Genomic DNA, 54499 nt, shown 5'->3' with positions numbered 1-54499 from the left:
TGACGCAGACCCTGGTAGCAACCGATCTCGACCTTGCGGCGGATGTCGGCCTGGATCTCGCGACGGAGGTCACCCTCGGTCTTGATGTTGGCGTCCACGTACTCGCGGATCTTGACGAGGTCTTCCTCGGTCAGGTCGCGGACGCGGGTGTTGCGGTCCACCTCGGTGGCGTCCAGCGTCTGCTGGGCCAGCGTGCGGCCGATGCCGAACACGTAGGTGAGGGCAACCTCGATGCGCTTTTCGCGCGGGAGGTCAACGCCTTCAACGCGTGCCATTCATGGCTCCTGTTGATTCTTCGGAGGTCTTCAGCAGAACCACTCCCGGTTCGCCGTCGCCTTCTGCTGGAGAAGGGTTGGTACGTACCGGGTCCCCGGCCTCCGACCGGGGGTGTCGCCCTCCACCACCAAAGGAACTGAAGAGGGACGGGTCCTGCGTATCTACTTACTTGCGTCGCGCGAAAATCTGCGAACTGCAGTCGTACGTCAGCCCTGGCGCTGCTTGTGGCGCGGGTTGTCGCAGATGACCATGACCCGACCGTGACGGCGGATCACCCTGCACTTGTCGCAGATCTTCTTGACGCTCGGCTTGACCTTCATTGGGTGAGGTTCTCCGGGTCAGTGCCACCACCCCGCCGGAGCGGAGTGCGGGCAAGATCTACTTGTACCGGTAGACGATCCGGCCACGCGTCAGGTCGTACGGAGACAACTCCACCACGACCCGGTCGTCAGGGAGGATGCGGATGTAGTGCATGCGCATCTTGCCGCTGATGTGTGCCAGGACCTGGTGGCCGTTCTGGAGCTCCACCTTGAACATGGCGTTCGGGAGAGACTCGACGACAGTGCCTTCGATCTCGATGGCACCTTGCTTCTTGGCCACGCTTCGCCCTTCGAATCGACTACCTTGATCGACTTCGTACGCCGTATGCAGACACACGGATGCACGAGAGCCGACGCGTCAGTCTACGTCAGTGCACTCGGAAAGACGAATCGAGAAAGTCTGCCCCACTGCGTAGATCTTTAAGCAAGGGGGTCAGCCCCCAAGCGGGTCCGGCGCCGCCGTGACCCCGTACTCCGCCAGCTTCGCCCTGCCGCAGTCGGGAGCCGTCAGGACCAGCGGACCCTCCTCCGTCAGTGCGACGGAGTGCTCCCAGTGCGAGGACCAGGTGCCGTCCGTGGTGATGACGGTCCAGTCGTCCTCGAGAACCTCCGTGCGCGGCGTGCCCAGGGAGACCATGGGCTCGATGGCCAGGCAGAAGCCGGGGACCAGCTTGGGGCCCTTGCCTCGGCGGCGCTCGACGTAGTTCAGAAGGTGCGGGTCCATGTGCATCTCGGTGCCGATGCCGTGGCCGCCGTAGTCCTCGACGATCCCGTACTTGCCGCCGCCCGGCTTCGGCTGGCGGCGGATGTACGTCTCGATGGCGCGGGAGATGTCGACGAGCCGGTTGCCCAGCTTCATGGCCGCGAGGCCGGCCCACATCGACTCCTCGGTCACGCGGGAGAGCTCGACGAGCTCCGGAGCGTGACCGGTGCCCACGAACGCGGTGTACGCCGCGTCACCGTGCCACCCGTCGATGATCGCGCCCGCGTCGATGGAGATGATGTCGCCGTCCTTGAGGACGGTCTTGTCGTCGGGGATGCCGTGCACGACGACCTCGTTGACGGACGTGCAGATCGTCGCGGGGAAGCCGCCGTAGCCGAGGAAGTTGGACTTCGCACCGTGCTCGGCGATCACCTTGCGGGCGACGTCGTCCAGGTCCTTGGTGGTGGCCCCGGGCACCGCGGCCTCACGGGTCGCCGCGTGGATGGCGGCGACGACAAGGCCCGCCTCACGCATCTTCGCGATCTGCTCGGGGGTCTTGATCTGCACCATGGGGCTTCCGCTCTCCGTCATCCGTCATCCGTCAACAACCGGCTACGTACACACGAACCGGGTACGTAGACAACAGTACGGCCGCGGTCCCCTCACGGGCACCGCGGCCGAAACAGCGTACTGACTACTTGTCGCCCTTCAGGGCTTCCATCGCACGCTTGGTGACCTCGTCCACCTTGCCGAGCGCCGAGATCGTGACGACCAGACCCTGGGTCCGGTAGTAGTCGATGATCGGCTCGGTCTGCGTGTGGTAGACCTCGAGGCGCTTGCGGACGGTGCCCTCGCTGTCGTCCTCGCGCTGGTACAGCTCGCCGCCGCAGACGTCACAGACGCCTTCCTGCTTCGGCTGGGAGTACGTCACGTGGAAGACGTGGCTGGAGTCCTTGCGGCAGATGCGCCGGCCGGCGATCCGCTTGACGACCTCGTCCTCGGGGACCTCCAGGTCCAGGACGGCGTCGAGCTTCACGTCATCGGCCTTGAGCGCCACGTCCAGCGCCTGCGCCTGCGACACGTTGCGCGGGAACCCGTCGAGCAGGAAGCCGTTCTCGGCGTCCGGCTGCGCCATGCGGTCCTTCGCCATGCCGATCGTCACCTCGTCGGGAACGAGGTTCCCGGCGTCCATGTACGACTTCGCCTGCTTGCCCAGCTCCGTGCCCTGGCTGATGTTGGCACGGAAGAGGTCGCCCGTGGAGATGTGCGGGATCGACAAGTTCTGGGCGAGGAACGCGGCCTGCGTTCCCTTGCCCGCACCGGGCGGCCCGACGAGGACGATTCGCATCAGCGGAGGAACCCTTCGTAATTGCGCTGCTGGAGCTGGCTCTCAATCTGCTTCACGGTTTCCAGACCCACACCCACGATGATGAGGATGCTCGTCCCGCCGAAGGGGAAGTTCTGGTTTGCCCCGAAGCCCACCAACGCCATCGTCGGCACAAGAGCGATCAGACCCAGATACAGCGAACCCGGCCAGGTGATCCGGTTGAGTACGTAACTCAGGTACTCAGCGGTCGGACGGCCAGCCCGGATGCCCGGGATGAAGCCACCATACTTCTTCATGTTGTCGGCGACTTCCTCGGGGTTGAAGGAGATCGCGACGTAGAAGAAGGCGAAGAAGACGATCAGCACGAAGTACGTGGTGATGTAAATCGGGTGGTCACCCTTGGTCAGGTTTGCGTCGATCCACTGCTTCCATCCCGAGTTGCCGCCCGCGAACTGGGCAACCAGCGCCGGAATGTAGAGCAGCGAAGAGGCGAAGATCACAGGGATGATGCCCGCCTGATTGACCTTCAGCGGAATGTACGTCGACGTACCGCCGTAGGACCTGCGGCCGATCATGCGCTTCGCGTACTGGACGGGAATGCGCCGCTGCGCCTGCTCGACGAAGACCACCAGGCCGACCATGACGAGACCCACCGCGATGACGGTGCCGAACTCGATCCAGCCGTCGGCGAGCGAGCCCTGCTCCTTGATCGCCCACAGGGCGGCCGGGAAGGTCGCGGCGATCGAGATGAACATCAGGATCGACATGCCGTTGCCGATGCCGCGGTCGGTGATCAGCTCACCGAGCCACATCACACACGCCGTACCGGCGGTCATCGTGATGACCATGGTGATGGTGACGAAGATCGACTGGTCGGGCACGATCTTGCTGGCGACCGGGCAGCCCTGGAAGAGGGAGCCGGTACGAGCGGTGGCCACCAGGCCGGTGCCCTGAAGGATCGCGAGCGCGATGGTCAGATAGCGCGTGTACTGCGTGATCTTCGCCGTGCCCGCCTGACCCTCCTTCTTGAGGGCCTCGAGCCGCGGGATCACCACGGTCAGCAGCTGCAGAATGATGCTCGCCGTGATGTACGGCATGATGCCGAGCGCGAAGATCGTGATCTGCAGCAGCGCGCCACCGCTCATCATGTTGACGAGACCGAACAGACCCTGGTTCTGACTGGCGTTGTCGACGCAGGTCTGGACGTTCTTGTAATTGACACCGGGGATCGGCACATGCGTACCCAGCCGGTAGATCACGATGATGCCGAGCGTGAAGAGCAGCTTCTTGCGCAGGTCGGGCGTCTTGAACGCCCGGGCGAACGCGGTGAGCACGGTGCCTCCTGCGACCCCCGCGCGCGTGCGCCAGAGGTGGTGGTCTTGAGGATCGACGAATACGTATCAGTCAACAAAACCGTGCGGGCAGACCGCACGGAGCTTAGACAGTGCACGCCACCTTACCGGCGACCGTGCCCCCCTTGGAACGACCAACCGGGGATGCCCCTTTTGTGGGGCATCCCCGGCTGGGAATCGCTCATGTCATCGACACGTCCGAGAAAGTCAGACGAGCTCGGTGACGGTACCGCCCGCGGCGGTGATCTTCTCCTTGGCGGAGCCGGAGACGGCGTCGACCGTCACCTGCAGCGCCACGGTGACCTCGCCCTGGCCGAGGACCTTGACAAGGCTGTTCTTGCGAACGGCACCCTTGGCGACGAGACCCTCGACGGTGACCTCGCCACCCTCCGGGTACAGCGCGCTCAGCTTGTCGAGGTTCACGACCTGGAACTCGGTCTTGAACGGGTTCCGGAAGCCCTTGAGCTTCGGCAGGCGCATGTGGAGGGGCATCTGGCCACCCTCGAAGCGCTGCGGAACCTGGTAACGGGCCTTGGTGCCCTTGGTACCACGACCAGCGGTCTTACCCTTGGACGCCTCACCACGACCCACACGGGTCTTGGCGGTCTTGGCGCCCGGGGCGGGCCGGAGGTTGTGGACCTTCAGCGGGTTCTGCTCCGCCATGTCAGTCGACCTCCTCAACCGTCACGAGGTGGCGGACGGTGTGCACCATTCCGCGGAACTCGGGGCGGTCCTCCTTGACGACCTGCGTGTTGATGCCCTTGAGACCAAGGGAGCGCAGGGTGTCGCGGTGGTTCTGCTTGCTACCGATGTACGACTTGATCTGCGTGACCTTGAGCTGTGCCATTACGCAGCACCAGCCCCGGCACGCGCCCGCAGCAGAGCCGCGGGAGCGACGTCCTCGAGGGGCAGACCACGGCGGGCCGCGATCTCCTCGGGACGCTGCAGACCCTTGAGGGCCGCCACGGTCGCGTGCACGATGTTGATCGCGTTCGACGAACCGAGCGACTTCGACAGGATGTCGTGCACGCCGGCGCACTCGAGCACGGCACGCACCGGGCCACCGGCGATAACGCCGGTACCGGGGGAAGCAGGCTTGAGCAGGACGACGCCCGCGGCCTTCTCGCCCGTGATCGGGTGCGGGATGGTGCCCTGGATGCGGGGGACCTTGAAGAAGTGCTTCTTGGCCTCCTCAACACCCTTGGCGATGGCGGCCGGCACCTCCTTGGCCTTGCCGTAACCGACACCCACGGTGCCGTCACCATCGCCTACCACGACCAGCGCGGTAAAGCTGAAGCGACGACCACCCTTCACAACCTTGGCGACGCGGTTGATCGCGACAACGCGCTCAACGTACGCGGTCTTCTCGGCGGCGGCGTTGCCACCGTCGCGACCCTTCCGGTCCCGCCGCTCGCCGCCACCGGCACCGCCACCGCGGCGCTGGGGTCCAGCCATTGGAATTACCTCTCTCTGTTTCCGCTAGCTACGGAACCGACTCAGAACTTGAGTCCGGCTTCGCGGGCGGCGTCCGCCAGGGCGGCGATGCGCCCGGCGTACTGGTTACCACCACGGTCGAACACGACAGTCTCGACACCGGCAGCCTTGGCGCGCTCGGCGACCAGGGCGCCGACCGACTTGGCCTGCGCCGACTTGTCGCCCTCGGCGCCGCGGATCGTGGTGTCCAGGGTCGACGCCGACGCAAGGGTGTGACCCTTGATGTCGTCGATGACCTGGGCCACGATGTGGCGGTTGGAGCGCGTCACGACCAGGCGCGGACGCTCAGCCGTACCCGAGATGTGCTTACGGATGCGGATGTGACGACGCTTGATGGCAGCACGCTTGTAAGCGTCGCCCTTAGCAATCTTGACACCGTATGCCATGGCTTACTTACCCGCCTTTCCGACCTTGCGGCGGATGACTTCGCCTTCGTACTTGACGCCCTTGGCCTTGTACGGGTCAGGCTTGCGCAGCTTGCGGATGTTGGCCGCAACCTCGCCGACCTTCTGCTTGTCGATGCCCTCGACCGAAAGCTTGGTCGCGGACTCCACCTTGAAGGTGATGCCCTCGGGGGCCTCGACCAGGATCGGGTGGCTGTAGCCCAGCGAGAACTCCAGGTTGGAGCCCTTCGCGAGGACGCGGTAACCGACACCGCTGATTTCGAGCTTCTTCACGTAACCCGTGGTCACGCCGGTGATCATGTTCGCCACCAGCGTGCGGGACAGGCCGTGCAGGGCCTTGTTCTGACGCTCGTCGTTCGGGCGGGTGACGTTCAGAACGCCGTCCTCGCCCTTAGCGATCTCGATCGGCGCGACAACGGTGTGCGAGAGGGAACCCTTGGGGCCCTTCACCGCGACCGTACGGCCGTCGATGGTGACGTCCACGCCGGCGGGAACCGTGATGGGGAGCTTGCCAATACGCGACATTAGCTATTCCTCCGTTCCCGACTACCAGACGTAGGCGAGGACTTCCCCACCTACGCCCTTCTTGCCTGCCTGCTGGCCGGTGAGCAGACCGTGGGACGTGGAGATGATCGCCACGCCCAGGCCGCCGAGCACCTTCGGCAGGTTGGTGGACTTCGCGTAAACCCGGAGACCGGGCTTGGAGATCCGCTTGATGCCCGCGATGGAGCGCTCACGGTTCGGGCCGAACTTCAGCTCGAGGACGAGGTTCTTGCCAACCTCGGCGTCCTCGACCTTCCAGCCCGTGATGAAGCCCTCCTGCTGGAGGATCTCCGCGATGTGAGACTTGATCTTGCTGTGCGGCATAGCCACTGTGTCGTGGTACGCCGAGTTCGCGTTACGCAGACGAGTCAGCATGTCCGCGATCGGATCAGTCATGGTCATGAATTGGCCTTCGGCCTCTCTCGCCGGGGTTTCCTATCTGCGCCATCCCTCTCCCCACTCAGAGGCGGGACGGGTGCGGCGCGGGGACCTACGGCGTAGTAAGTCGGTCAGGGCGGCAGACGCCCAACCCTCCTAGCCTAAGCCATATGGAGGAGGGCCTCTGCCATCCCGTTACTTACCGAGAGATCCAGGCAGTCCGGAAAGGACTACCAGGAGCTCTTGGTCACGCCCGGCAGCTCGCCACGGTGGGCCATCTCACGAAGGCACACGCGGCACAGGCCGAACTTGCGGTAGACGGAGTGCGGGCGGCCGCAGCGCTGGCAGCGGGTGTACGCACGCACACCGAACTTGGGCTTACGAGCAGCCTTGGCAATCAGAGCCTTCTTCGCCATCTCGCTTACGCCTCCTTGAAGGGGAAGCCGAGGTGACGGAGAAGGGCGCGGCCCTCAGCGTCGTTGGTCGCCGTGGTGACCACGGTGATGTCCATACCCCGGACGCGGTCGATCTTGTCCTGGTCGATCTCGTGGAACATGACCTGCTCCGTGAGACCGAAGGTGTAGTTGCCACGGCCGTCGAACTGCTTGGGGGACAGACCACGGAAGTCGCGGATGCGCGGCAGCGCGAGCGACAGGGTGCGGTCCAGGAACTCCCACATGCGGTCGCCACGGAGCGTGACGTGGCAGCCGATCGGCTGACCCTCGCGCAGCTTGAACTGCGCGATGGACTTCCGGGCCTTGGTGATGGCCGGCTTCTGACCGGTGATCGTGGTCAGGTCACGGACGGCACCGTCCATGAGCTTCGAGTCACGGGCGGCGTCGCCGACACCCATGTTGACCACGATCTTGACGAGGCCCGGCGTCTGCATGACGTTCTCGTACGAGAACTCTTCCTGCAGCTTGGCCGCGATCTCCTCGCGGTACTTCGTCTTGAGACGCGGAGTGGTGGTGGTCGTCATCAGATGTCCTCACCCGTCCGCTTGGCAACGCGGATCTTGTTGCCCTCGTCGTCGAAGCGGTAACCGACGCGCGTGACGACCTTGTTGCCGTCCTTCTCCACGACCAGCTGGACGTTGGAGATGTGGACGGGGGCCTCGGTGGTCACGATGCCGCCGGCCTGCGAGCCGCTGGCGGTCGGGCCGGCCTTCGTGTGCTTCTTGACCCGGTTGACACCCTCGACCAGGACGCGCTCGTCGCGCGGGTAAGCGGCAATGACCTTGCCCTGCTTGCCCTTGTCCTTACCGGTGATGACCTGGACCAGGTCGCCCTTCTTGATCTTCATGCTTACAGCACCTCCGGCGCGAGCGAGATGATCTTCATGAACTTCTTCTCGCGCAGCTCACGGCCGACGGGGCCGAAGATACGGGTGCCGCGAGGGTCGCCGTCGTTCTTCAGAATGACGGCGGCGTTCTCGTCGAAGCGGATGTACGAGCCGTCCGGACGGCGGCGCTCCTTGACGGTGCGAACGATGACCGCCTTGACGACGTCACCCTTCTTCACGTTGCCACCGGGGATCGCGTCCTTGACGGTGGCGACGATGACGTCACCGATACCCGCGTAGCGGCGACCCGAGCCACCGAGAACACGAATGGTGAGAATTTCCTTCGCACCCGTGTTGTCGGCGACGCGAAGTCGCGACTCCTGCTGGATCACGTCTATCTCCTGATTGTCTGCCGGTTCCCGGCAGGGGCTTCTCTCTTACGAGATGGGCCCCTGCCGAGCCTGGCGGAACGAACTCTGAGGGATGCCTCAGAGAATTACTTGGCCTTCTCGAGGATCTCGACGATGCGCCAGCGCTTGGTCGCCGACAGCGGACGCGTCTCCATCAGGAGGACGCGGTCGCCGACGCCGGCAGCGTTCTGCTCGTCGTGCGCCTTGAGCTTGTTCGTACGGCGGATGACCTTGCCGTACAGCGCGTGCTTCACACGGTCCTCGACGGCGACGACGACGGTCTTGTCCATCTTGTCGCTGACGACCAGACCCTCACGGGTCTTGCGGAATCCGCGGTCAGTGTTGGTCTCAGTCACGTTGTTCTCGCTCATCAGGCGCTCTCCACCGTCTCGATGCCCAGCTCGCGCTCACGCATCAGGGTGTAGATCCGCGCGATGTCCTTACGGACGGCCTTGAGCCGACCGTGGTTCTCGAGCTGACCCGTCGCCGCCTGGAAGCGGAGATTGAACAGCTCTTCCTTGGCTTCGCGAAGCTTGTTGAGAAGCTCCTCGTCACCCAGCTCGCGCAGCTCGGACGCCTTGGTACCGGCCGACATCACGACTCACCTGCCTCGCGCCGGACGATACGGCACTTCATCGGAAGCTTGTGAGCAGCGCGGGTAAGCGCCTCACGAGCAATCTTCTCGTTCGGGTAGGACAGCTCGAACATCACCCGACCCGGGTGAACGTTCGCGACCCACCACTCGGGCGAACCCTTACCGGAACCCATGCGGGTCTCGGCAGGCTTCTTGGTCAGCGGGCGGTCCGGGTAGATGTTGATCCAGACCTTGCCGCCACGCTTGATGTGACGGGTCATCGCGATACGGGCCGCCTCGATCTGGCGGTTGGTCACGTACGCCGGCGTGAGGGCCTGAATGCCGTACTCGCCGAACGCAACCGTCGTACCGCCCTTGGCCTGACCACGGCGCTTCGGGTGGTGCTGCTTGCGGTGCTTGACCCTACGGGGGATCAGCATTTCGGTCAGGCCTCCGTTCCGGTGCTCTCAGCCGGAGCGGCAGCGGCGGCGGGAGCGTCGGCCTTGGGGGCCTCGGCAGCCGGCGCGGACTGCTGCTGCGGCTTGCGGCCGCGGCCGCCACGCTCGCCACCACGGCCACCACGGGCCGGACGGTCGTTGCCGCCGCCGCCACCACCACGGGCCGGGCGGTTACCCGCACGGGCCGCGGCGTTCTCGGCGCGGACCTCGGCGATGTTCTTGACGTCGCCCTTGTAGATCCAGACCTTGACGCCAATACGACCGAAGGTCGTCTTGGCCTCGAAGAAGCCGTAGTCCACGTTCGCGCGCAGCGTGTGCAGCGGCACACGACCCTCGCGGTAGAACTCGGACCGGGACATCTCGGCGCCGCCGAGACGGCCACCACACTGGATCTTGATGCCCTTGGCGCCGGCCTTCATCGACGACTGCATGCTCTTACGCATGGCGCGACGGAAGGAGACGCGGGAGGACAGCTGCTCCGCCACGGCCTGGGCCACGAGCTGAGCGTCGACCTCGGGGTTCTTGACCTCGAGGATGTTCAGCTGGACCTGCTTGCCCGTGAGCTTCTCGAGGTCGCCGCGGATGCGGTCGGCCTCGGCGCCACGGCGGCCGATGACGATGCCGGGACGCGCGGTGTGGATGTCCACACGCACGCGGTCACGGGTGCGCTCGATCTCAACCTTCGAGATGCCGGCGCGCTCCATGCCGGACGTCATCATCCTGCGGATGGCGACGTCTTCCTTGACGTAGTCCTTGTACAGCTTGTCGGCGTACCAACGGGACTTGAAGTCCGTGGTGATACCGAGCCGGAACCCGTGCGGGTTTACCTTCTGGCCCATTACCGGGTTCCTTCCTTGCTGCTGACGACCACGGTGATGTGGCTGGTCCGCTTACGGATCCGGTAGGCACGGCCCTGAGCACGCGGACGGAACCGCTTCAGGGTCGGGCCCTCATCCACGTACGCCTCGCTGATGACCAGCGAAGAGGCGTCGGAGTGGTCGTAGTTGTGCGCGGCGTTGGCAATGGCGCTGTCCAGCACCTTGCCGACCGGCACGCTCGCGGCCTGCGGGGCGAAACGCAGGACCGCCTGAGCCTCCGTGGCATCCATGCCACGGATGAGGTCCACCACGCGGCGGGCCTTCATGGGCGTGACGCGGATGTACCGCGCCTGGGCCCTGGCTTCCATGGTTGTCCCTTCGGTGTTAGTCATAGTCGTTCCACCCCGCGCTAGCGGCGCTTCGACTTCCGGTCGTCCTTGACGTGGCCGCGGAAGGTGCGAGTCGGCGAGAACTCGCCGAGCTTGTGGCCGACCATCGCCTCGGTGACGAACACCGGGATGTGGGTCTTGCCGTTGTGCACCGCGATCGTGTGACCCAGCATGCTGGGAATGATCATCGAGCGACGGGACCAGGTCTTGATGACGTTCTTGGAACCGGCTTCGTTCTGGACGTCCACCTTCTTTACGAGGTGGTCGTCGACGAAGGGCCCCTTCTTGAGACTGCGCGGCATCTAAACCCGCTCCTAGCGCTTCTTGTTCGACTTGCGGCGACGGACGATGTACTTGTTGCTCGCCTTGTTGCGATCACGAGTACGACCCTCCTTCTGACCCCACGGCGAGACCGGGTGACGTCCACCGGAGGTCTTGCCTTCACCACCACCGTGCGGGTGGTCGACCGGGTTCATCACGACACCACGCACGGTCGGGCGAACGCCCTTCCAGCGCATGCGGCCGGCCTTGCCCCAGTTGATGTTCGACTGCTCGGCGTTGCCGACCTCGCCAATCGTGGCGCGGCAGCGGACGTCGACCAGGCGGATCTCACCGGACGGCATGCGAAGGTGCGCCATGGCGCCTTCCTTCGCGAGCAGCTGCACGGAGGCACCCGCGGAGCGGGCGAACTTCGCGCCGCCGCCGGGCCGAAGCTCGATGGCGTGGATGGTCGTACCCACCGGGATGTTGCGCAGCGCCATGTTGTTGCCGGGCTTGATGTCGGCACCGGGGCCGTTCTCAATCCGGTCACCCTGCTGCGTACCGCGCGGGGCGAGGATGTAGCGCTTCTCGCCGTCCGCGTAGTGCAGCAGCGCGATGCGCGCGGTGCGGTTGGGGTCGTACTCGATGTGCGCGACCTTGGCCGGCACACCGTCCTTGTCGTGACGACGGAAGTCGATCACACGGAAGGCGCGCTTGTGTCCGCCACCCTGGTGGCGAACGGTGATCCGACCGGCGTTGTTACGGCCGCCCTTGCTGTGCAGCGGGCGAACCAGCGACTTCTCCGGCGTGGACCGCGTTACCTCGACGAAGTCGGCGACGCTGGAGCCACGACGGCCCGGCGTAGTCGGCTTGTACTTGCGGATTCCCATTTCTCAGTCCTCGTCCGATATTCGGACCAGGGCACTCCGTTAGGAGGCCTGGCCGAAGATGTCGATACGGTCGCCCTCAGCAAGGGTCACAATCGCGCGCTTGGTGTCGGCACGCTTGCCGAAACCAGACTTGGTGCGCTTGCGCTTGCCCTGACGGTTGATCGTGTTGACCCCGGTGACCTTGACCGAGAAGACCGTCTCGACGGCCTGCTTGATCTGGGTCTTGTTGGAGCCGGGGGCCACGATGAACGTGTACTTGCCCTCGTCGAGCAGCGCGTACGACTTCTCGGAGACGACCGGCTTGACGAGGACGTCGCGCGGGTCCGAGAAGGACTTGCTCAGCGGGGTGGGCTCAACAGCGATCTTGCCCTCGGTCGCGATGCGCTTCGCCTTGGCGACGCGCGCGGCCTTGGCGGCCTTCGCAGCCTTGGACGCGATGCTCTGGTGACGGATAGCCATCAGGCTTCGCTCCCTTCGGTCTCATCGGCCTTGGGGCCAGACACGAAGGACTCGAAGGCGGCCTTGGTGAAGACCACGTCGTCCGAGACGAGCACGTCGTACGTGTTCAGCTGGCCCGGCTCCAGGATGTGCACCTGGGGCAGGTTGCGGGCGGAGAGCAGCGAAAGCTCGTCCGAGCGCTCGACGACCAGGAGCACGTTCTTGCGCTCGCTGACCTTGCCGAGCAGGCTCTTGGCGGCCTTCGTGGAGATCTCGCCCTCGACCACGCCGGAGACGACGTGGATGCGGGAGTTGCGCGCCCGGTCGGTGAGGGCGTGACGCAGAGCGGCAGCCTTCATCTTCTTGGGCGTGCGCTGCGAGTAGTCGCGCGGCTGCGGGCCGTGGACGACGCCACCGCCGGCGAACTGCGGCGCACGGGTCGAACCCTGGCGCGCGCGGCCGGTGCCCTTCTGGCGGTAAGGCTTGCGCCCACCACCACGGACTTCGCCGCGGGTCTTGGTCTTGTGCGTGCCCTGACGGGCCGCGGCCAGCTGCGCGACGACGACCTGGTGAAGCAGCGGGATGCTGATCTTCTCGACGTCGAAGATCTCCGCGGGGAGCTCGACCGTCCCGGTCTTGTCGCCTGCCGGCGAAAGGATGTCAATGGTGCTCATGGGTTACCTCAGGCCCCCTTGGCCGCGGTACGGACCAGGACGAGGCCGCCGTTCGGACCAGGGACCGCGCCCTTGATGAGGAGCAGGCCCTTCTCCGCGTCAACGGCGTGGACGGTCAGGTTCTGGGTGGTGACCCGCTCGTTGCCCATGCGACCCGCCATGCGCATGCCCTTGAAGACACGGCCGGGGGTGGCACAGCCACCGATGGAACCGGGCTTGCGGTGCACGCGGTGGGCACCGTGGGAGGCCTTGCCGCCGTGGAAGTTGTGACGCTTCATCACACCGGCGAAGCCCTTGCCCTTGCTCTTGCCGGTGACGTCGACCTTGATACCGGCCTCGAACGTCTCGGCAGTCAGCTCCTGGCCGAGGGTGTACTCGCTGGCACCAGCGGTACGGATCTCGACGAGGTGGCGACGGGGGGTCACGTCGGCCTTGGCGAAGTGGCCCTTGAGGGGCTTGTTCACCTTGCGCGGGTCGATCTCGCCGAAGGCGATCTGGACCGACTCGTAGCCGTCGCTGTCATTCGTACGGACCTGGGTAACGACGCAGGGCCCGGCCTTGACCACGGTCACCGGGACGACACGGTTGTTCTCGTCCCAGACCTGGGTCATGCCGAGCTTCTCGCCCAGGATGCCCTTGATCTGCTTGGTCATCTTCTCCGCGCCCTTCAGAGCTTGATCTCGATGTCAACGCCGGCCGGAAGGTCCAGGCGCATCAGCGAGTCAACGGTCTTGGGCGTCGGGTCGAGGATGTCGATCAGGCGCTTGTGCGTACGCATCTCGAAGTGCTCGCGCGAGTCCTTGTACTTGTGCGGCGACTTGATGACGCAGTACACGTTCTTCTCAGTGGGCAGCGGCACCGGGCCCGCGACCGACGCACCAGTGCGAGTCACCGTCTCGACGATCTTCTTCGCCGAAGAGTCGATGACCTCGTGGTCGTAGGCCTTGAGCCGGATGCGGATCTTCTGTCCCGCCATGGCTACTTAGTAGTCCTTTGTCTCGAAAGCTCTGACCCCCGGAAGGCCCTTTTTTCTACTTCCTCCGACCCACGCGGTCGGGCGTGTCGCAGTCCCGCTCACACAGATCTCCCGAAGGATTTCCCTGCTAGGGGCTGCGGCCCAGATGACCGCGGGTCCGGGGGAAGAAACCCACCGGGCGCCTGGCCAAGCCTCCGTGCTGCACTTCCCGAAAGATTCCCGTACGTCCGCCACAGTGCTGCCTTACGGCAGGTGAGGCGACGAGTACTGTGGGACTCGCTTCCAGTCCTCCCGGCGGGAGGCGCACAGCATCGGCACTCAGCCGAGCAACCTGAACAGTGTGCCATACGGGGCATGCCGGGGGCCAATCGGGGCGAAGATCGTACCCGGTGGGTGACGAGGATCAAACCCGGGGTGTCGCAGGCCGACCTCCTGCAGGTCTCAGAACGCCTGCAAGTAGACCCGCGCCCGATCGGACCCGAGTGTCTGGACGAAGATCTCGATCCACTGGACCTTCTCGCGGCGGTCGTCGTTCGCGCACGGCGGGCATACGCCTGCCCAGCGCGTTCCCTTCAGGGTCTGCGGCTCCGCCAGCCCCAGGTGCTCGAAGAGCCCGCCCTTCGGCGCGGCGTCGTTCTGCCGCGCCCTGAGAGGCTCCTCAGAGTGCAGGGTTGCCGCGACACCCTCGGCGTCCTTCTCGCTGGTGACGAAGGAGAGGAGGTAGACATTGTCCTGCGGGTTGACCTGAACGGCGCCTCTGACCTCGGCAGCGCCCTTGGGCACCGCCACATTCATGAAGGCTGCAGATTCCACCGCGCCTGCCTCCTGGTCCCAGTGCCAGTCACGTCCTTCGGTCACCTGGCGGTCACCCGCGTCCGGGACGGAACACGCGGAGAGGACGAGGCCGACAGCCAGCGCCTTCACAGCACTCCATGTCACCGAAGAACCAGGACGCCTGGCGCGAACAAGGGCTCGACGCATTCCGCCGTCAGCCCTGGTGAGAGCGGCAAGCCACAGGTCTCCCTCGACTACCAGGTGTCACGTATGGGAACGGTACGGCTGTCGACTTCTCCGAGTCGAAAGCTCCAGGGCCCTCATCCGGCACACGCCACTGGTAAAACGAACTCGTGATGCGCCCCTTTCGGGATGTGCTGCGCTTTGGCCGTCTCTTCCAGGGACGGGTACGGGCTGGGTTTCGCGTCCCGGTTGAAACCCTTGACCGTGCCGTCCTGAAGGTTCGAGTCCTTCATCACGGCGGCAAGGGCCAGCTTGAGGCCCTGGCCTGGTGAACTCCGCCCGGGAGTCTCGGAACAGTTTTGCGACGGGCTTCGCCTCGCTTCGCGCACACCCCGGAACTCCTGGAGGGTGGCGCCGAAGCGCGCGGCACCCGTGTTCGCGCTCACCCCCACCCACGTGTCGCGGACGGGATGCCGTGCACTTGCTTGTCGTAACCGTCGGCGAGCCCGGCGAAATCCTCGGCCATGGCATGCCAGTCGTCGGCGGCCGTGGTGAGCTTCGAAAGGTCGGTTCCTATGATCTCGTAATACGTCGCCACGGGCTGACTCCTTCGGGCAGAGACGAAGTTCGGGATGTGTGAGCAGCCGAAGGGGTCAGGACGAGCCCAGGGCGGAGGATCTACTCTCACTCGGACGGCAAGCACGCCAAAAAGGCCCGCACGACCGAAGCCGTACGGGCCCTTCCGTTACTGCGAGTACTGCATGCACTGCGATGCGCTCAGTTCAGAGCGACCGGGTCTCCCCGATCCGCCGGGTCTCCCCGATCCGCAAGCAAGCGGGAAGCTTACTTGTTGATCTTGGTGACCTGGCCGGCGCCGACGGTCCGGCCACCCTCGCGGATGGCGAACTTCAGGCCCTCTTCCATGGCGACGGGCTGGATGAGCTCAACGGTCATCTCAGTGTTGTCACCCGGCATGACCATCTCGGTGCCCTCGGGGAGGGTCACGACGCCGGTCACGTCCGTCGTACGGAAGTAGAACTGCGGGCGGTAGTTGTTGAAGAAGGGGGTGTGACGGCCACCCTCGTCCTTCGACAGGATGTAGGCCTGGGCCTCGAACTCGGTGTGCGGCGTGACCGAACCGGGCTTGATGATGACCTGGCCGCGCTCGACGTCCTCGCGCTTGATGCCACGGAGAAGCAGACCGACGTTCTCACCGGCCTGGCCCTCGTCGAGCAGCTTGCGGAACATCTCGATGCCGGTGACCGTGGTGGTGGTCTTCTCCTGCTTGATACCCACGATGTCAACGGTCTCGTTGACCTTGAGGATACCGCGCTCGATACGACCGGTGACGACGGTGCCACGACCGGTGATCGTGAAGACGTCCTCGATCGGCATCAGGAACGGCTTGTCGACATCACGCTCGGGCTGCGGGATGTTCTCGTCGACGGCGGCCATCAGGTTCAGGACCGACTGGCCCCACTCCTTGTCGCCCTCGAGCGCCTTGAGCGCCGAGACCTTGACGACCGGAAGGTCGTCGCCCGGGAACTCGTACTCGGAGAGGAGCTCACGGACCTCGAGCTCGACGAGCTCCAGGATCTCCTCGTCGTCCACCATGTCGGCCTTGTTCAGGGCGACAACGATGTACGGAACGCCGACCTGGCGGGCCAGGAGCACGTGCTCCTTGGTCTGCGGCATCGGGCCGTCGGTGGCGGCAACCACGAGGATCGCGCCGTCCATCTGCGCGGCACCCGTGATCATGTTCTTGATGTAGTCCGCGTGACCGGGGCAGTCGACGTGGGCGTAGTGACGCGCCTCGGTCTGGTACTCGACGTGCGCGATCGAGATCGTGATACCGCGCTGGCGCTCCTCGGGAGCCTTGTCGATCTGGTCGAAGGCCGAAGCCTCGTTCAGGTCGGGAAACGCGTCGTGCAGCACCTTGGTAATGGCGGCCGTGAGGGTCGTCTTACCGTGGTCAATGTGACCGATGGTGCCGATGTTGACGTGCGGCTTAGTCCGCTCGAACTTTGCCTTCGCCACTGGGTCCTCCTGCGGAGTGGTTCTGTACGCCTTGCTTCATCGGCGCCAGGTGATCTTTGCTGGGAAGCCAGCCGCCGGGATTCTTGCCTTACGGGGTCGGACCCCGGCGGATGGTGTCAAGCCTAAAGCGTGAACTGGGGTGAGTTACTCGCCCTTGGCCTTCGCGATGATCTCCTCGGCGACGTTCCGCGGAACCTCGGCGTAGGAGTCGAACTGCATTGAGTAGCTTGCGCGACCCGACGTCTTGCTGCGGAGGTCTCCGACGTAGCCGAACATCTCCGAGAGGGGCACGAGGCCCTTCACGACGCGAGCGCCGCTGCGCTCCTCCATGGCCTGGATCTGGCCACGGCGGGAGTTGATGTCACCGATGACATCGCCCATGTAGTCCTCGGGCGTGGTGACCTCGACGGCCATCATCGGCTCGAGCAGCACGGGGCTGGCCTTGCGGGCGGCCTCCTTGAAGGCCTGCGAACCGGCGATCTTGAAGGCGAGCTCCGAGGAGTCGACCTCGTGGTAGGCGCCGTCGAGAAGCGTGACGCGGACGCCCGTCATCTCGTAGCCCGCCAGGATGCCGAACTGCATGGCCTCCTGCGCACCGGCGTCCACCGACGGGATGTACTCCCGCGGGATACGGCCACCGGTGACCTTGTTCACGAACTCGTACGAAGCGTCGCCGTCCACGATCGGCTCGATCGCGATCTGCACCTTCGCGAACTGACCGGTACCACCGGTCTGCTTCTTGTGGGTGAAGTCGACGCGCTCGACGGCCTTGCGGATCGTCTCGCGGTACGCCACCTGCGGCTTGCCGACGTTCGCCTCGACGCGGAACTCGCGCTTCATGCGGTCGACGAGCACCTCGAGGTGGAGCTCGCCCATACCACCGATGATGGTCTGGCCGGTCTCCTCGTCCGAGTGGACGCGGAAGGAGGGGTCCTCCTCCGAGAGGCGCTGGATGGCGACACCCAGCTTCTCCTGGTCGCCCTTGGACTTCGGCTCGATGGCGACCTCGATGACCGGCGCCGGGAAGTCCATGGACTCCAGGATCACCGGGTTCTTGTCGTCGCTCAGCGTCTCACCGGTGGTGGTCTGCTTCAGGCCCATGACGGCGACGATGTCACCGGCGCCCACCGACGCGATCTCCTCACGCTTGTTCGCGTGCATGCGGTAGATCTTGCCGATGCGCTCCTTCTTGCCCTTGACGGAGTTCAGCACCGCGGTGCCGGCCTCCAGGCGACCGGAGTAGATCCGGACGAAGGTGAGCTTGCCGAGGTGCGGGTCGCTCGCGATCTTGAACGCGAGGGCCGACAGCGGCTCGTCGTCGGACGGCTTGCGCTTGACGACCAGCTCCGGGTCCTTGACGTCGTGGCCCTCGATGGCCTCGACGTCCAGGGGAGACGGCAGGTAGCGCACGACCGCGTCGAGCAGGGGCTGAACGCCCTTGTTCTTGAACGCGGTGCCGCAGAACACGGGGGTGACGGTGGTGTCGCCGCCCTTGCCCGACGCGATGGTGACGCGACGGATCGCCGCGTACAGCTGCTCCTCGGTGGGCTCCTGGCCCTCGAGGTACAGCTCCATCATCTGCTCGTCGTTCTCCGCGACCGCCTCGAGCAGCTTGCCGCGGTACTCCTCGGCAGCCTCGGTGTGCGTGTCGGGGATGTCGACGATGTCGTAGGCCTCGCCCATCGCGGTCTCGGCGGACCAGACGAAAGCCTTCATCGTGACGAGGTCGACGACGCCCTTGAAGTCAGCCTCTGCGCCGATGGGCAGCTGCATGACGATCGGGGTCGCACCGAGGCGGTCGACGATCATGTCGACGCAGCGGTGGAACTCGGCACCGGTGCGGTCGAGCTTGTTGACGAAGCAGATACGCGGGACGCCGTAGCGGTCCGCCTGACGCCACACGGTCTCGGACTGGGGCTCAACACCGGCGACGCCGTCGAACACCGTCACGGCACCGTCGAGCACACGGAGCGAACGCTCTACCTCGACCGTGAAGTCGACGTGGCCCGGGGTGTCGATGATGTTGATGGTGTGGTCGACGTCGTTCAGCGGCCAGTGACAGGTGGTGGCAGCAGAGGTGATCGTGATGCCACGCTCCTGCTCCTGCTCCATCCAGTCCATCGTGGCGGCGCCGTCGTGGACCTCACCGATCTTGTACGAGACGCCGGTGTAGAAGAGGATCCGCTCGGTGGTGGTCGTCTTGCCCGCGTCGATGTGGGCCATGATGCCGATGTTGCGCACCTTGGCCAGGTCAAGTGAAGTGGTAGCCATATCGGCTCAGTCTTCTCTCGGTCTCGATGTGGGTAGCGACTACCAGCGGTAGTGCGCGAAGGCCTTGTTGGACTCGGCCATCTTGTGGGTGTCCTCGCGCTTCTTCACAGCGGCACCGAGGCCGTTGGAGGCGTCGAGAAGCTCGTTGAGCAGACGCTCGGTCATGGTCTTCTCGCGACGGGCGCGGGAGTAACCGACCAGCCAGCGCAGGGCGAGCGTGTTCGCACGGCCCGGCTTGACCTCGATCGGGACCTGGTAGGTCGCGCCACCGACACGGCGGGACTTGACCTCGAGGGTCGGCTTGATGTTCTCGAGCGCGCGCTTGAGGGTGATGACCGGGTCGTTGCCGGTCTTCTCCTTCAGGCCCTCCATGGCGCCGTACACGATGCGCTCGGCGGTGGAGCGCTTGCCGTTCAGCAGCACCTTGTTGATGAGGGAGGTCACCAGAGGAGAACCGTAGACCGGGTCGATGATGACCGGGCGCTTCGGGGCGGGGCCCTTACGAGGCATTCTTACTTCTCCTTCTTGGCGCCGTAGCGGCTGCGGGCCTGCTTGCGGTTCTTGACACCCTGGGTGTCGAGGGAACCGCGGATGATCTTGTAACGAACACCAGGCAGGTCCTTCACACGGCCACCACGCACGAGCACGATGGAGTGCTCCTGCAGGTTGTGTCCCTCACCCGGAATGTAGGCCGTGACCTCGATCCCGGAGGTCAGACGCACACGCGCGACCTTACGGAGGGCCGAGTTCGGCTTCTTCGGGGTGGTCGTGAACACACGCGTGCAGACGCCGCGGCGCTGGGGCGAACCCTCGAGTGCGGGCGTCTTGTTCTTCTCGACCTTGTCCTGCCGGCCCTTCCGGACCAGCTGCTGGATCGTAGGCACTACTTCTCCGGTTTCTGTGTGCCGAATAGTAAAGCTAACCTGAAACGTCGCCGACCCACGCGGTCGGGTGTGTCGAATCCTGCTGACTCCCGCCGTGAGGCAAGGAGGGGCACGGATTACGGTGGCCGTTGACGGGCTCGTGATGCGGCTGAAGACACGCGCACGAGCCCAGGCACACCCCAGGCACAAGGTCTGAGCGTACCTACCTCATCGGGTTCGGTCAAAACAAATGCGGTGGGGCCCGACACGCCGGGCATCTGGACGAATCAGAAGCGCCGCAGAAAGGCCTTGATCAATTTCACGTCCGCTGCACGTCCGCCTGGTCTCTGGGCCGGAGCGAACGCTCTTTCCGGACGAGGAACTGGGCTGGCGGGCAGAGCCCCCTCAGAGCAGCACGCCCAGGGGCAGCCAGGCGGCCACGGAGAGCGCGAGCCACGGCCTGCCCTCGCCGCCGTACGGGACGACCGCGTACGCCCCGTAGAAGACCGTGAAGACGGCCATGTGCCACGGGCGCGGCCCATGTCATGCGAGGCCCAGCGGGAACAGTTCAGCCGACAACGCCGAAGGGCGGCCACCCCTTTCGGGATGACCGCCCTTCAACAGACGTAAGCCTTACTGGTTGTACGGCCCGTAGTCGTAGTCCTCCAGCGGAACAGCCTGGCCGGAGCCCGTGCCGAACGGCGAGTAGTCGATGTCGTCGTAACCGACGGCCGAGTACATCGCTGCCTTGGCCTCCTCGGTCGGCTCCACCCGGATGTTGCGGTAGCGGGACAGACCCGTACCGGCCGGGATGAGCTTACCGATGATGACGTTCTCCTTGAGGCCGATGAGGCTGTCGGACTTGGCGTTGATCGCCGCATCCGTCAGGACTCGGGTCGTCTCCTGGAAGGAGGCGGCCGACAGCCAGGATTCCGTCGCCAGCGAGGCCTTGGTGATACCCATCAGCTGCGGACGGCCGGAGGCCGGGTGGCCACCCTCCGTCACGACGCGACGGTTCTCGGTCTCGAACTTCGAGCGCTCGACGAGCTCGCCCGGCAGCAGCTCCGCGTCGCCGGACTCGATGATCGTCACGCGGCGCAGCATCTGCCGGATGATGATCTCGATGTGCTTGTCGTGGATCGACACGCCCTGGCTGTTGTAGACCTTCTGGACTTCGCCGACCAGGTGGACCTGGACCGCGCGCTGACCGAGGATCCGCAGCACGTCGTGCGGGTTGGTGGCGCCGAAGGTGAGCTTCTGGCCCACCTCGACGTGGTCACCCTCACGCACGAGGACCTTGGCACGCTTCGAGATCGGGAAGGGAGTCTCGTCGCTGCCGTCGTCCGGCGTGACGACGATCTTCTTGGTCTTCTCGGTCTCCTCGATACGGATGCGGCCAGCCGCCTCCGAGATCGGGGCGACACCCTTGGGCGTACGAGCCTCGAAGAGCTCGACGACACGGGGCAGACCCTGGGTGATGTCGTCACCGGCCACACCACCGGTGTGGAAGGTACGCATCGTCAGCTGCGTACCGGGCTCACCGATGGACTGGGCGGCGATGATGCCGACCGCCTCACCGATGTCGACCAGCTTGCCGGTGGCGAGCGAACGGCCGTAGCAGAAGGCACAGGTGCCGACCGCGGACTCACAGGTCAGGACCGAGCGGGTCTTGACCTCCTCGACGCCGTTGGCGACCAGGGCGTCGATGAGGACGTCACCGAGGTCGACGTTGGCCGGCGCGATGACCTTGCCGTCGATGACGACGTCCTCGGCCAGCATGCGGGCGTACACCGAGGTCTCGACGTTCTCCGTCTTGCGGAGCACACCGTCCTCGCCCTTGACCGCGATCTTCAGCTTCAGACCGCGCTCGGTACCACAGTCCTCCTCGCGAATGATGACGTCCTGGGAGACGTCGACCAGACGACGGGTGAGGTAACCGGAGTCGGCGGTACGGAGAGCCGTGTCCGCCAGACCCTTACGGGCACCGTGCGTGGAGATGAAGTACTCGAGAACGGTCAGGCCCTCACGGAACGAGGCCTTGATCGGACGCGGGATGGTCTCGTTCTTCGCGTTCGACACCAGACCACGCATACCGGCGATCTGACGCATCTGCATCATGTTTCCTCGGGCACCCGAGTCAACCATCATGAAGATGGGGTTCGTCTTGGGGAAGTTCGCGTTCATCGCCTCGGCAACCTCGTTGGTCGCCTTGGTCCAGATCGCGATGAGCTCCTGCGTGCGCTCGTCCTTGGTGATCAGACCGCGCTCGTACTGCTTCTGGACCTTCTCGTCCTGCTCCTCGTAGCCCTTGACGATGGCCTTCTTGGCCTCGGGCACGACGACGTCGGAGATGGCCACGGTGACGCCGGAACGGGTCGCCCAGTAGAAGCCCGCCGCCTTCAGGTTGTCGAGCGTCGCCGCCACGATGACCTTGGGGTAGCGCTCGGCGAGGTCGTTGACGATCTCGGAGAGCTGCTTCTTGCCGACCGAGTAGTCGACGAAGGGGTAGTCCTCGGGCAGCAGCTCGTTGAAGAGCGCGCGGCCCAGGGACGTACGCAGCCGGAAGCTGTCGCCCTGCTGGTACTCCTGCTCGCCCTCCTCGGCGACCGGCGGCGTCCAGCCACGCGGCGGGATGGTGCCCACCGGGAAGCGGATGTCGACGGACGACTGGAGCGCGAGCTCACCGGCGTCGAACGCCATGATCGCCTCGGCCGTGGAGCCGAACGCGCGGCCCTCGCCCTTGGTGTCACGCAGCTCACCGTCGGTGGTCAGGAAGAACAGACCGAGGACCATGTCCTGGGTCGGCATCGTGACCGGACGGCCGTCGGCCGGCTTCAGGATGTTGTTCGAGGACAGCATCAGGATGCGGGCCTCGGCCTGCGCCTCCGCGGAGAGCGGCAGGTGCACGGCCATCTGGTCACCGTCGAAGTCCGCGTTGAACGCGGTGCAGACGAGCGGGTGGATCTGGATGGCCTTGCCCTCGACCAGCTGCGGCTCGAAGGCCTGGATGCCGAGGCGGTGCAGCGTGGGCGCACGGTTCAGCAGAACCGGGTGCTCGGCGATGACCTCTTCGAGGACGTCGTACACGACCGTGCGGCCGCGCTCGACCATCCGCTTGGCGCTCTTGATGTTCTGCGCGTGGTTCAGGTCGACCAGGCGCTTCATCACGAACGGCTTGAAGAGCTCCAGCGCCATGGCCTTCGGCAGACCGCACTGGTGCAGCTTCAGCTGCGGACCGACGACGATCACGGAACGCGCGGAGTAGTCCACACGCTTGCCGAGCAGGTTCTGACGGAAACGACCCTGCTTGCCCTTGAGCATGTCGGACAGCGACTTCAGCGGACGGTTGCCGGGGCCCGTGACCGGGCGACCACGACGGCCGTTGTCGAAGAGCGCGTCGACGGCCTCCTGGAGCATGCGCTTCTCGTTGTTCACGATGATCTCGGGCGCGCCGAGGTCGAGAAGCCGCTTCAGGCGGTTGTTGCGGTTGATCACGCGGCGGTACAGGTCGTTCAGGTCGGAGGTCGCGAAGCGGCCACCGTCCAGCTGCACCATCGGACGCAGGTCCGGCGGGATGACCGGCACGCAGTCGAGCACCATGCCCTTGGGGCTGTTGCTGGTCTGCAGGAACGCGGAGACGACCTTGAGGCGCTTGAGCGCACGGGTCTTCTTCTGGCCCTTGCCGGTACGGATGATCTCGCGAAGCCGCTCGGCCTCTTCGTCCAGGTCGAAGGACTCCAGGCGCTTCTGCAGGGCAGCGGCACCCATGGAGCCGTCGAAGTACGTGCCGAAGCGGTCACGCAGCTCGCGGTAGAGCAGCTCGTCACCTTCGAGGTCCTGGACCTTGAGGTTCTTGAAGCGGTTCCACACCTCGTCGAGACGGTCGATCTCGCGCTGCGCACGGTCACGCAGCTGCTTCATCTCACGCTCGGCACCTTCGCGCACCTTGCGGCGTACGTCGGCCTTGGCACCCTCGGCCTCGAGCTCGGCCAGGTCGGTCTCGAGCTTCTTGGCGCGGGCTTCGAGGTCGGAGTCGCGACGGTTCTCGACCTGCTGACGCTCCACGGAGACGTGCGCCTCCAGGGAGGGCAGGTCGCGAGTACGACGCTCCTCGTCCACGAACGTGATCATGTACGCCGCGAAGTAGATGACCTTTTCGAGGTCCTTCGGGGCGAGGTCGAGCAGGTAGCCAAGGCGCGAGGGGACGCCCTTGAAGTACCAGATGTGGGTGACAGGCGCGGCCAGCTCAATGTGGCCCATCCGCTCACGGCGCACCTTGGCGCGCGTGACCTCTACGCCACAGCGCTCACAGATGATGCCCTTGAAGCGGACACGCTTGTACTTACCGCAGTAGCACTCCCAGTCCCGGGTCGGGCCGAAGATCTTCTCGCAGAAGAGTCCGTCCTTCTCGGGCTTGAGCGTGCGGTAGTTGATGGTCTCCGGCTTCTTGACCTCGCCGTGGGACCACTGTCGGATGTCGTCCGCGGTGGCAAGGCCGATCCGCAGCTCGTCGAAGAAGTTGACGTCGAGCACTTTGTCGTCAATCCCTCTTTCGGGGTCGAGTCTCAATCATGGTCTGTACGGGTCCGGGGCAGGGCCGGGATCTCACGAGGAGATCCCGGCCAGACCCGTCAGACCTCTTCGACGCTGCTCGGCTCGCGCCGGGACAGGTCGATGCCGAGCTCCTCCGCCGCGCGGAAGACGTCCTCGTCGGTGTCGCGCATCTCGATGGACATGCCGTCCGAGGACAGCACCTCCACGTTGAGGCAGAGCGACTGCATTTCCTTGATGAGCACCTTGAAGGACTCAGGGATGCCGGGCTCGGGGATGTTCTCGCCCTTGACGATGGCCTCGTAGACCTTCACGCGGCCGGTCACGTCGTCGGACTTGATCGTCAGCAGCTCCTGGAGGGCGTACGCGGCGCCGTATGCCTCCAGCGCCCACACCTCCATCTCACCGAAGCGCTGGCCACCGAACTGGGCCTTACCACCCAGCGGCTGCTGGGTGATCATGGAGTACGGACCGGTCGAACGCGCGTGCAGCTTGTCGTCGACCAGGTGGTGCAGCTTGAGGATGTACATGTAGCCGACCGAGATCGGCTCCGGGAAGGGCTCACCCGAGCGGCCGTCGAACAGCGGCGCCTTACCGGTCGGGAGCACCATGCGCTCGCCGTCGCGGTTCGGAATCGTGTGCTCCAGCAGACCCGTCAGCTCGTCCTCACGCGCACCGTCGAAGACGGGGGTGGCGACGTTCGTACCGGGGTCGACCTTGTCGGCACCGATGGCCTGCAGGCGCTGGGCCCACTCCTCACCGAGGCCGGAGACGTCCCAGCCGCGGCTGGCGAGCCAGCCGAGGTGGATCTCCAGGACCTGACCCGGGTTCATTCGGGACGGGACACCCAGCGGGTTGAGGATGATGTCGACCGGCGTGCCGTCCTCAAGGAAGGGCATGTCCTCGATCGGAAGGATCTTGGAGATGACGCCCTTGTTGCCGTGACGACCGGCGAGCTTGTCACCGTCCGTGATCTTGCGCTTCTGCGCCACGTAGACACGAACCAGCTGGTTCACGCCCGGCGGCAGCTCGTCGCCCTCTTCACGGTCGAAGACGCGGACGCCGATGACCTTGCCGATCTCGCCGTGCGGCACCTTCAGCGAGGTGTCGCGCACCTCGCGCGCCTTCTCACCGAAGATCGCACGGAGCAGGCGCTCCTCCGGCGTCAGCTCGGTCTCACCCTTGGGCGTGACCTTGCCGACGAGGATGTCGCCGGCGACGACCTCGGCACCGATACGGATGATGCCGCGCTCGTCGAGGTCGGCGAGGACCTCCTCGGAGACGTTCGGGATGTCCCGGGTGATCTCCTCCGGGCCGAGCTTGGTGTCACGGGCGTCGACCTCGTGCTCCTCGATGTGGATCGAGGAGAGGACGTCGTCCTGTACGAGGCGCTGCGACAGGATGATCGCGTCCTCGTAGTTGTGACCTTCCCAGGGCATGAACGCCACGAGCAGGTTCTTGCCGAGGGCCATCTCGCCCTCTTCGGTCGCGGGACCGTCGGCCAGGACCTGGCCCTCGATCACGCGGGCGCCCTCGTCGACGACAACCTTCTGGTTGACGGAGGTGCCCTGGTTCGACCGGGAGAACTTGGCGATGCGGTACGTGGTGTACGTGCCGTCGTCGTTGGTGACGGTGACGTAGTCCGCGGAGACCTCCTGGACCACACCCGCCTTCTCGGCCTTGATCACGTCACCGGCGTCGACCGCGCAGCGGTACTCCATGCCGGTGCCGACGAGGGGGGCCTCGGCGGTGATCAGCGGCACGGCCTGACGCATCATGTTCGCGCCCATGAGGGCACGGTTGGCGTCGTCGTGCTCGAGGAACGGGATCATGGCGGTCGCGACCGACACCATCTGGCGCGGCGAGACGTCCATGTAGTCGACGTCCGTGCCGGGCACGTAGTCGATCTCTCCGCCACGGCGGCGGATCAGGACGCGGGCCTCGGCGAAGTGGAGGTCCTCCGTCAGCGGCGCGTTGGCCTGCGCGATGACGAAGCGGTCCTCCTCGTCGGCCGTTAGGTAGTCGACGTCGTCGGTGACCTGGCCCTCGACGACCTTGCGGTACGGCGTCTCGACGAAGCCGAACGCGTTGACGCGGCCGTACGAGGCGAGCGAACCGATCAGACCGATGTTCGGGCCTTCGGGCGTCTCAATGGGGCACATGCGGCCGTAGTGAGACGGGTGCACGTCACGGACCTCGAAGCCGGCCCGCTCACGGGAGAGACCACCCGGGCCAAGCGCCGACAGACGGCGCTTGTGGGTGAGACCCGACAGCGGGTTGTTCTGGTCCATGAACTGCGACAGCTGGCTGGTGCCGAAGAACTCCTTGATGGAGGCGACGACCGGCCGGATGTTGATCAGGGTCTGCGGCGTGATCGCCTCGACGTCCTGGGTCGTCATGCGCTCACGCACGACGCGCTCCATACGAGCCAGACCCGTGCGGACCTGGTTCTGGATGAGCTCGCCGACGTTGCGCAGACGACGGTTGCCGAAGTGGTCGATGTCGTCGGTCTCGACGACGATCGACGTACCGCTGTCGGCGACGGTCTCGACCTCACCGGCGTGCAGCTTCACCAGGTACTTGATCGAGGCGATGATGTCCTCGACCGTGAGGATGCCCGCGTCGAGCGGAGCGTCCGCACCCAGCTTCTTGTTGACCTTGTAGCGGCCGACCTTCGCGAGGTCGTAGCGCTTGGGGTTGAAGTAGAGGTTCTCAAGCAGCGTCTGAGCAGCCTCGCGCGTCGGCGGCTCGCCCGGACGGAGCTTGCGGTAGATGTCGAGGAGCGCGTCGTCCTGGCCCTGGGTGTGGTCCTTCTCCAGGGTGGCGCGCATGGACTCGTACTCGCCGAACTCCTCAAGGATCCGCTCGGTCGTCCAACCGAGAGCCTTGAGCAGAACGGTGACCGACTGCTTGCGCTTGCGGTCGATGCGCACACCGACCATGTCGCGCTTGTCAATTTCCATCTCCAGCCAGGCACCCCGGGACGGGATGATCTTGGCGGAGAAGATGTCCTTGTCGGACGTCTTGTCGATCGAGGAATCGAAGTAGACGCCCGGCGAACGGACCAGCTGCGACACGACGACACGCTCGGTGCCGTTGATGACGAAGGTGCCCTTGTTGGTCATGAGCGGGAAATCGCCCATGAAGACCGTCTGGGACTTGATCTCGCCGGTCTCGTTGTTGGTGAACTCGGCGGTGACGAAGAGCGGGGCGGCGAACGTGAAGTCGCGCTCCTTGCACTCGTCGATCGAGTTCTTGGGAGGCTCGAAACGGTGGTCGCGGAACGTCAGGGACATCGACCCGGAGAAGTCCTCGATCGGGGAGATCTCCTCGAAGATCTCCTCCAGACCGGACTTGGTGGGGACGTCCTGTCCGCTATCCAGAGCCGCCTCGACACGAGCCTTCCACGCGTCATTGCCGAGCAGCCAGTCAAAGCTCTCGGTCTGCAGCGCAAGAAGGTTCGGAACCTCGAGGGGCTCCTTGATCTTTGCAAAGGAAATGCGCAGCGGGGCGGTGCTGGCGCCGTTGTTCGTATTCGCGGTCGAGGCAGTGCGCGAGGCGGCCAAGAGGGGGTCCTTCCGAGGGCTCGGACTCACTACGCGCGTACCGGTCCCAGCTGGACACGGGGACAGAATTCCCTGGTCAGGGAAGATTCAGTCCGCAGTGCTCAAGCATGGACATGCCCCTGGTGACGGGCAGGAGGCAGCTAACAGGCAGCGCAAAGGGTCAGTGTAGCCAATTGGCCCACTGATGTCCAGTGCGGGTTCTGGTAGACCCTCGTTGTTCTCAACCCCTGCTGCAAGCCACGTCCTCAACGCACATCGATACTGCCCTCTTCGCCGCCGATCCATGCCTCGGATGCGGATCGTTGTGACGACGCGTCCTGAGAATTGCGCGCTGCGTGCGGTTCGTCAAGGCCCCCCTGCCCAGACGTCGCCCTGAGACACTCACCGTCACGGGCTGTCCCGAGGCACAACGAAGATCACCATACTCGCCGTGACCGACATCGCAAGGCAGCCCTCGCGCGACTGCCGGGAACGCCGAAAGGCGACCACCCACATGGGTGATCGCCTTTGGCGTCCCGTGCGTTACAGCGTTTCCGCCGTACGTACGGTCAAGAGAGTCGGACGACTCGTGAGGTCACTTGACCTCGACGGAGGCGCCGGCAGCCTTGAGGGACTCGGCAGCCTTCTCCGCGGCGTCCTTGGCGACCTTCTCGAGGACCGGCTTCGGGGTGCCGTCGACGAGGTCCTTGGCCTCCTTGAGACCCAGCGAGGTCAGCTCACGCACGACCTTGATGACCTGGATCTTCTTCTCGCCGGCGCCGGTGAGGATGACGTCGAACTCGTCCTGCTCCTCGGCGACCTCGGCGACGGCGCCCGGGCCGGCCGGGGCAGCGGCGACCGCGGCAGCGGCGGTGACGTCGAACTTCTCCTCGAACGCCTTCACGAACGCGGAGAGCTCAAGGAGGGTGAGCTCCTCGAACTGGGCAAGCAGGTCTTCCTGGCTGAGCTTCGCCATGATGGGCGATCCTTCCACTATTTCGGCTGGTGCCGGGTGTACATGAAGGCGGGCGTAGATGGGGCCCGCTGCGACCGCCGCCCTAACGGGCGGCGATCAGTGCGCGAGCCGAATTACTCGGCACCGCCCTGCTCGGCCTGCTTGGCACGAAGCGCTTCCGCGGTGCGGACGAACTTCGACGGCAGAGCCTGGAAGAGCTGCGCAGTCTGCGTCTGCTTGCCCTTCATGGCACCGGCCAGCTTGGCGAGCAGAACCTCGCGGGACTCGAGGTCCGCAAGCTTCTTGAACTCATCGGCGGACAGCGCCTTACCGTCAAGGACACCGCCCTTGATGATGAGGTTGGGGTTGTCCTTGGCGAAGTCACGAAGACCCTTCGCCGACTCCACCGGGTCACCGGTGACGAAGGCAACCGCCGTCGGACCCGTGAAGAGGTCGTCCAGCGTGTCGATCCCGGCCTCGTTGGCCGCGATCTTGGTCAGCGTGTTCTTCACCACGGCGTACTCGGAGTTCGCACCGAGGGAACGGCGCAGCTGCTTGAGCTGGGCCACGGTGAGACCCCGGTACTCGGTCAGCACGGCGGCGTTCGAGCTGCGGAACTTGTCCGTGAGCTCGGCTACCGCGGCAGCCTTGTCGGGCGTCGGCATAGAGCGTCGGCCTCCTTCCGGGTGATGAGGACCGCTCAGAAGGGGCTGGGAAAAACAGAACGCCCCGGCGCAGGCGCACGGGGCGTGACTCGACCGGACAGAATCCCGTCCGGGAGCACTTCCACATTCACCTACGCGGGTCGTCCGCAGTTTCAGCGGATCCTTCGGCCACTGCACCCTCTGAGTTGAGAACACAGCAACGACCAGCGGTCTTTGGCTTCTCCGGAAGAGTACGCGAACGGGTCCTCGTCAAGCAAATCGGTCAGAAGCCGCTGTCGGAGCCCGCTCCGGAGCCGTCCTTGCCGAGCTCCCCGATCTCCTTGAACATCTCCATCAGGTCGAAGGTCTGCCCGGCCGGCGGAGGCGTCACCTTGGCGGCCGTGCCGTAGTCGGAGAAGGTCTGCGAGGTCTTCACCGTGCCGTCGGGGGTCTTGATGTCGATGTCCATGCGGACCGGGTAGTCGTCCTCGTTGACCCAGACCTCGGTGTCGTAGCCCTTGATGCCCGACTTCTCGATGTTCTTGAAGAGCTGCTCGCGCTCGCTCTTGCCGAGCATCTCCTTGAGGCCCTTGTTGGACTCCATCATTTCCTTGACGGTGAGCCGGCCCTTGTAGCGCTGGGTCTGCGCGCCGTCGACCTTCGCGGAGCCCAGGTGCTTCAGGTTCGGCGAGTCCAGGAGCATCGCGAGCTGCTGTGCGGGGTCCTGGTTCATGCTGTCCAGGCCGCCGGTCATCTGCTGCGCCATTTTCTCGTCGCCGGCCTGCTCGGCGATGGAGTTCAGGTCCATCTTCATCCAGCGCTTGCCGTCCATGTCCTTGGCCGCGGCCGCGCCCATGTCCATGTACATCACGTTGTCGCGCCAGAGCATCCGGATCTGCTTCGGGGCGTCGGGGTCACCCTCCGTGAGCGCGGAGCCCTTCATCGTCATATCCATGACGGTCGGGTCCCAGCCCATGACGCCGGACATCTTCATCTCACCGGCGCCGCCCATCGCCTTGGCCGACTTGCCGGGCGGCGTGGACATCGTCATCTCGACCTTGGCCGACTTGGCGGCCGAGGTCTTCTTGTACGCGGCCGTGATGACCTCGGTCACCTGCGAACGGGACTGGATCTCGCCCGAGCCCCCCACCCCCTTGTCGGACTTGTCGTCCGATCCCGAGCAGGCCACCGCACCGGTACAGAGCAGCGCGGTGGCGAACACGGCGCCCGCCAGCCGCTGACGTCGCCGGCCCCCGCCTATCACACCAACAACCATGACCCCACCCCTAGGAACATATGATCGATACATTTTCTGATTGCAGAGAGTACCCGAGAGGCGGGGCGCACAGCTCTGGAGTTACGCCGCGGGCTGCTTGTTCATCAGGTCCTTGACGCTGACGGTGTCCGAGGCGGGCGGCTTCTCGACGGACAACGGCGTGCCGTAGTCGCTGTAGTGGGCGGTCTGGGAGAAGGCCCCGTCCTTCATGGTCGCCTTCTCGACCTTCTTGACCAGCAGATCGTCGCCGTCGACCCAGATGTCGATGGTCTCCGTGCTCAGTCCGGCCTGCTCGAACTGCTGCTTCAGTTCCGTCATCTGCCGCTCGTCCAGGTCGGCGTTCTTGCCGGTGAAGTCGGCGATGTCGACGGTCCCGCGGTAGTGGGTCGTCTCGGTCCCCCGGACGTCCTCCTTGCCCACGCGCTTCACGTCGCCCGAGGCCAGCAGCATCTTCACCGACTGGTTCGGCGTGGTCTTCTGCGCCTGGTCCTTCAGGGCCGTCCCGGCGGCGCCGGACAGCTCCTCGAGCGTCTCGTAGTCGTACTCGATCCAGTGCTTGCCGCTACCCGCCTGGGCCGCGAACTTGTCGCCCATGTTCGCGTAGAAGCCGTTCTTCAGATAGCGGTAGTCGATCTCCGTCTGCCCGAGCTGCCGCATCTGCTCGGCCTGGGAGCCGCCGGTGATCGTCGCCCGGACATTGCCGGTGAGGCCGTCCGACCAGCCCATGACGCCTTTCATGTCGGTCGATATCCGCGAGCCCATGACGGTCTTCATCTCGACGCGCGCGGTGTCGGCCCTGTCCGTGCTGGTCTCGACGCTGCGCAGCGCGGCGATCGGGCTGACGTTGATGCCGCCCTTGTCCTTCGCCCCGCCCGCGGCCTTGCCGGAAGAGTCGCCGGAGTCACCCGAACCGCAGGCCGCCAGGCCCGTCAGCGCGGCCGCCACCGCGATCGAGAGACCCGTGCGGCGCATGGTCGTGCTCTTCATCTCGTCCCACCCCTTGGCTTCATCGAGGTCCACACGCTAGCGCGGGCCTCTGACACGCGTATTCGAAAGGCACGTACAGAGTCGTACGGGCTCGTACGGGCTCGTACACAAAGAGGACGGGCCCCGCACCTCGAAAGGTTGCGGGGCCCGTCCACAGAACGCGTGCGCGACGCGGCTGCCGTCAGTTTCAGACGCCGGCCGGGTCCTCCTCGACGAGGAGGTTGCGGGTGCGGTTCGAGTCGAGCGGAACGCCGGGGCCCATCGTGGTCGTGATGGCGGCCTTCCTGATGTAGCGACCCTTGGCGGCCGACGGCTTCAGACGGAGGATCTCCTCCAGGGCCGCGGCGTAGTTCTCCACCAGCTTGGTGTCGTCGAAGGACACCTTGCCGATGATGAAGTGCAGGTTCGAGTGCTTGTCGACGCGGAACTCGATCTTGCCGCCCTTGATGTCGTTGACAGCCTTCACGACATCGGGGGTCACGGTGCCGGTCTTCGGGTTCGGCATCAGACCACGCGGACCGAGCACGCGGCCGAGGCGGCCGACCTTGCCCATGAGGTCCGGGGTGGCGACGACGGCGTCGAAGTCCAGGCGGCCCTTCGCGACCTCGTCGATCAGCTCGTCGGCGCCGACGATGTCGGCCCCAGCGGCTTCCGCGGCCGCAGCACGGTCACCGGTCGCGAAGACCAGGACCCGGGCGGTCTTGCCGGTGCCGTGCGGGAGGTTCACGGTGCCACGGACCATCTGGTCGGCCTTGCGCGGGTCGACGCCCAGACGCATGGCGACCTCGACGGTGCCGTCGAACTTGGTCGCGGAGGTCTCCTTGGCGAGACGGACGGCCTCGAGCGGGGCGTACAGCTTCTCCCGGTCGATCTTGGCGTCCGCAGCGCGGAGAGTCTTGCTGCGCTTCACTTCTGCTCCTGGTGTGTTCAGGTATGGAGTCGTGGTGCGGGCCAGCGCTTGGCCCTACCACTGAGAAAGGTCAGACGAGGGAGGAGTCTCAGCCCTCGACCGTGATGCCCATGGAGCGGGCGGTGCCGGCGATGATCTTCGACGCGGCGTCCAGGTCGTTGGCGTTGAGGTCTTCCATCTTGGTCTGCGCGATCTCGCGGATCTGCGCCTCGGTGACCTTCGCGACCTTGGTCTTGTGGGGCTCGCCGGAGCCCTTCTCGACACCAGCGGCCTTGAGGATCATCTTGGCGGCCGGCGGCGTCTTGGTGATGAAGGTGAAGGAACGGTCTTCGTAGACCGTGATCTCCACCGGGATCACCCAGCCACGCTGCGACTCGGTCGCGGCGTTGTAGGCCTTGCAGAACTCCATGATGTTGACGCCGTGCTGGCCCAGCGCGGGGCCGACCGGCGGAGCCGGGTTGGCGGCACCAGCCTGGATCTGGAGCTTGATCAGCCCCGTGACCTTCTTCTTCTTGGGAGGCATTGCTCTCTCCGGGTCCTAGTGAGAGTTTTCAGCCAGCCATCCGGTCATCCGGATGGAGGCATACCGCACAACGATAACGGGTATGGTCGTGCGGCTAAAAACCGAGCAGGTCAGACCGGCTTTGGCAGCCCGTCTGACCTGATCGGAGGCGTGTGTTCCAGAGGAAGCCGAGGCAGCCGCGAGGGCTACCGGCTAGTTCTTCTGGATCTGGTCGAAGCTGAGCTCGACCGGGGTCTCGCGGCCGAAGATCTCGACGAGGCCCTTGACCTTCTTCGAGTCGGCGTTGATCTCGTTGATCGTCGCCTGCAGCGTCGCGAACGGGCCGTCGGTGACGGTGACCGAGTCGCCCACCTCGAAGTCCAGGACCTGAACCTCGAGCTTGCGGGCCGGAGCCGGCTTGCCCTCGGCCTCGGCGGCCTCGCGGGCTGCCTTCTCCTCGGCCTCGGGGGCGAGCATCTTGACGATCTCGTCCAGGGTCAGCGGGTACGGGTCGTAGGCGTTGCCCACGAAGCCGGTGACGCCGGGGGTGTTGCGGACGACGCCCCAGGACTCGTTCGTCAGGTCCATGCGCACCAGCACGTAGCCGGGGAGCTTGTTCTGGCGGATCGTCTTGCGCTCGCCGTTCTTGATCTGGGCGACCTCTTCCTGCGGCACCTCGGCCTGGAAGATGAAGTCCTCGACGTTGAGCGAGACGGCGCGCTGTTCGAGGTTGGTCTTCACGCGGTTCTCGTAACCGGCGTACGTGTGGATGACGTACCACTCGCCGGGCAGGGTGCGGAGCTCTTCGCGCAGGGCGACGATCGGGTCGACCGGCTCGGGCTCCTCCTCGACGGGCTCGTCCTCGGCGGACTCTTCGTCGGCGGCGGGCTCGTCGTCGGCGGACGTCTCGTCCTCGGCACTGTCCTCGTCGGCGGCTTCGGCGTCGGTGGCGTCGTCCTCTGCGGACTCTTCGGCCTCGTCGGCGGCCTCGGAGTCGCCCTCCAGGTGGACGGCGGCCTCTTCGGCGGGCTCGCCCGCGGCGGCGTCGGCGGCCTCGGCCTGATCCGGCTCCTCGGCGTCCGCCGCCTCGACGATGTCGAGCTCGTCCTCAACGGACTCGACCGACTCGATGGCGTCGTTCAGGTTCGGGTCAGACACGGTGGCTGCTTCTTCCTGGATACAAGGGGTGGAACACGCGAATAGGGGCGCCGGGTACGGCGCCCTTCGCTATCGGCTCAGCCGAAGATGTACTTGACAGCGTGGCTGAAGCCATAGTCAATCACGGTCACAAGACCGATCATGATGACGACGAAGACAATCACCACGGTGGTGTAAGTCGTGAGCTGACTGCGAGTCGGCCAGACCACCTTGCGGAGTTCCGCGACGATCTGGCGGTAGAAGAGCGCGAGACGGCCGAAGGGGCCCTTCTTGCCGCGCTTGCCGCCCTTGCGGGCCTTCTTCTGGGACTCCGGCGCCTCGTCCTGGGCATCAGGCTTGTCGATGGAGCCCACGGCGTCCGTCACTCGTCCTCACCTGATTCCGGGTCGTGGCCGTGCCGCGCCCGGTTGAGCCGCACGGCGGTGCATTGCAGTACGTACATGCGCACACATCCTGGCGAAGGAGTGTGTAGCAGGGCCGGAGGGACTTGAACCCCCAACCGCTGGTTTTGGAGACCAGTGCTCTACCAATTGAGCTACGACCCTTTGATTTCCCCCAACCTACCGCATCCGCCCATGTGCACGGAGTGCGTCGAGAGGGTGCGGCCGGTGAGGGCCAACGAGCAGTGAGTGTACGTGCTCTGCGGCCCCCCGTCGAACAGATTGGGTTCCGATGGTCATGGAAACCCGCGCGCCGGGGGCGTTTCAGGTCTGGAACGATGGGGTCATGAGCGCTGCAACTTCTCCGACCGAGCGCCGGGTGTCCGCGCGCATCGGCGCGATCTCCGAGTCCGCGACCCTCGCTGTCGACGCCAAGGCCAAGGCCCTCAAGGCCGCCGGGCGCCCGGTGATCGGCTTCGGCGCGGGTGAGCCCGACTTCCCCACTCCGGACTACATCGTCGACGCCGCCATCGAGGCCTGCAAGAACCCGAAGTTCCACCGCTACACCCCGGCAGGCGGCCTTCCCGAGCTCAAGGCCGCGATCGCCACGAAGACGCTGCGCGACTCCGGGTACGAGGTGGACGCCACGCAGATCCTGGTGACCAACGGCGGCAAGCAGGCCATCTACGAAGCGTTCGCCGCGATCCTCGACCCGGGCGACGAGGTCATCGTCCCGGCCCCCTACTGGACGACGTACCCGGAGTCGATCCGTCTCGCCGGCGGTGTCCCGGTCGAGGTCGTCGCCGACGAGACCACCGGCTACCGCGTCTCCGTGGAGCAGCTGGAGGCCGCCCGCACGGAGCGTACGAAGGTCGTGCTCTTCGTCTCCCCGTCGAACCCCACGGGCGCCGTCTACAGCGAGGCCGACGCCGAGGCGATCGGCCGCTGGGCCGTCGAGCACGGCCTGTGGGTCATGACCGACGAGATCTACGAACACCTCGTCTACGGAGAGGCGAAGTTCACCTCGCTCCCCGCGATCCTCCCCGAGCTGCGCGACAAGTGCATCGTCGTCAACGGCGTCGCCAAGACGTACGCGATGACCGGCTGGCGGGTCGGCTGGATCATCGGCCCGAAGGACGTCGTGAAGGCGGCGACGAACCTGCAGTCGCACGCCACGTCCAACGTGTCCAACGTCGCGCAGGCCGCCGCGCTCGCGGCCGTCTCCGGTGACCTGGTCGCCGTGGAGAAGATGCGGGAGGCCTTCGACCGGCGCCGCAAGACCATCGTGCGGATGCTCAACGACATCGAGGGCGTCCTGTGCCCCGAGCCCGAGGGCGCCTTCTACGCGTACCCCTCGGTGAAGGGTCTGATCGGCAAGGAGATCCGCGGCAAGCGCCCGCGGGACTCCGTCGAGCTGGCGGCGCTGATCCTGGAGGAGGCCGAGGTCGCGGTGGTCCCGGGTGAGGCCTTCGGGACGCCTGGCTATCTGCGCCTTTCGTACGCGCTCGGTGACGAGGACCTCGTCGAGGGCGTCTCGCGGCTCCAGAAGCTGCTTGCGGAGGCCCGCGACTGAGGTTCCCGCGGGAAACCGCGCTCCACGCGCGCGTGCGGGCCGTCTCTCCCCCCGGGGAGGCGGCCCGTTTCTTCGTTCGGGGCAGGACTCGAAGGGGGAAAGGTGCTACCGGGACGCCAGGTGCGTACGGCAAGATCCTGGAATGGAGCGCGTACGAGACGTAAGAGAGCTGCCCAAGGCCCATCTGCACCTGCACTTCACCGGGTCGATGCGGCCTACCACCCTGCTCGAACTCGCCGACAAGTACGGGGTGCGGCTCCCGGACGCGCTGACCGGCGCCGAGCCGCCGAAGCTGCGCGCCACCGACGAGCGCGGGTGGTTCCGCTTCCAGCGGCTCTACGACGCGGCCCGCTCCTGTCTGCGCGAGCCCGAGGACATTCAGCGCCTGGTGCGCGAGGCCGCGGAGGAGGATCTGCGGGACGGCTCGGGGTGGCTGGAGATCCAGGTCGACCCGACCTCGTACGCGCCTCGGCTCGGCGGTCTGATCCCCGCTCTGGAGGTCATCCTGGACGCGGTGGAGAGCGCCTCGCGGGAGACGGGCCTCGGCATGCGCGTGCTGGTCGCCGCGAACCGCATGAAGCACCCTCTGGACGCCCGCACGCTGGCCCGCCTCGCGGTGCGCTACGCGGACCGGGGCATCGTCGGCTTCGGGCTCTCCAACGACGAGCGGCGGGGCATGGCGCGCGACTTCGACCGGGCCTTCGCGATCGCGCGCGACGGCGGGCTCCTGGCGGCGCCGCACGGCGGTGAGCTGACCGGCCCCGCCTCGGTGCGGGACTGCCTGGACGATCTGCACGCGGCCCGGATCGGGCACGGGGTGCGGGCCGCCGAGGACCCCCGGCTCCTGAAGAGGCTCGCGGACCGCGGCGTCACGTGCGAGGTGTGCCCGGCGTCCAACGTCGCCCTGGGGGTCTACGAGAAGCCGCAGGACGTGCCGCTGCGGACGCTCTTCGACGCCGGGGTGCCGATGGCGCTCGGCGCCGACGACCCGCTGCTCTTCGGCTCGCGCCTCGCGGCCCAGTACGAGATCGCGCGCGAGCACCACGGCTTCGACGACGCAGAACTGGCCGAGCTGGCGCGCCAGTCGATCCGCGGCGCGGCCGCCCCCGAGGACGTACGGGAAAAGCTGCTGTCCGGGGTCGACACGTGGCTCAGCGGCTGATCCCCGCGAGGAGCGTGCGGGCGAGGGCGGCCGCGATCTCGTCGACGGGCTGCGGGGGCCGCTTGCCGATCACGGCGTCATAGGCGAAGGCGCGCTGCGCGCAGGCCTGGTGAGCGCGGCTCCGGTCGGCCCCCGGCGGAGCGCCTCGGTGGCACGCCGCGCAGCGGGCGCTTCATCGGCCAGGGCGTGGGGGTGGCCTACTAGGGTCCGTGCGAACCGGCCTCTACAGGCTGACGCCCACCGTCACCGGCTCGTTGACCAGCGTGACCCCGAAGGCGTCCCGCACCCCGGCGACGACCTCGCGGGCGAGGTCCAGGAGGTCCTCGGTCGTCGCGCCGCCGCGGTTGGTGAGGGCCAGGGTGTGCTTGGTGGAGATGCGGGCCCGGCCCTCTCCGTAGCCCTTGGTGAAGCCCGCCTTGTCGATGAGCCAGGCGGCGGAGGTCTTCACGCGGCCGTCGCCCGTCGGGAAGGCGGGCGGGGCGACGTCCGGGCCGAGGCGGTCCGCCACGCGCGCGTGGAACGCCGTGAACTCCTCGTCGGTGAGGATCGGGTTGGTGAAGAAGGACCCGGCCGACCAGCTGTCGTGGTCCTCGGGGTCGAGCACCATGCCCTTGCCGGCACGGAGCTTCAGGACGGTCTCCCGGGCGACCGCGGCCGGGACCCGATCGCCCGCCTCGACGCCGAGCGTGCGCGCCGTCTCGGGGTACTTGATGGGGGCGCTCATCCCCTGCGCGTCCTCCAGCTCGAAGCGGACGCGCAGGACCACGAAGCGCTCGGGCTCGCCCTTGAAGCGGCTGTGGCGGTACGAGAAGTCGCACTCGGCGTTCGGGATCGTCACCGTCTCGCGCGTCTTCCGGTCGTACGCGATCACCTCGGTGATCGTCGACGAGACCTCCTGGCCGTACGCCCCCACGTTCTGGATCGGCGTCGCGCCCGCGGAGCCGGGGATCCCGGCGAGGCACTCGATGCCCGCGAGGCCCGCCTCGACGGTGCGGGCGACCGCGTCCGTCCAGATCTCACCGGCCGCGAGCTCCAGCGTCGTGCCGTCGAGTTCGTAGCCCTGGGTGGCGATGCGCAGGGCGGTCCCTTCGAAGCCCTTGTCGCCGATGACCAGGTTCGAGCCGCCGCCGATGAGCAGCAGCGGGGTCCCGGAGTCGTCGGCCTCTCGGACGGCGGCGATCACCTCGGCGTCGGTCGTCGCGGTGATCAGTCGGGTCGCGGGGCCACCGAGACGGAAGGTGGTCAGCGGGGCGAGGGGGGCATCGTGGAGTTCCTGCACGTGCTCAAGGGTACGAGAGCGGCCCCGCCGGTCCCGGCGGGGCCGCTCCCTCGGGCAGGGGCGCCAGCGGTCAGACCGCGGACAGCTCGTCCTGAGGAGCCTTGCGGGCCTCCTGGCCGGGCGCGTCGGTGCCGCGGCGGCCGGGGATGACCAGCGCGGCCACCGCCGCGAGGCCCACCATCGCGGCGCCCACCCACAGCGCGGGCTCCAGGCCGTCCACGAAGCTCCCCGGCGTCGTGTAGCCGCCCTGGGCCGAGAAGATCGAGGACATCACGGCGATGCCGAGGGCGCCGCCCACCTCGCGCAGCGCGTTGTTGGCGCCGGACGCGATGCCCTGCTCGTGCGGCCGGACGCTGGACATGACCAGGTTGGAGGCGGGGGCGAAGTACAGGGCCATCCCGACGCCGCTGATGATCAGGGCCGGGAGCTGCACGGCGTACGTGGCGTCGGGCGCCACCACGGCCGCGTACCAGCCGAGGCCGACCGCCTGCAGGAAGAGCCCGGTGGCGACGACCGGTCGGCCGCCGATCCGGTCGGAGAGATAGCCGGCGAGGGGTGAGACGAGCATCGGCATGCCGGTCCAGGGCAGCATCCGCAGTCCGGCCTCGGTGGGCGAGTAGTGGAGGACTTCCTGCATGTACTGGCTGAGCAGGAAGATCGAGCCGAACATCCCGAGGAACATCAGCAGGCTGGCCGCGTTGATCCCGGTGAACGCACGACTACGGAAGAGGCGCATCGGCAGCATGGGCGCCTTGTTGTGTATCCCGTGGTGGACAAAGCCGCCGAGCAGCGCGGCGCCCCCGATGAGGCCGCCGAGCACGGTGGCACTGGTCCAGCCGTCGAGCGGCCCGCGGATCAGGGCGTACACGATGCCGAAGAGGCCGCCGCTGGCGAGCAGGGTGCCGGCGATGTCGAGGCGCGCTCCGGAGCCGTGCGACTCGGCGAGACGGAGGCGGGCGAGCGGCAGCAGGGCCAGGCCGAGCGGGACGTTCAGCCAGAAGATCCACTGCCAGGAGACGTGCTCGGTGAGGCTGCCGCCGACGAGCGGGCCGCTGGCGACCGCGAGGCCGTTGACGGCGCCCCAGATTCCGTACGCCATTCCGCGCTTGGCCTCGGGAACAGCCGCCGTCAGCAGGGTCAGCGTGAGCGGCATCATGATCGCGGCACCGACGCCCTGCACCGCGCGGGCGGCGATCAGGGCCTCGATGCCGGGCGCGAGGGCCGCGGCGGCGGACGCCCCGGTGAAGACCGTGAGGCCGATGATGAAGAGCTTGCGGCGGCCGAAGCGATCACCCAGAGCGGCGCCGAACATCAGGAGCACGGCGAAGGTGAGGGTGTAGGCGCTCACCGTCCACTCCAGGTCGTGCATCTCTCCGCCGAGGTCCTCGCGGATGGAGGGCAGAGCGGTCGTGACGACGAGGTTGTCGAGAGCCGCCATGTACCCGGCGACGCTGGTGATGACAAGGGCCCAGGCAGCTCCCCCGGCCCGCGCGGTCTTCTGTGGCATTGCTTCCCCCTGTGATTGACGTGATTGATGTGATTCACGTGATTGACCGGATGGTTAGTTATTGATAACTAACTTTCGTGGATACGAAGAGACGCGCCCAAGAGACGCACACGCCTCGACGCCCTCGCCCGCGCGGCGTTCACTGCTTGGGCTGCCCCGAGTCGTCGAAACCGCTCCACACCCGGTGGTCGGGCCGGAACCCCATCGACACCAGGACGTTGATCAGCATCCCGTACGCCAGGAACGTCGTCGTCTCGTCGGCGTCCGCCCCCACGGCGAACCTGACCGTGTCGTACATCTCCATCCAGGCGGCCCGCAGCGCGTCGCCGAACTCCCGGTCCCCGGACGCCTCGGCGGAGGCCACCGCGACGTACATCTGCATCTGCATGAGCAGCAGGTCCGGGTCGTCGGCGATGAGCGCTCGATAGGCCCGGCCCATGGCGTGCACGGCCTCCTCCGCCGCCAGCCCTTCGGTCGCCTGCCGGAAGACCTCGGTGACCGCCTGGCAGCACCGCAGGGACGCGGCGAGGAAAACAGCCTCCTTGCTCGGGAAGAGGCGGAAGAGATACGGCTGCGAGACGCCGACGCGCTTGGCGATCACCTCGGTGGAGGTGCCCTTGTAGCCACCGCGGGCGAACTCGACCATCGCCGCGCGGATGACGCTCTCGCGCCGCTCTTCTGCGCTCATCCTGACCATGCGGTTAAGTTAGTGGCCAATCACTAAGCGGTCAAGGGCCTGCTATCCGTATGCGTAGGAGGACTGACAACAGCAGGCACGCGTAAGGGGCGCCCTTCATCGAGAGCGCCCCTTACCTGTGCCCGGAAGCCGGAGGCCGGTGGCCGGTGGCCGGTGGCCGGTGGCCGGTGGCCGGTGGCCGGTGGCCGGTGGCCGGTGGCCGGTGGCCGGTGGCCGTCAGGCCAGCTGCACGACCGCCCGTGACATGCCGAGGACCTTCTGGCCCGCGCTCCTGGCGAGGAGGTCGACGCGGACGCGGTTGTCGTCCATCTTGGCCGCGACCTTGGCGCTGACCTCGATGGTGGCGCCCTCGTCGTCGTTGGGGACGATGACAGGCTTGGTGAAGCGGACGCCGTACTCGACGACCGCCCCCGGGTCGCCCGCCCAGTCGGTCACGACGCGGATCGCCTCGGCCATGGTGAACATGCCGTGCGCGATGACGTCGGGAAGGCCGACCTCCACCGCGAACTTCTCGTTCCAGTGGATCGGGTTGAAGTCCCCCGAAGCACCCGCGTACTGCACGAGCGTGGCGCGCGTCACCGGAAAGGTCTGGGCCGGCAGTTCGGTGCCGACCTCGACGTCGTCGTAGGAAATTTTCGCCGTCATCGCCTCAGGCCCCCTCTGCCGCGGTCTCCGCCACACGCGCGACGAGCTTGGTCCAGGCGGTCACGACGTGCTCGCCGGCCTCGTCGTGGACCTCGCCGCGGATGTCCAGGATGTCGTTGCCCGCGAGCGACTTGATGGCCTCGATGGTCGAGGTGACCGTGAGCCGGTCACCCGCGCGTACCGGCCGTGTGTAGGCGAATTTCTGGTCGCCGTGCACGACACGGTTGTAGTCGAGTCCCAGCTGCGGGTCCTGGATCACCTGACCCGCGGCTTTGAAAGTGATCGCAAACACGAAAGTCGGCGGGGCGATCACATCGGAGTGCCCGAGCGCCTTGGCGGCTTCCGCGTCGGTGTACGCGGGATTGGCGTCCCCCACCGCCTCGGCGAACTCGCGGATCTTCTCCCGGCCGACCTCATAAGGATCGGTGGGCGGATAGGACCGCCCCACGAAGGACTGGTCGAGCGCCATGGACTCGGTACCTCCTGTGGTTGGTTACGTGAAAACGACACGAGGCCGCCCCCAGCAAACGGGGACGGCCTCGTGTACGAGCCTGTGTGTCAGCGCGTTTCGCGGTGCGCAGTGTGCGAGTTGCAGCGCGGGCAGTGCTTCTTCATCTCAAGACGGTCCGGGTCGTTACGCCGGTTCTTCTTGGTGATGTAGTTCCGCTCCTTGCACTCCACGCAGGCCAGCGTGATCTTCGGGCGGACGTCGGTGGCAGCCACGTGAGTGCTCCTTGGACGGATGGACGGATGAACGCATACAAGAGTAGCCGATCGAAGGACCGACCCCACAATCGGCTACCAATGAGTAGCGGTGACCGGACTTGAACCGGTGACACAGCGATTATGAGCCGCTTGCTCTACCGACTGAGCTACACCGCTGCGATGCCGGATCCCCTCGCCCGAAGGCGAGGATCACTCAACATCAGAGCCCCAATGCGGAATCGAACCGCAGACCTTCTCCTTACCATGGAGACGCTCTACCGACTGAGCTATTGGGGCGAGCGATGAAGACATTACACGGTTGGTCGCCGTCGCCCAAATCCGTTTCGCCAGGGCCGTCCGGGGCCCTCCCGAGAACCGCCTCAGGCGTCTCTGAACGCCTCATTCGTGCCGTGGCACCACACCGGTACGACTATTGCGCTCCTCCTCGAAGCGGACCTTTCGCCGTCCTAGGCTCGGCACACGCTGCGTGATCTTGCCGCCTCGTACGAAAGCAGCCGCCCCCGAACCCCAGGACCGCAATGCCCGACAGCCAGCCGCAGCAGCCGCACTCCTCCGGCTCCTCCGGTCCCGACCCCACGGCCGACTCCGGGGCCCTGCTGCTCTGCGGCGCCCGGCTCACCGACGGCAGGACCGTGGACGTCCGGCTCGGCGGCGGGCGCATCGAGGCGGTCGGCACGACCGGCAGCCTGGCCACGCACACGGCGCGTGTGGACCTCGGCGGCTACCTGCTGCTGCCGGCGGCCGCCGAGCCGCACGCGCACGGCGACACGGCGCTCTCGGCGGACGTGGCGGGCCCGGTCTCGTACGACGTCCCCGACGTGCAGCGCAGGACCACCGAGGCGGCTCTGCTGCAACTCGGGCACGGCGCGACGGCGCTGCGCTCGCACGTGCGGATCGGCGACGTCCAGGGGCTCGGCCCGATGGAGGCCGTGCTCCAGGCGCGGCGTTCGCTGCGGGGCCTGGTCGATCTGGCGGCGGTCGCCGTGCCGCGGCTGCTGACCGGCGTCGCGGGCGCCGACGGGCTCGCGATGCTGCGGGACGCGGTGAAAATGGGCGCCTCCGTAGTGGGCGGTTGTCCGGATCTCGACCCCGATCCAGCCGGTTACACGGAGGCGGTTCTGGAGCTCGCCGCCGAGCACGGCTGCCCCGTCGACCTGCATACGGACGGCGATGACCCGGCGCGGCTCGGGCGGCTCGCGGCGATGGCGGCCGGGCTGCGGGCCGGGGTGACGATCGGCCCGTGCGGCGGACTCGGGCGCCTTCCCAGGGACGTGTCCGCGCGCACCGCCGAGCAGTTGGCGGCGGCCGGGGTGACCGTGGTCTGCCTGCCGCAGGGCGGGTGCGGGAGCGCGGAGCGGCGCGGGGTGGCGCCGGTGCGGCTGCTGCGGTCGGCGGGGGTGCGGGTCGCGGCGGGCAGCGGGGCCATGCGGGACGCGTCGAACCCCGTGGGGCGCGGGGATCCGCTGGAGGCCGCGTACCTGCTGGCCTCGCGGTGCGGGCTGCGTCCCGAGGACGCCTACGGCGCGGTGAGCGGCGCGGCGCGGGCGGCCATGGGGCTGCCCGAGGTACGGGTGGAGGCGGGCTTCCCCGCCGAGCTGCTCGCGGTGCGCGGCGATCGGCTCGCGGGGGCGCTGTCGCTCGCGTACAGCCGGATCGTGGTGCACCGGGGGCGTGTGGTGGCGCGGACCAGCGCGGTGCGCGAGTACTGCGACTCGGCTGCCGCCGTGGCCCTGGACCTGCCGCGCCAGGGCCGGGCCACAGGGAACGAGCCGGGGCGGCCCATGGGCGGCGAGGCGACTCCCTGAAGGGGCGGAGGGACGGGGGTTGTTGGGGCCGGGTGGAGGGGCTGCGGGGCCCGGTGCCGGTCGACATCAGGCGCGAGCTGCGGCGCTACGCGCGCGGGGAGGGGGAAGGGCTGTTTGTGGCGGCTTCCACGCGCGCGTGGGTGAGGGGCTGTTGAGGCAGCTTCCCGCGCGCGGGGAGGGGCTTTTTTGAGGCGGCACTCCACGCGCGTGTGGAGGGGCTCGGCCAGGCGGCGCGCGACGGTGTTGGCGATCGACGGCCTCCAGATGCGCGCGGTTAGGGGCTGCGGTGCGCCGATGTCATCGCCGCCGAGCCTGCGGCCACACGCGGGGAGGGGTTGTTTGAGGCGGCTTCCGCGCGCGCGGGGAGGGGTTGTCTGAGGCGGCCTCCATGCGTGCCTGGTGGGGCTGTCGGAGGCGGCTTCCACGCTCGCGTGGTGGGACTGCGATGCGCGCCGATGCCGTCGCCGTCGAGCCCGCGGCCTCCACGCGCGGGTGGGCGGGTGGATGGGGCTGCTTGAGGCGGCCTCCACGCGCGCGGTGGGCTGTCCGTGCCTGCTTCGCCCGCGCGGCGCGTGGTGGGGCTCGTCTCCGTGCTCGTCGAGCGCCGCGTGCATCAGCCCGCTTCCGCGTGGGTGGTGGGGCTCGCCTTTGTCACCGACCAGCTCAGCCGCGAGAGCCCGCTTCCACGCGTGTGGTGAGGCCGGCGGTGGGGGCCGTCCGTGCCCGCATCCGCGTGATCCCTGTGATCCGCACGCTCCGTGCGCGGCGGACGGGTCCGCGCTGCCGTACGGTCGGAAACATGCGCATTGTCATCGCTGGAGGTCATGGTCAGATCGCGCTGCGGCTGGAGCGTCTGCTCGCCGCACGTGGTGACGAGGTCGCCGGGCTGATCCGCAGCGCCGGGCAGGAAGCCGATCTGCGCGCGGCCGGTGCCGAACCAGTGCTGTGCGACCTGGAGTCGGCGTCGGTCGATCAGGTCGCCGAGCATCTGCGCGGCGCCGACGCCGCTGTCTTCGCGGCGGGCGCGGGGCCGGGCAGCGACGCCGGCCGCAAGAACACCGTCGACCGGGGAGCCGCCGTGCTCTTCGCGGACGCGGCGGAGCGGGCGGGAGTGCGGCGGTACATCGTCGTGTCGTCGATGGGCGCCGATCCGGCGCACCAGGGCGACGAGGTCTTCGACGCCTATCTGCGGGCGAAGGGCGAGGCGGACGTGAACGTACGCGCGCGTGCCGCCCTGGACTGGACGATTCTGCGTCCCGGGATGCTGACGGACGACGCGGGCACGGGACTCGTACGCCTGGAGGCGTCGACCGGGCGGGGTCCGGTCCCGCGTGACGATGTCGCCGCGGTGCTCGCGGAGCTCCTGGAGACGCCGGCGACGGCCGGTCTGACGCTGGAGCTGGTCAGCGGGTCGGTGCCGGTGTCGGTGGCGGTCAAGTCGGTTGCCGGGAACTGAGTTCGCTCTTCAGAAGAGTGGGAGCTGGCCGGGCAGGTCCGGGACGGTGTAGCCGTCCAGGGCGGGCTGCTCGGCGCCCAGCTGGGCCTGCCTGCGGGACCCCGGGCAGGAGACCAGGTCGCCGGTGGCGCGCGCGCCGGGCGGGTCGTGGCGGGCGAACCGTCCGCCGACGACAGCGATCTCGCGGCGGCACTCCGGGCAGTTTCTACGACGGGACGACATGGCTCTATTTTGAGCCCCGCGTCCCCGAAGACGTACGGGCCCCGAAGACGTACGGGCTACGAAGACGTACGCGCCTAGAGGCGTACGACAAGGCCCTCCCCCACTCGCATCGCTGCCGCCCGCCTCAACCGTGACGCGTAGGGGCGCGTGGGCGCGTAGCGGCGCGTGGAGACCCGGCCGTGCACGGCCCGACGCCTCAACTGCCGTGAGCGATTCCCGCGTTGTCGGAACGCCTCACAGCGTCTGCCCTACTCTGGCCCGAAAACAGCTGTTGCCCGTGCCACACGCACGCCTCGCCACACGCACGCCTCGCCACCACATGCACGCCTCGGAGGGTCGATGGAACCGGCCGTGATCGGAGCTCGTCTCGCGTCGAGCATCGTGGGCCCCCTCGTCAGAAAGCTCTTCCTGCCGGAAGGTGCCGGGGCCGATCTGGTCGACAGACCCATCCGTGTCTCCCGGCTCATCTCCTTCCGGGGCGAGAAGCGAACGCTTGCCGACAAGGACCTGCGCAAGATCGCGGAAGAGTTGGTCAAGCGTGCCGCCCACTCGACCGGCGTCGAGGAACTGCTCCCCTCCTATGAGAAGCAAGCCGTCGTCAACGCCGTCGCTGATTCATTGCGCGCCCTGGGGACGCTCGAAATGGAGGATGTGCAGGCGGTACGCCTCGGACATCTCCAGCTCTCCCAGCACTTGCGGGCCCAGAACAGGACAGCCACGTACGGCTTGTCCAGTGACGCGGTGACCCTGCACGCCAGCGTGATGGATACGGCGTGCCTGCACATCCTGAACTTCTTCACCCAGCGTTCCACTTTCGTGCCACGCACACTGCTCGAACAGAGCCGCAGCATCGAGGTGTTGACGCGGAGAATCGACTCCCTGATCACGCGGTCACCATCCCCTGCGGACGGCCCTTTCGAGGAAAGATATTCGCACTACATCGCCGCGAAACACGGCAAGTTGAGCATCTTCGGGCTCGACCTGTCCGAAGCACCGGAGAGCTGGCGGCTCGACGTGGCGTATCTCAGCCTGGACGTGACAGGCGACGCGGTGAACGCCGTGCCGTCCCTCGTATCGGCCGACCATGTCCTCGCGGGCCGAACCCGCGTATTGCTGCGCGGCGTGGCCGGTTCGGGGAAAACCACCCTCGCGCAATGGCTGGCGGTATCCACCGCGAAGAAGTCGCTCGACGAACACCTCCTCTACCTCTACGGACTTGTGCCCTTTGTGCTGCCACTGCGCACGCTGACCCGGAGCGGCACGCCCCTCCCCGCCCCCGACGCGTTCCTGACCGCGGTGGACTGCCCCATCGCCGGCATCCAGCCGACCGGGTGGATCGACAGGGTGCTGCAGGCGGGGCGCGGACTCATCCTGATCGACGGCATCGACGAGATCCCCGAGGACGGCCGCAATGACGCCCGCCGCTGGCTCCAGGAACTTCTCAGCGCCTACCCCGACAATCGCTGGCTCGTCACCTCCAGGCCCTCAGCGGTGCGCGACCGTTGGCTGATCGACGACGACTTCGCCGAACTGGACCTCGCCCCCATGAACCGGGACAACGTCGCTGAATTCATCAGGCGTTGGCACAGGGCCGCCGGTATCAGCGACCAGTACGCCAAAGAACTGCTCCGCATGGTCCGGGCCAAACAGGACCTGAGCAGGCTTGCCTCCAATCCGCTGATGTGCGGTCTGATCTGCGCACTGCACCAGGACAGGCGCGGGTATCTCCCCGAAGGCCGCAAGGAGATCTACGACGCGGCCCTGTCCATGCTGCTCTTCAGAAGAGACCGCGAGCGGGGCGTCTACAAGTCCGGACCGTTCCACATCAGCGAAGCCGAGCACATCCAGCTCATCCAGAAACTGGCCTACTGGATGATCCGCAACGGCCGTTCCGAAATGAACCGCACCGACGCGGTGGAACTCCTGGGCCAGGTCCTGCCGGCCATGCCTAAGGTCGCTGAGCAGGGCACACCGGAAGAGGTCTACCAGCATCTGCTCGTCCGCAGTGGGCTGCTCCGCGAACCGAGCTCCGATTCCATGGATTTCGTCCACCGGACCTTCCAGGATTACCTCGGGGCCAAAGCAGCGGTCGAAGGTCTTGATTTCGACTTCCTCATCGCCAACGCCCACTCGGACCAGTGGGAGGACGTCATCAGGATGGCTGTCGCCCACGCACGCCCCACGGAGCGGACGTACCTGCTCACCGGTCTCATCAGGCGCGAGGACACCTCACGCCAGGGCTTGAACCGTCTGCACCTGCTCGCGGCCGCCTGCCTGGAGCACGCGACCGAACTCGATCCCGCAGTGCGAGTCGAGGTGCAGGAGCGGGCCGCGGCCCTGATCCCACCGCGTTCGGCGGAACAGGCACGTGCTCTGGCGGCGATCGGCCCCGTCGTACTCGACCTGCTGCCGCCCCCTCGCGAGCTGCCGCCTCGCCCGAGGCACGCGGATCACTTCGACTCGGACGAAGAGAAGCGCAGAGCCAAGGAGGAGGCAGCCGCCTACCAGGCCGTGGCCGACGAGGCGTACTACACCGTTCTCACGGCCACCCCCATCGCCAGCTACGCCGCGATCGACGTGCTCCCAGTACCACGACCACCCGGACCTGCGCGTTCGGAGTGAACTCGCACAGGCGTGGAGCAGGTACGACACCGATCTGTACGGTGAGGACGTCATCGCGCGCCTCGCGGAGGACGACCTCTACTTCCCGGTGACGAACCTCCCGGAACTACGCGCGCTGCGCCGATTCGGCGGCCGATCCCGCATCAAACTCGCAGGCGAACTGACCGTCGCCGAGTTCATCTCCACGTGCCCCCATCAATGCCTCACCCATCTGTGGCTGGAGGTCGACATGGGAAGCGGCTGGGAGTGGCTGAACACCTTCCCCAAGCTCTGCGAGCTCACCGTCGAGACGGTCCGCCCCAGCATCGACATCAGCTCGCTGGGGTCGGTGCGGTCCCTGCTCACTCTCCGCGTGCCGGAAGGGGTGAGTCTCGTGGGCAGCGCCCACCTGCCGGGGTCCACGAAGATCGTGCGTCAGCGCCTTGGCGCGGTCTGAGGGCAAGAAGGTGCGAGAAGGTGCGAGAAGGGCAAAAAGAAACCCCCTCTGATCTGCGTAAACGTAGATCAGAGGGGGTTTCCCTCAGCGTGGCGGCGCCAGGATTCGAACCTGGGAAGGCTGAGCCGGCAGATTTACAGTCTGCTCCCTTTGGCCGCTCGGGCACACCGCCGGGTTTGCTGCCTGGCCCCGCTTTCGCGGTGCTCCGTGGCAACGACGTAAACGATACCTGATGCACAGGGATGCTTCGCCACCCGATTGATCGGCACCCGGCGCGGGGACGGTGGCTAGGCTTTGCGGATGCGGCCAGCGTCAGGCGGCCGTATCCGCTGAGTACGCACACCCCGATACAAGGAGCCACAGGACATGGCCGACTCCAGTTTCGACATCGTCTCGAAGGTCGAGCGGCAGGAGGTCGACAACGCCCTCAACCAGGCCGCCAAGGAGATTTCGCAGCGCTACGACTTCAAGGGCACGGGCGCCTCGATCTCGTGGTCCGGCGAGAAGATCCTGATGGAGGCGAGCGGCGAGGAGCGGGTCAAGGCGATCCTCGACGTCTTCGAGTCCAAGCTGGTCAAGCGCGGCATCTCGCTGAAGGCGCTGGACGCGGGCGAGCCGCAGCTGTCCGGCAAGGAGTACAAGATCTTCGCCTCGATCGAGGAGGGCATCTCCCAGGAGAACGCGAAGAAGGTCGCCAAGATCATCCGCGATGAGGGCCCCAAGGGCGTCAAGGCGCAGGTCCAGGGCGAGGAGCTGCGCGTCAGCTCGAAGAGCCGGGACGACCTGCAGGCCGTGCAGGCGCTGCTCAAGGGGCAGGACTTCGACTTCGCGCTGCAGTTCGTGAACTATCGGTAGTTCGCGAGCTACTCATAGTTCATGAGCTACCGATAGCTCGTGAGCTACGCGTAGCAAGGCGACGCCGAAGGGCGGGCTCCCCCATCGGGGTGCCCGCCCTTGTCTCAGCGTCGTGAGTGGCCGAAGAGGACGCGGTAGGCGACGAGCAGGACGAGTGAGCCGCCGATGGCCGCCGCCCAGGTGGCGCCGTCGTAGAAGTGGTTGACGATCGGGCGGTCGAGGTAGCGGGCGGAGATCCAGCCGCCGATGAACGCGCCCGCGATGCCGATGACGGTCGTGCCGATGAAGCCGCCCGGGTCGCGGCCGGGCAGCAGCAGTTTGGCGGCGGCTCCGGCGAGCAGCCCCAGAACGATCCAGCTGATGATGCCCATGCGGTGACCCGGCCTTTCTGGCGCGATGAGCTTCTCTCGCGCGGTGAACTTTTTGTGCGCTGTTGTCCTGAAGGACGTCTCTACGGAGTGACGCGGTTGCGGAGATCCGTAAGGTGCGGCGCATGACACAGCAGCCGGCGCTCCGCCGCACCCTCGGGGTCTTCGACGCGGTGATGATCGGCCTGGGGTCGATGGTGGGGGCGGGGATCTTCGCGGCGCTCGGTCCCGCGGCGGGTGCCGCCGGTTCGGGGATGCTCGTCGGGCTCGGCCTCGCTGCCGTGGTCGCGTACTGCAACGCGACGGCGTCGGCGCGGCTCGCCGCCCGCTATCCCGCGTCGGGCGGGACCTATGTCTACGGGCGGGAGCGGCTCGGGGAGTTCTGGGGGTACCTGGCGGGCTGGGCGTTCGTCGTCGGCAAGACGGCGTCCTGTGCGGCGATGGCGCTGACCGTGGGGGCGTACGTCTGGCCGGGGCAGGCGCACGCGGTGGCGGTCGGGGCCGTGGTGCTGCTCACCGGCGTGAATTATCTGGGCGTTCAGAAGTCGGCGTGGCTGACGCGGGGGATCGTGGCGGTGGTGCTCGCCGTGCTGGCGGCGGCTGTCGTCGCCTGCCTCGGGTCGGAGGCGGCCGACGCCGGGCGGCTCGACGTGGGGCTCTCGGGCGGGGTCGGCGGGGTGCTTCAGGCCGCGGGGCTGCTGTTCTTCGCCTTCGCCGGGTACGCGCGGATCGCGACGCTCGGCGAGGAGGTGCGCGACCCGGCACGCACTATTCCGCGGGCGATCCCGCTGGCGTTGGGCATCGCCCTGTGCGTGTACGCGGCCGTAGCGGTCGCCGTGCTGTCCGTCCTTGGGCCTTCGGGGCTCGCCGGCGCGACCGCACCGCTGGCTGACGCGGTACGGGCGGCCGGTGAGCCGGGGCTCGTTCCCGTGGTGCGGGCGGGGGCCGCGGTGGCGGCGCTCGGCACCCTGCTCGCGTTGATCCTGGGCGTCTCGCGGACGACGCTGGCCATGGCGCGGGACAGGCATCTCCCGGAGGCGCTCGCGGCCGTGCATCCGCGCTTTCGGGTACCGCACCGCGCGGAGCTGGTCGTGGGCGCGGTGGTGGCGGTGGCGGCCGCGACGGCGGATGTGCGTGGGGCGATCGGCTTCTCCTCCTTCGGGGTGCTCGTGTATTACGCGATCGCCAACGCCTCGGCGTGGACGCTCGGTTCGTCGCCCGCTGCGCGTGCCGTGCCCGCGGTGGGCGGCCTCGGGTGCGTGGTGCTGGCGTTCGCGCTGCCGGTGTCATCGGTGGTGGCCGGCGGGGCGGTGCTGGCGGTGGGGGTCGTGGCTTACAGGGTGCGGCGGTGGCGGTGGCAGTGGCCGTGGCGTTGACCGGGCGGGGGCTCGCTCTTGGCTGCGCCGATGACGCCTTCGGGCACGTATCAGGCGCAGCTCGCGTATCAGGCGCGGCTCACGCGCGCGTGCGTTCCGGCCAAGCCGGCAGTTCCAAGCCGTCGTTGTCCTCCTCGTACCACCCCGTGCCGTCCAGCCAGGCGGTGAGCCACGCCGTGAGGCTCGGAGAGTCGACGAACCAGGCGTGCTCCGGGTCGCCGCCGTTGGGTTCGAAGAGCAGGACCTGGGCGGCGTCCGTACGGCAGTCCACGCACGCGTACATCGCGCAGCCCCAGTGGGATATCGGCAGCACGCCTTCGGGCCAGCCCCAGTCGTCACCATGGCGCATCCCGAGGTACTTCTCGACGACGGACGGCTCGCCCCCGGAGGAATTGCCTTCGAGCAGCGGCAACAAGCCGTACTCCGGGCCGAACCCGCCGTCTCCTATGCGGGTGTAGAGCGCGGCGAGCAGCGGCGGCAGACGGAAGCCCACGGCGGCCTCCGCCCGGGCCAGGGTGTCCACGTCCACGGGGGCGGGCAGGACGTCCCAGCCCCAGGGGCGGGTGGCGCGCGCCTCCGCCGCTACCCGGTCCAGCAACTGCTCGGTGACGTTCATGAGTTCATGGTGGACCACGGCACTGACAATCGGCCCCGAGCGCTTCCGCCCGCGCCCGCTCTCCCTGCTCCCCTGCTCACCCGCTGTCCTGCTCGCCCTCAGGCCTGCACGGTCTCGACGCCCATCAGTGCCAGGAAACCGAGGAGTTCCTCGTAGGACGGCGGGCGGATGTCGGTGCGCGGTGTGACACCCAGGCAGGTCCGGGCGATGTTCGTGTCGTGCCAGACGAGCGTCAGAGGCGGCGGGAGTGCGCCGAGGCCGTCGGCGAGGGTTCTCAGGTCCCGCCCGACGTACCCGCCGGGCCCCTTCACCGCTTCTCCGAGCGCGCAGTAGAAGGCCGGCTCGTCGGTGATGTGGCGGCCGTCGAGGTGGTACGTGGCTCCCGGCCCGGCACCGGGACGGTGCCGTCCCACGGCCTCTCGGGCGACGGCCAGCCAGTGGGTCCGGCCCTCCGTGCCGTGGCGCGCCCAGAGGTTGGGTTCGCTGGGGCGGCCGTCCCCCCACACGTCCCAGACCTCTCCGGCGGCACGTGGTGGCCGTACGGTCCACGGATCCAGGGCCAGGTCGACGAGGCCGCGTCCGCGCGCGGACGGGATCCAGGCGACGACCTCGCCCTCTATGGCGTGCTGGAGGGTCTGCCCCATCCCTCCCAGGCGCAGCACCTTGCCGTGCCCCAGCTCGCCCTTCCCGGCCTCCAGAGCGTCCCGCAGGGCGCCGCGCGGCGAGCAGCCGAGCAGGCGCACCGGCGGTTCGGCGAGCGCCTCGGACGGGCCGTCACAGCACTCGGGGACGTCTGCCCGGCCCGGCAGTTGATCGGCGAAGAGATGCTCGGCGTCGGCGCAGAGCGCCCAGATGTCGTCGTACTCGGGCGCTTCGGGGTCGTACGCGGCGAGCGCGTACCTCGGCAGCTGCACCGGAGCGCGCCGGTTCTAGTAGCGCGCGGTGAACGGCTGGTCCGTGCGGACGATCTCGCGGCCCAGCGGCAGCAGCGAGACCGGGATCAGCTTGAAGTTGGCGACGCCCAGGGGGATGCCGATGATCGTGACGCAGAGGAGGAAGCCGGTGACGATGTGGCCGATCGCGAGCCACCAGCCCGCGAGGACCAGCCACAGGACGTTCCCCAGGCAGGAGGGCGCGCCCGCGTCACGGCGCTCGACCGTGGTGTACCCGAAGGGCCACAGGGCATAGCGGCCGATGCGGAAGCTCGCCAGGCCGAACGGGATGCCGATGATCGTGACGCAGAGCAGCGCGCCCGCCAGCAAGTAGGCCAGGAACATCCAGAAGCCGCAGAGGACGAGCCATATGACGTTGAGGATTGTCTTCACTGGTGACGACCTGCCATCTGCTCGAGTCGGGCGATGCGCTCCGCCATCGGCGGATGTGTGGAGAACATCTTGGACATGCCCTGCCCCGGACGGAAGGGGTTCGCGATCATCATGTGGCTCGCCGTCTCGAGGCGGGGCTCGGGCGGTAGCGGCAACTGCTTCGTACCGGCTTCGAGTTTACGCAGGGCGCTCGCGAGAGCGAGCGGGTCGCCGGTGAGCTGTGCGCCGGACGCGTCGGCCTCGTACTCCCTGGAACGGCTGATCGCCAGCTGGATGATGGAGGCCGCCAGCGGGCCGAGCAGCATGATCAAGAGCATTCCGAAGATGCCGGGGCCGTCGTTGTCGTTCGACCGGCCCACGGGGATCAGCCAGGCGAAGTTCACCAGGAACATGATCACGGAGGCCAGGGCTCCGGCGACCGAGGAGATCAGGATGTCGCGGTTGTAGACGTGGCTGAGCTCGTGGCCGATGACGCCGCGCAGCTCGCGCTCGTCGAGGAGGCGCAGGATGCCGTCGGTGCAGCACACCGCCGCGTTGCGCGGATTGCGGCCGGTCGCGAAGGCGTTCGGGGCCTCCGTGGGCGAGATGTACAGGCGGGGCATGGGCTGGCGGGCCTGGGTGGAGAGGTCGCGGACCATGCGGTACAGCGCGGGTGCCTCGAATTCGCTCACCGGGCGGGCGCGCATGGCACGCAGGGCCAGCTTGTCGCTGTTCCAGTACGCGTACGCATTGGTGCCGAGCGCCACGAAGAGCGCGACGACCAGCCCCGTACGCCCGAAGAAACTGCCGATCACGAGGATGAGCGCGGACAGTCCCCCGAGGAGTAC

Annotated in this window: 65 protein-coding genes, 4 tRNA genes and 1 pseudogene (2 of these 70 only partly in view); 9 read left to right on the top strand and 61 right to left on the bottom strand. The window is 67.1% G+C overall.

Annotation, left to right across the window (positions count from 1 at the left end; all coding sequences use genetic code 11):
• The 45 genes from rpsM to ACWDVB_RS15295 all read right to left on the bottom strand — a co-directional run.
• Positions 1-275: the 5' portion of a 30S ribosomal protein S13 gene (gene rpsM / locus ACWDVB_RS15515; protein WP_030782528.1), read on the bottom strand. It extends 106 nt beyond the left edge of the window; only the first 275 of its 381 coding nucleotides appear in the window; its start codon is at positions 273-275; its stop codon lies beyond the left edge, outside the window.
• 207 nt (positions 276-482) lie between these two features.
• The gene (gene rpmJ / locus ACWDVB_RS15510; RefSeq protein WP_003974245.1) at positions 483-596 is read right to left on the bottom strand and encodes a 50S ribosomal protein L36; all 114 of its coding nucleotides are present in this window, start codon (positions 594-596) and stop codon (positions 483-485) included.
• Between the two features lie 58 nt (positions 597-654).
• Positions 655-876, bottom strand: a complete 222-nt coding sequence (gene infA, locus ACWDVB_RS15505) for a translation initiation factor IF-1 (protein ID WP_003948620.1) — start codon at positions 874-876, stop codon at positions 655-657.
• Positions 877-1029: 153 nt separating this feature from the next.
• Positions 1030-1869 (bottom strand): type I methionyl aminopeptidase, encoded by an 840-nt coding sequence (map, locus tag ACWDVB_RS15500; RefSeq protein WP_451515215.1) that lies wholly within the window; start codon positions 1867-1869, stop codon positions 1030-1032.
• Positions 1870-1993: 124 nt separating this feature from the next.
• Positions 1994-2647 (bottom strand): adenylate kinase, encoded by a 654-nt coding sequence (locus ACWDVB_RS15495; RefSeq protein WP_451515041.1) that lies wholly within the window; start codon positions 2645-2647, stop codon positions 1994-1996.
• A complete protein-coding gene (secY, locus tag ACWDVB_RS15490) occupies positions 2647-3960 on the bottom strand; it encodes a preprotein translocase subunit SecY (RefSeq protein WP_451515042.1) in 1314 nt (437 codons plus the stop codon). The genes ACWDVB_RS15495 and secY overlap by 1 nt, the downstream gene beginning before the upstream one ends.
• Positions 3961-4185: 225 nt before the next feature.
• Positions 4186-4641 carry a 50S ribosomal protein L15 gene (gene rplO, locus ACWDVB_RS15485; protein ID WP_451515043.1) on the bottom strand — a complete coding sequence of 152 codons (456 nt, stop codon included), beginning with the start codon at positions 4639-4641 and terminating at the stop codon, positions 4186-4188.
• 1 nt (position 4642) lies between these two features.
• Positions 4643-4825, bottom strand: coding sequence for a 50S ribosomal protein L30 (rpmD, locus tag ACWDVB_RS15480; protein WP_447037975.1), 183 nt, complete (start codon positions 4823-4825; stop codon positions 4643-4645).
• Entirely contained in the window at positions 4825-5433 is a 609-nt protein-coding gene (rpsE, locus tag ACWDVB_RS15475; RefSeq protein ID WP_127912612.1) for a 30S ribosomal protein S5, read from the bottom strand. Before rpsE ends, rpmD begins: the two co-directional genes overlap by 1 nt.
• Before the next feature lie 41 nt (positions 5434-5474).
• The gene (gene rplR, locus ACWDVB_RS15470; RefSeq protein ID WP_398300201.1) at positions 5475-5858 is read right to left on the bottom strand and encodes a 50S ribosomal protein L18; all 384 of its coding nucleotides are present in this window, start codon (positions 5856-5858) and stop codon (positions 5475-5477) included.
• Between the two features lie 3 nt (positions 5859-5861).
• Positions 5862-6401: a 50S ribosomal protein L6 gene (rplF, locus tag ACWDVB_RS15465; RefSeq protein WP_451515044.1), complete on the bottom strand. Its 540-nt coding sequence runs from the start codon at positions 6399-6401 to the stop codon at positions 5862-5864.
• 21 nt (positions 6402-6422) lie between these two features.
• Complete coding sequence (rpsH, locus tag ACWDVB_RS15460) at positions 6423-6821, bottom strand: 30S ribosomal protein S8 (RefSeq protein ID WP_018528360.1); 399 nt, start codon at positions 6819-6821, stop codon at positions 6423-6425.
• Between the two features lie 206 nt (positions 6822-7027).
• Positions 7028-7213: a type Z 30S ribosomal protein S14 gene (locus tag ACWDVB_RS15455; RefSeq protein WP_003956452.1), complete on the bottom strand. Its 186-nt coding sequence runs from the start codon at positions 7211-7213 to the stop codon at positions 7028-7030.
• Between the two features lie 5 nt (positions 7214-7218).
• Positions 7219-7776: a 50S ribosomal protein L5 gene (gene rplE, locus ACWDVB_RS15450; protein ID WP_135332558.1), complete on the bottom strand. Its 558-nt coding sequence runs from the start codon at positions 7774-7776 to the stop codon at positions 7219-7221.
• The gene (rplX, locus tag ACWDVB_RS15445) at positions 7776-8099 is read right to left on the bottom strand and encodes a 50S ribosomal protein L24 (protein WP_361716664.1); all 324 of its coding nucleotides are present in this window, start codon (positions 8097-8099) and stop codon (positions 7776-7778) included. Before rplX ends, rplE begins: the two co-directional genes overlap by 1 nt.
• 2 nt (positions 8100-8101) lie before the next feature.
• On the bottom strand, positions 8102-8470 hold the full coding sequence (gene rplN / locus ACWDVB_RS15440) for a 50S ribosomal protein L14 (protein ID WP_003974257.1): 369 nt from the start codon (positions 8468-8470) through the stop codon (positions 8102-8104).
• Positions 8471-8574: 104 nt separating this feature from the next.
• Positions 8575-8859 carry a 30S ribosomal protein S17 gene (gene rpsQ / locus ACWDVB_RS15435; protein WP_451515045.1) on the bottom strand — a complete coding sequence of 95 codons (285 nt, stop codon included), beginning with the start codon at positions 8857-8859 and terminating at the stop codon, positions 8575-8577.
• On the bottom strand, positions 8859-9083 hold the full coding sequence (gene rpmC / locus ACWDVB_RS15430; RefSeq protein WP_005481220.1) for a 50S ribosomal protein L29: 225 nt from the start codon (positions 9081-9083) through the stop codon (positions 8859-8861). The genes rpsQ and rpmC overlap by 1 nt, the downstream gene beginning before the upstream one ends.
• The gene (gene rplP, locus ACWDVB_RS15425; protein ID WP_030782563.1) at positions 9083-9502 is read right to left on the bottom strand and encodes a 50S ribosomal protein L16; all 420 of its coding nucleotides are present in this window, start codon (positions 9500-9502) and stop codon (positions 9083-9085) included. Before rplP ends, rpmC begins: the two co-directional genes overlap by 1 nt.
• Positions 9503-9507: 5 nt before the next feature.
• A complete protein-coding gene (gene rpsC, locus ACWDVB_RS15420; protein WP_451515046.1) occupies positions 9508-10359 on the bottom strand; it encodes a 30S ribosomal protein S3 in 852 nt (283 codons plus the stop codon).
• A complete protein-coding gene (rplV, locus tag ACWDVB_RS15415) occupies positions 10359-10706 on the bottom strand; it encodes a 50S ribosomal protein L22 (RefSeq protein WP_016645177.1) in 348 nt (115 codons plus the stop codon). Before rplV ends, rpsC begins: the two co-directional genes overlap by 1 nt.
• A 41-nt stretch (positions 10707-10747) precedes the next feature.
• Complete coding sequence (rpsS, locus tag ACWDVB_RS15410) at positions 10748-11029, bottom strand: 30S ribosomal protein S19 (protein WP_451515047.1); 282 nt, start codon at positions 11027-11029, stop codon at positions 10748-10750.
• A gap of 12 nt (positions 11030-11041) precedes the next feature.
• The gene (rplB, locus tag ACWDVB_RS15405) at positions 11042-11878 is read right to left on the bottom strand and encodes a 50S ribosomal protein L2 (RefSeq protein ID WP_451515048.1); all 837 of its coding nucleotides are present in this window, start codon (positions 11876-11878) and stop codon (positions 11042-11044) included.
• Between the two features lie 39 nt (positions 11879-11917).
• Positions 11918-12337 carry a 50S ribosomal protein L23 gene (gene rplW / locus ACWDVB_RS15400; protein WP_030782579.1) on the bottom strand — a complete coding sequence of 140 codons (420 nt, stop codon included), beginning with the start codon at positions 12335-12337 and terminating at the stop codon, positions 11918-11920.
• The gene (rplD, locus tag ACWDVB_RS15395) at positions 12337-12990 is read right to left on the bottom strand and encodes a 50S ribosomal protein L4 (RefSeq protein ID WP_451515049.1); all 654 of its coding nucleotides are present in this window, start codon (positions 12988-12990) and stop codon (positions 12337-12339) included. The genes rplW and rplD overlap by 1 nt, the downstream gene beginning before the upstream one ends.
• A gap of 8 nt (positions 12991-12998) precedes the next feature.
• Positions 12999-13643 (bottom strand): 50S ribosomal protein L3, encoded by a 645-nt coding sequence (gene rplC, locus ACWDVB_RS15390; protein WP_030782583.1) that lies wholly within the window; start codon positions 13641-13643, stop codon positions 12999-13001.
• A 14-nt stretch (positions 13644-13657) separates the two neighbouring features.
• Positions 13658-13966: a 30S ribosomal protein S10 gene (rpsJ, locus tag ACWDVB_RS15385; protein WP_003948644.1), complete on the bottom strand. Its 309-nt coding sequence runs from the start codon at positions 13964-13966 to the stop codon at positions 13658-13660.
• Positions 13967-14407: 441 nt separating this feature from the next.
• Complete coding sequence (locus ACWDVB_RS15380) at positions 14408-14890, bottom strand: hypothetical protein (RefSeq protein ID WP_451515050.1); 483 nt, start codon at positions 14888-14890, stop codon at positions 14408-14410.
• A gap of 170 nt (positions 14891-15060) precedes the next feature.
• The gene (locus ACWDVB_RS15375; RefSeq protein WP_451515051.1) at positions 15061-15369 is read right to left on the bottom strand and encodes a hypothetical protein; all 309 of its coding nucleotides are present in this window, start codon (positions 15367-15369) and stop codon (positions 15061-15063) included.
• Complete coding sequence (locus ACWDVB_RS15370; RefSeq protein WP_451515052.1) at positions 15366-15521, bottom strand: hypothetical protein; 156 nt, start codon at positions 15519-15521, stop codon at positions 15366-15368. Before ACWDVB_RS15370 ends, ACWDVB_RS15375 begins: the two co-directional genes overlap by 4 nt.
• A 245-nt stretch (positions 15522-15766) precedes the next feature.
• Complete coding sequence (tuf, locus tag ACWDVB_RS15365; protein WP_451515053.1) at positions 15767-16960, bottom strand: elongation factor Tu; 1194 nt, start codon at positions 16958-16960, stop codon at positions 15767-15769.
• A gap of 144 nt (positions 16961-17104) precedes the next feature.
• Entirely contained in the window at positions 17105-19231 is a 2127-nt protein-coding gene (gene fusA, locus ACWDVB_RS15360) for an elongation factor G (RefSeq protein WP_451515054.1), read from the bottom strand.
• A gap of 39 nt (positions 19232-19270) precedes the next feature.
• Positions 19271-19741 carry a 30S ribosomal protein S7 gene (gene rpsG, locus ACWDVB_RS15355; RefSeq protein ID WP_055553483.1) on the bottom strand — a complete coding sequence of 157 codons (471 nt, stop codon included), beginning with the start codon at positions 19739-19741 and terminating at the stop codon, positions 19271-19273.
• Between the two features lie 2 nt (positions 19742-19743).
• Positions 19744-20115, bottom strand: coding sequence for a 30S ribosomal protein S12 (rpsL, locus tag ACWDVB_RS15350; RefSeq protein WP_003948652.1), 372 nt, complete (start codon positions 20113-20115; stop codon positions 19744-19746).
• Between the two features lie 612 nt (positions 20116-20727).
• On the bottom strand, positions 20728-24627 hold the full coding sequence (locus ACWDVB_RS15345) for a DNA-directed RNA polymerase subunit beta' (RefSeq protein WP_451515055.1): 3900 nt from the start codon (positions 24625-24627) through the stop codon (positions 20728-20730).
• 98 nt (positions 24628-24725) lie between these two features.
• Positions 24726-28211, bottom strand: a complete 3486-nt coding sequence (gene rpoB, locus ACWDVB_RS15340) for a DNA-directed RNA polymerase subunit beta (protein WP_451515056.1) — start codon at positions 28209-28211, stop codon at positions 24726-24728.
• Positions 28212-28785: 574 nt separating this feature from the next.
• Positions 28786-29166, bottom strand: a complete 381-nt coding sequence (rplL, locus tag ACWDVB_RS15335; protein WP_451515057.1) for a 50S ribosomal protein L7/L12 — start codon at positions 29164-29166, stop codon at positions 28786-28788.
• Between the two features lie 113 nt (positions 29167-29279).
• Entirely contained in the window at positions 29280-29810 is a 531-nt protein-coding gene (gene rplJ, locus ACWDVB_RS15330; RefSeq protein ID WP_451515058.1) for a 50S ribosomal protein L10, read from the bottom strand.
• 262 nt (positions 29811-30072) lie between these two features.
• Positions 30073-31065 (bottom strand): hypothetical protein, encoded by a 993-nt coding sequence (locus tag ACWDVB_RS15325; RefSeq protein ID WP_451515059.1) that lies wholly within the window; start codon positions 31063-31065, stop codon positions 30073-30075.
• An 81-nt stretch (positions 31066-31146) separates the two neighbouring features.
• The gene (locus tag ACWDVB_RS15320) at positions 31147-32052 is read right to left on the bottom strand and encodes a hypothetical protein (protein WP_451515060.1); all 906 of its coding nucleotides are present in this window, start codon (positions 32050-32052) and stop codon (positions 31147-31149) included.
• A 187-nt stretch (positions 32053-32239) separates the two neighbouring features.
• On the bottom strand, positions 32240-32962 hold the full coding sequence (gene rplA, locus ACWDVB_RS15315) for a 50S ribosomal protein L1 (RefSeq protein ID WP_451515061.1): 723 nt from the start codon (positions 32960-32962) through the stop codon (positions 32240-32242).
• 88 nt (positions 32963-33050) lie between these two features.
• On the bottom strand, positions 33051-33485 hold the full coding sequence (gene rplK, locus ACWDVB_RS15310) for a 50S ribosomal protein L11 (protein WP_030782612.1): 435 nt from the start codon (positions 33483-33485) through the stop codon (positions 33051-33053).
• A 192-nt stretch (positions 33486-33677) separates the two neighbouring features.
• Positions 33678-34622 (bottom strand): transcription termination/antitermination protein NusG, encoded by a 945-nt coding sequence (gene nusG / locus ACWDVB_RS15305; protein WP_451515062.1) that lies wholly within the window; start codon positions 34620-34622, stop codon positions 33678-33680.
• A gap of 77 nt (positions 34623-34699) precedes the next feature.
• Complete coding sequence (secE, locus tag ACWDVB_RS15300; RefSeq protein WP_451515063.1) at positions 34700-34987, bottom strand: preprotein translocase subunit SecE; 288 nt, start codon at positions 34985-34987, stop codon at positions 34700-34702.
• Between the two features lie 107 nt (positions 34988-35094).
• A tRNA-Trp gene (locus ACWDVB_RS15295) sits at positions 35095-35167 on the bottom strand.
• A gap of 181 nt (positions 35168-35348) precedes the next feature.
• On the opposite strand from ACWDVB_RS15295, the gene ACWDVB_RS15290 reads away from it, so the two are divergent.
• Together ACWDVB_RS15290 and ACWDVB_RS15285 are read left to right on the top strand one after the other, a co-directional pair.
• Positions 35349-36575 (top strand): pyridoxal phosphate-dependent aminotransferase, encoded by a 1227-nt coding sequence (locus ACWDVB_RS15290; RefSeq protein ID WP_451515064.1) that lies wholly within the window; start codon positions 35349-35351, stop codon positions 36573-36575.
• 142 nt (positions 36576-36717) lie between these two features.
• Entirely contained in the window at positions 36718-37737 is a 1020-nt protein-coding gene (locus tag ACWDVB_RS15285; RefSeq protein ID WP_451515065.1) for an adenosine deaminase, read from the top strand.
• On the opposite strand, the pseudogene ACWDVB_RS15280 reads toward ACWDVB_RS15285, so the two are convergent.
• From ACWDVB_RS15280 to ACWDVB_RS15240, 9 genes and pseudogenes are all read right to left on the bottom strand, one after another.
• A pseudogene (locus tag ACWDVB_RS15280) lies at positions 37727-37843 on the bottom strand (TetR/AcrR family transcriptional regulator); the annotation flags it as partial. The gene ACWDVB_RS15285 and the pseudogene ACWDVB_RS15280 sit on opposite strands and share 11 nt — an antisense overlap.
• 117 nt (positions 37844-37960) lie before the next feature.
• Complete coding sequence (locus ACWDVB_RS15275; RefSeq protein WP_451515066.1) at positions 37961-39016, bottom strand: UDP-N-acetylmuramate dehydrogenase; 1056 nt, start codon at positions 39014-39016, stop codon at positions 37961-37963.
• Between the two features lie 70 nt (positions 39017-39086).
• Positions 39087-40523 carry an MFS transporter gene (locus tag ACWDVB_RS15270; protein ID WP_451515067.1) on the bottom strand — a complete coding sequence of 479 codons (1437 nt, stop codon included), beginning with the start codon at positions 40521-40523 and terminating at the stop codon, positions 39087-39089.
• Positions 40524-40662: 139 nt separating this feature from the next.
• Entirely contained in the window at positions 40663-41220 is a 558-nt protein-coding gene (locus ACWDVB_RS15265) for a TetR/AcrR family transcriptional regulator (RefSeq protein ID WP_451515068.1), read from the bottom strand.
• Positions 41221-41436: 216 nt separating this feature from the next.
• Complete coding sequence (locus ACWDVB_RS15260) at positions 41437-41865, bottom strand: MaoC family dehydratase (protein WP_451515069.1); 429 nt, start codon at positions 41863-41865, stop codon at positions 41437-41439.
• 4 nt (positions 41866-41869) lie between these two features.
• A complete protein-coding gene (locus tag ACWDVB_RS15255; RefSeq protein WP_451515070.1) occupies positions 41870-42334 on the bottom strand; it encodes an FAS1-like dehydratase domain-containing protein in 465 nt (154 codons plus the stop codon).
• Positions 42335-42423: 89 nt separating this feature from the next.
• Complete coding sequence (gene rpmG / locus ACWDVB_RS15250; protein ID WP_006604855.1) at positions 42424-42588, bottom strand: 50S ribosomal protein L33; 165 nt, start codon at positions 42586-42588, stop codon at positions 42424-42426.
• An 86-nt stretch (positions 42589-42674) separates the two neighbouring features.
• A tRNA-Met gene (locus tag ACWDVB_RS15245) sits at positions 42675-42747 on the bottom strand.
• A 47-nt stretch (positions 42748-42794) separates the two neighbouring features.
• Positions 42795-42867: transfer RNA gene (locus tag ACWDVB_RS15240), tRNA-Thr, on the bottom strand.
• Between the two features lie 242 nt (positions 42868-43109).
• Between ACWDVB_RS15240 and ACWDVB_RS15235 the strand changes: the two genes are divergently transcribed.
• The 3 genes from ACWDVB_RS15235 to ACWDVB_RS15225 all read left to right on the top strand — a co-directional run bounded on the left by ACWDVB_RS15235 (position 43110) and on the right by ACWDVB_RS15225 (position 45852).
• The gene (locus ACWDVB_RS15235) at positions 43110-44396 is read left to right on the top strand and encodes an amidohydrolase family protein (RefSeq protein ID WP_451515071.1); all 1287 of its coding nucleotides are present in this window, start codon (positions 43110-43112) and stop codon (positions 44394-44396) included.
• 548 nt (positions 44397-44944) lie between these two features.
• Entirely contained in the window at positions 44945-45094 is a 150-nt protein-coding gene (locus tag ACWDVB_RS15230) for a hypothetical protein (RefSeq protein WP_451515072.1), read from the top strand.
• 101 nt (positions 45095-45195) lie between these two features.
• The gene (locus tag ACWDVB_RS15225; RefSeq protein ID WP_451515073.1) at positions 45196-45852 is read left to right on the top strand and encodes an SDR family oxidoreductase; all 657 of its coding nucleotides are present in this window, start codon (positions 45196-45198) and stop codon (positions 45850-45852) included.
• Positions 45853-45861: 9 nt separating this feature from the next.
• Here ACWDVB_RS15225 and ACWDVB_RS15220 read toward each other — a convergent pair whose 3' ends face one another.
• Entirely contained in the window at positions 45862-46074 is a 213-nt protein-coding gene (locus tag ACWDVB_RS15220) for a hypothetical protein (protein ID WP_451515074.1), read from the bottom strand.
• Positions 46075-46239: 165 nt separating this feature from the next.
• Here ACWDVB_RS15220 and ACWDVB_RS15215 point away from each other — a divergent pair, with 165 nt between their 5' ends.
• Together ACWDVB_RS15215 and ACWDVB_RS15210 are read left to right on the top strand one after the other, a co-directional pair.
• Entirely contained in the window at positions 46240-48696 is a 2457-nt protein-coding gene (locus ACWDVB_RS15215; protein ID WP_451515075.1) for an NACHT domain-containing protein, read from the top strand.
• Between the two features lie 88 nt (positions 48697-48784).
• On the top strand, positions 48785-49132 hold the full coding sequence (locus ACWDVB_RS15210) for a hypothetical protein (protein ID WP_451515076.1): 348 nt from the start codon (positions 48785-48787) through the stop codon (positions 49130-49132).
• 90 nt (positions 49133-49222) lie between these two features.
• Here ACWDVB_RS15210 and ACWDVB_RS15205 read toward each other — a convergent pair.
• A tRNA-Tyr gene (locus ACWDVB_RS15205) sits at positions 49223-49304 on the bottom strand.
• A 194-nt stretch (positions 49305-49498) separates the two neighbouring features.
• Between ACWDVB_RS15205 and ACWDVB_RS15200 the strand changes: the two genes are divergently transcribed.
• Positions 49499-49987 carry a YajQ family cyclic di-GMP-binding protein gene (locus tag ACWDVB_RS15200; protein ID WP_451515077.1) on the top strand — a complete coding sequence of 163 codons (489 nt, stop codon included), beginning with the start codon at positions 49499-49501 and terminating at the stop codon, positions 49985-49987.
• A gap of 104 nt (positions 49988-50091) precedes the next feature.
• Here the strand turns inward: ACWDVB_RS15200 and ACWDVB_RS15195 are convergent, their stop codons facing one another.
• The gene (locus ACWDVB_RS15195) at positions 50092-50358 is read right to left on the bottom strand and encodes a GlsB/YeaQ/YmgE family stress response membrane protein (RefSeq protein ID WP_451515078.1); all 267 of its coding nucleotides are present in this window, start codon (positions 50356-50358) and stop codon (positions 50092-50094) included.
• A gap of 122 nt (positions 50359-50480) precedes the next feature.
• On the opposite strand from ACWDVB_RS15195, the gene ACWDVB_RS15190 reads away from it, so the two are divergent.
• On the top strand, positions 50481-51731 hold the full coding sequence (locus ACWDVB_RS15190; RefSeq protein WP_451515079.1) for an APC family permease: 1251 nt from the start codon (positions 50481-50483) through the stop codon (positions 51729-51731).
• 79 nt (positions 51732-51810) lie between these two features.
• On the opposite strand, the gene ACWDVB_RS15185 is transcribed toward ACWDVB_RS15190, so the two are convergent.
• The 4 genes from ACWDVB_RS15185 to htpX form a co-directional block, all read right to left on the bottom strand.
• Entirely contained in the window at positions 51811-52347 is a 537-nt protein-coding gene (locus ACWDVB_RS15185) for an SMI1/KNR4 family protein (protein ID WP_451515080.1), read from the bottom strand.
• A gap of 98 nt (positions 52348-52445) precedes the next feature.
• Positions 52446-53261, bottom strand: a complete 816-nt coding sequence (locus tag ACWDVB_RS15180) for a barstar family protein (RefSeq protein ID WP_451515081.1) — start codon at positions 53259-53261, stop codon at positions 52446-52448.
• Positions 53262-53276: 15 nt separating this feature from the next.
• Positions 53277-53672, bottom strand: a complete 396-nt coding sequence (locus ACWDVB_RS15175; protein ID WP_451515082.1) for a YccF domain-containing protein — start codon at positions 53670-53672, stop codon at positions 53277-53279.
• A protein-coding gene (gene htpX / locus ACWDVB_RS15170) for a zinc metalloprotease HtpX (protein ID WP_451515083.1) crosses the window boundary here: on the bottom strand, positions 53669-54499 show its 3' portion. The gene runs 33 nt beyond the window's last position; 831 of the gene's 864 nt are visible here — the last part of the coding sequence; its start codon lies beyond the right edge, outside the window; the stop codon is at positions 53669-53671. Before htpX ends, ACWDVB_RS15175 begins: the two co-directional genes overlap by 4 nt.

This window comes from Streptomyces sp. NPDC003379, assembly GCF_053589195.1.
Note: the sequence above shows the minus strand (reverse complement) of the source record. Positions and strands in the feature narration are given on the sequence as shown.

Excerpts from the sequence above, each read along its gene's own strand:
- rplP (WP_030782563.1), bottom strand. The coding sequence starts at position 9,502 with ATGCTGATCCCCCGTAGGGTCAAGCACCGCAAGCAGCACCACCCGAAG.
- ACWDVB_RS15200 (WP_451515077.1), top strand. The coding sequence starts at position 49,499 with ATGGCCGACTCCAGTTTCGACATCGTCTCGAAGGTCGAGCGGCAGGAG.
- rplC (WP_030782583.1), bottom strand. The coding sequence starts at position 13,643 with ATGACCAAGCAGATCAAGGGCATCCTGGGCGAGAAGCTCGGCATGACC.
- rplJ (WP_451515058.1), bottom strand. The coding sequence starts at position 29,810 with ATGCCGACGCCCGACAAGGCTGCCGCGGTAGCCGAGCTCACGGACAAG.
- ACWDVB_RS15260 (WP_451515069.1), bottom strand. The coding sequence starts at position 41,865 with ATGACGGCGAAAATTTCCTACGACGACGTCGAGGTCGGCACCGAACTG.
- ACWDVB_RS15495 (WP_451515041.1), bottom strand. The coding sequence starts at position 2,647 with ATGCGAATCGTCCTCGTCGGGCCGCCCGGTGCGGGCAAGGGAACGCAG.
- rplR (WP_398300201.1), bottom strand. The coding sequence starts at position 5,858 with ATGGCATACGGTGTCAAGATTGCTAAGGGCGACGCTTACAAGCGTGCT.
- rpmD (WP_447037975.1), bottom strand. The coding sequence starts at position 4,825 with ATGGCACAGCTCAAGGTCACGCAGATCAAGTCGTACATCGGTAGCAAG.
- ACWDVB_RS15220 (WP_451515074.1), bottom strand. The coding sequence starts at position 46,074 with ATGTCGTCCCGTCGTAGAAACTGCCCGGAGTGCCGCCGCGAGATCGCT.
- rplB (WP_451515048.1), bottom strand. The coding sequence starts at position 11,878 with ATGGGAATCCGCAAGTACAAGCCGACTACGCCGGGCCGTCGTGGCTCC.
- map (WP_451515215.1), bottom strand. The coding sequence starts at position 1,869 with ATGGTGCAGATCAAGACCCCCGAGCAGATCGCGAAGATGCGTGAGGCG.
- rplF (WP_451515044.1), bottom strand. The coding sequence starts at position 6,401 with ATGTCGCGTATTGGCAAGCTCCCCATCACGGTTCCCGCCGGCGTGGAC.
- rpmC (WP_005481220.1), bottom strand. The coding sequence starts at position 9,083 with ATGTCGGCCGGTACCAAGGCGTCCGAGCTGCGCGAGCTGGGTGACGAG.
- rplO (WP_451515043.1), bottom strand. The coding sequence starts at position 4,641 with ATGGCGGAGCAGAACCCGCTGAAGGTCCACAACCTCCGGCCCGCCCCG.
- ACWDVB_RS15290 (WP_451515064.1), top strand. The coding sequence starts at position 35,349 with ATGAGCGCTGCAACTTCTCCGACCGAGCGCCGGGTGTCCGCGCGCATC.
- ACWDVB_RS15190 (WP_451515079.1), top strand. The coding sequence starts at position 50,481 with ATGACACAGCAGCCGGCGCTCCGCCGCACCCTCGGGGTCTTCGACGCG.
- ACWDVB_RS15270 (WP_451515067.1), bottom strand. The coding sequence starts at position 40,523 with ATGCCACAGAAGACCGCGCGGGCCGGGGGAGCTGCCTGGGCCCTTGTC.
- rplE (WP_135332558.1), bottom strand. The coding sequence starts at position 7,776 with ATGACGACCACCACCACTCCGCGTCTCAAGACGAAGTACCGCGAGGAG.
- rplW (WP_030782579.1), bottom strand. The coding sequence starts at position 12,337 with ATGGCTATCCGTCACCAGAGCATCGCGTCCAAGGCTGCGAAGGCCGCC.
- ACWDVB_RS15185 (WP_451515080.1), bottom strand. The coding sequence starts at position 52,347 with ATGAACGTCACCGAGCAGTTGCTGGACCGGGTAGCGGCGGAGGCGCGC.
- rpsS (WP_451515047.1), bottom strand. The coding sequence starts at position 11,029 with ATGCCGCGCAGTCTCAAGAAGGGGCCCTTCGTCGACGACCACCTCGTA.
- ACWDVB_RS15255 (WP_451515070.1), bottom strand. The coding sequence starts at position 42,334 with ATGGCGCTCGACCAGTCCTTCGTGGGGCGGTCCTATCCGCCCACCGAT.
- rpsH (WP_018528360.1), bottom strand. The coding sequence starts at position 6,821 with ATGACCATGACTGATCCGATCGCGGACATGCTGACTCGTCTGCGTAAC.
- fusA (WP_451515054.1), bottom strand. The coding sequence starts at position 19,231 with ATGGCTACCACTTCACTTGACCTGGCCAAGGTGCGCAACATCGGCATC.
- rplK (WP_030782612.1), bottom strand. The coding sequence starts at position 33,485 with ATGCCTCCCAAGAAGAAGAAGGTCACGGGGCTGATCAAGCTCCAGATC.
- rpsE (WP_127912612.1), bottom strand. The coding sequence starts at position 5,433 with ATGGCTGGACCCCAGCGCCGCGGTGGCGGTGCCGGTGGCGGCGAGCGG.
- rplD (WP_451515049.1), bottom strand. The coding sequence starts at position 12,990 with ATGAGCACCATTGACATCCTTTCGCCGGCAGGCGACAAGACCGGGACG.
- ACWDVB_RS15320 (WP_451515060.1), bottom strand. The coding sequence starts at position 32,052 with ATGAAGAGCACGACCATGCGCCGCACGGGTCTCTCGATCGCGGTGGCG.
- ACWDVB_RS15325 (WP_451515059.1), bottom strand. The coding sequence starts at position 31,065 with ATGGTTGTTGGTGTGATAGGCGGGGGCCGGCGACGTCAGCGGCTGGCG.
- ACWDVB_RS15225 (WP_451515073.1), top strand. The coding sequence starts at position 45,196 with ATGCGCATTGTCATCGCTGGAGGTCATGGTCAGATCGCGCTGCGGCTG.
- rplX (WP_361716664.1), bottom strand. The coding sequence starts at position 8,099 with ATGAAGATCAAGAAGGGCGACCTGGTCCAGGTCATCACCGGTAAGGAC.
- rpsG (WP_055553483.1), bottom strand. The coding sequence starts at position 19,741 with ATGCCTCGTAAGGGCCCCGCCCCGAAGCGCCCGGTCATCATCGACCCG.
- rpsQ (WP_451515045.1), bottom strand. The coding sequence starts at position 8,859 with ATGAGCGAGAACAACGTGACTGAGACCAACACTGACCGCGGATTCCGC.
- ACWDVB_RS15265 (WP_451515068.1), bottom strand. The coding sequence starts at position 41,220 with ATGGTCAGGATGAGCGCAGAAGAGCGGCGCGAGAGCGTCATCCGCGCG.
- rpsC (WP_451515046.1), bottom strand. The coding sequence starts at position 10,359 with ATGGGCCAGAAGGTAAACCCGCACGGGTTCCGGCTCGGTATCACCACG.
- rpmJ (WP_003974245.1), bottom strand. The coding sequence starts at position 596 with ATGAAGGTCAAGCCGAGCGTCAAGAAGATCTGCGACAAGTGCAGGGTG.
- ACWDVB_RS15285 (WP_451515065.1), top strand. The coding sequence starts at position 36,718 with ATGGAGCGCGTACGAGACGTAAGAGAGCTGCCCAAGGCCCATCTGCAC.
- rplV (WP_016645177.1), bottom strand. The coding sequence starts at position 10,706 with ATGGAAGCCAGGGCCCAGGCGCGGTACATCCGCGTCACGCCCATGAAG.
- ACWDVB_RS15455 (WP_003956452.1), bottom strand. The coding sequence starts at position 7,213 with ATGGCGAAGAAGGCTCTGATTGCCAAGGCTGCTCGTAAGCCCAAGTTC.
- ACWDVB_RS15195 (WP_451515078.1), bottom strand. The coding sequence starts at position 50,358 with ATGGGCATCATCAGCTGGATCGTTCTGGGGCTGCTCGCCGGAGCCGCC.
- rplL (WP_451515057.1), bottom strand. The coding sequence starts at position 29,166 with ATGGCGAAGCTCAGCCAGGAAGACCTGCTTGCCCAGTTCGAGGAGCTC.
- ACWDVB_RS15235 (WP_451515071.1), top strand. The coding sequence starts at position 43,110 with ATGCCCGACAGCCAGCCGCAGCAGCCGCACTCCTCCGGCTCCTCCGGT.
- rpsJ (WP_003948644.1), bottom strand. The coding sequence starts at position 13,966 with ATGGCGGGACAGAAGATCCGCATCCGGCTCAAGGCCTACGACCACGAG.